The sequence below is a fragment of the Kaistia adipata DSM 17808 genome (assembly GCF_000423225.1).
GTDB classification, from domain to species: Bacteria; Pseudomonadota; Alphaproteobacteria; order Rhizobiales; family Kaistiaceae; genus Kaistia; species Kaistia adipata.
The window spans coordinates 1,271,326-1,328,996 of sequence record NZ_KE383991.1; the positions used below are offsets into that span (position 1 = coordinate 1,271,326).

The window sequence follows — 57,671 nt, forward strand, 5'->3', positions numbered from 1 at the left end:
TCGATCGAGCTGGAGGTTTCCTCCCAGGCGATCGTCTGCGCGCTCTGGAAATCGTCGACCCGTCCGATGTCGAGCCACAATCCGTTGTGCTTGTAGACATGCACCTTGCATCCGTCCTGGAGCATCTGGAGCATGAGATCATCGAAGCCGAACGGCACGCCGGAAGGCACGAAGCGCATCACCTCCGGGCTCATGCAGTAGAGGCCCATGCTGACGAGATGCGACAGGGTCGGCTTTTCCCGGAACAACTGCACCGTGTCGTCTTCCTCATCGATGACGCCGAAGTCCATCTTGATGTTTCGGAACGTCGTCGCGATGGTCACCAGGCCCTCATGCTTGCGGTGCATGGCGATGAAGCGACTGAGATTGAGGTCGGTCAGCACATCGCCGTTCAGGACCAGGAAGGGCTCCGTCAGCTCGTCGCGGATCAGCGACAGCGGGCCGATCGTGCCAAGAGGCTCCATCTCCTGCGTGTAGTGGATGTTCAGGTTCCACTGCTCGCCATTGCCGCAGAAGCTGCGGATGAGATGGCCGAGATAGCCGGTCGTGATGTAGATGTCCTGGATCCCGTTGCGCCGAAGCCATTTCAGCAGCAGTTCGAGCACGGGGCGCGCCCCGATCGGCATGAGCGGCTTCGGCAGGACCGATGTGAACGGCCGCAATCTTGTTCCCATTCCGCCGCACTGGATGACTGCTTTCATTCGTCCCTCCATGGTGGACCGCTCGGCCCTCTGCCTTGGGAAGCGCCATTGGCGACAGGGGAGGAAGCCCGAGGCCGCGGATCTCGGAGCGACTGCCCCGACGGGCTCTGATGCTTCTTCCAGATCTGGCAGGTCAGAGCGTATGTTCTGGTTGCGGCACTGTCTTCGTGCATTTGAATGGTAACGGCTCGTTAACTCTGCTGTACCTTCTGGCACCAAGACGAGAGCCCGTTGTCGTCGCAAGTCGGCCCCAGGAGCAGTCGATTGATCGCCAGCCTCAGCAGAGCACGAACATCGGGAAGCGACCTCGGATCGGTCCGCCATTCGGCTATCCAGCCGCCGGCCGGAACCGGGGAGACGGAAGAAGAACACGGCGCGCGGGCGACGAGGGCCAACTAGGGGGCTGTCAAGATGTGCCGCATTGTGGTTGCCGACGATCACGGCCTCTACCGGCGGGGCCTGCGAAGTGCCCTGACCAGCGCCATCCCGGACGCCGAGATCTTTGAAGCGCCGAATTTCGATACGGCGGTCTTCCTGCTGGAAGACAAGGCTCCGGTCGACCTCGCCATCCTCGACCTGCACATGCCCGGCCTGCTGACGCCGGAGGTGCTGATCGACGTGATGCCAATCTACCCCGACACGCGCTTCGCCATCATATCGGGATCGGAATCGAAAGCGGCCATCATCGCGACGCTGTCCGCCGGCCTGCACGGCTTCATCGCCAAGTCACAGTCCGACGAGGAGATCGCCCACGCCGTGATCGACGTGCTGGCCGGCCGCATCTACGTGCCCGCCCTGCTCTCCCAGGCGTCGGAGCGGCACAGGATGCAGCCGACCGAAATATCCGATGGACGCCGGTTGGACCGGTCGATGGGCCTCGACAGCCTCGACGGCCTGACCCAGCGGCAGCGCGACGTCCTGAGGCTGATGGCGGAGGGGTATTCCAACAAGGAGATCGCCCGCGACCTGCAGATCGCCGAGGCGACGACCAAGATTCACGCCGCCGCCGTCATGCGCCGCCTCGGGGTGCGCAATCGCACCGAGGCCGCCGTCATGCTGAAGACCTTGCTGACGCGAAAGTCGGGCTAGAGGCCACGTCGTTTCGCGACAGATGCAGGGAATAGCGCAGTCCCCCGTTCAGCAGTTCCATGCTGGCGGAGCGCCCGACCAGCGGCGTGCCGCGGATGCCGAGGATGTTGGAGCCGAAGCCCCGGCGGTTCCGGTTGACGATCCCCGGCCGACGTCCCGTCTCGACCCATTCGAAGTGCAGGTCGCCGGCGAATTCCGGGCTTTCATCGAACCACCACTTCACGTCGACATGACCGTTCGCATGGCCCAGCGCGCCGTATTTCACGGCATTGGTGGCCAGCTCGTGCACGATCATGACGAAGCCCTCCGCCGCACCGTCCGACATGCTGATCGGAGGTCCGCTGATCGTGAAGTTGTTCAGCCGCTGATACGGCTTCAGTTCTTGAACGACGATGTCCCGCAGCGGCGCCGCCCAGGTCCCGTGGCGGGACAGAAGCTGATGCGTCGCCTCGAGCGCCCGAATGCGAGCGATCAGCGACTGCTTGTAGCCGGGGACGTCGTCCTCGGGGGCTTCCATCAGCTTCACGAGCGCGATCACCGCCGGGAACAGGTTGCACAGGCGGTGGCGAAGCTCGAGCACCGCGCCCTTGCGTCGCCTGGCCGCCGCCCGGAGCCGGATCCGCTCGCGCCGATAGGTGACATCGCTGGCGATGCCGGTGCGCATCGCCCCGCCGGGCGATGGCTCGCAGGCGCGCAGCGCCACCCAGCGGATATGGCCATCGGCCCTCCGGACGCGGAATTCGAGCTGGCGATCCCCTGACGCATCGCCGGCGCCATAGGCGACGAAACGGCTCCAATCCGCCGGATGCACCACGGCGGACAGCGCGTCGAGGGAACGGGTGCTGGCCGGCGGCAGGCCGAGAATGCTCCAGAACTTGTCGGAACCGAGGACCAGCTTCCGCCGCGTGTCGATCTGCCAGGTTCCCAGGCGCCCGGCCGCCAGGGCGAGGTCCAGGAACGCCTTCTCGACGCCCAGCCGCTGCTGCCGTTCGGTGACGTCGCGGACCTCCGCCAGGATCGTGCGCGGCAGGTCGCCGTCGGCCGGGCAGAGCGACAGGATGATGCGCGTCCAGATCCGACCGCCATCCCGGCGATCCAGCCGCGCCTGGAACTCGACCGGCCCGCCCTCGGCGACCAGCCTTTCGAGGTTGCGGCGGCAGGCCAGCCTGTCCTCCGCAAGGATCAGCTCCTCCAGGTGGCCCGGCGGCCGGGCCGTCTCGTCCCGCCCGGCCATGTCACGCAGGCGAAGATTGGTTTCGAGCAGCTCGCCCCCGGCGCCGAGGATGGCGAGGCCGTCCGAGGCGTGGTCGAAGGCGTAGCGTTGCCGGCTGGCGCCGCCGGCCTCGGCGACGGCCGGCGGCGCCGCGGCCGGGGCCAGCGCCTGCCGCGCGCGCGCCTGCGGCAGATGCTGCCGCAGCAGAACGGCGATCCCGGCGCCGCAGATCAGAAGCTGGACGGAGGACAGCGACGCGACGCCGCCAAGCTGGGGATTGGCGGAACCATGAAAATGGTAAGAGGCCATCCAAACTATAAGGAAGACATTGAAAATCATCGCAGCCAGGCTCAGAACCTGACCTCGGAAGAAGATTAATGCTGAAATTATAAATACTTGCCCGATGCCGACGGCGAACTCATCCGTAAAGAGGGATACTAACTCGGCAACAAGGGCGGAGACAAAGGCCAGAGATACCAAAGCAACATTGGTTGTTTTGGCGCGCAGATCGACGATACGGAACGCTCGATGTGCCGATGACATGGAAAAATAGTACAACTTTTGAACTAATTCGTCCAGATTGCGCCTCCAAGGACGAGGTAGTGCTTCCTCCCTATTGCAACCACCCCACCCTGAAGTGAAAATATGAGCACCAGCAGGCAAGATCCCAGCACATCGGATTCCCTGGGGCTCATAATATACAATACGTAGACTTACCGATCTATATTGACGCCGAATTTATAAGACATTCTGCAATACCAGGCAGGCAAAGCAGCCGATCACCCCATCAACAAGAACTAGTCGGGCTGCTTCTTGGGCTTCATGCAGACAAGCGTACATTGGGAGTCAGAGAAATTGATAAACTTCAATCACAATGAAATCGTCTCCAGCGCCAATGGCAACAAATACGAGCTGCTGCATGCGGCCCTCTCCTTTGACATATCCGCCTGCATGGAGGGTGGGTCCGATGTCTCGGAGGCGCGCAGCACCGAGGCGGCGTTGGCCGTCCTGGGACGCATCGGCGTCGGCTATCTCATTCTCGACGCGCAACGCAAGGTCGTCGACGGGAATCCCGCCGCGCAGATGACGCTCGAACGTCAAGGCGAGAAGACCGACACGCTGGCGGGACTATCCGCCGCCTTCCGGCGCCTGACATCCAGCCTGTCCGTCAAGTTCCCGCCGAACTCCGTGTCCTGGGTGGTCATCCCGAGCCGATACGGGCGGCCGGTCGTGCTGCAGGAGCAGCTCAAGAACGCCTCGGAGGGAATGAGCATCGTCGTCCTGGTCGATCGCGACAGCCGGCAGCAGCCCAATCCCGACACGCTGCAACGGATGTTCGGACTGACCAATGCCGAGACGCAGCTGGCGCTTTCCTTGGTGAGCGGCGATGCGCCACTCGAGATCGCCCGCAGCCGGCGGCTCAGCCGAACCACCATCCGCTCGCAACTCGCCTCCCTCTTCACCAAGACGGAAACGAAGCGTCAGGCCGAGCTGGTTTCGCTCCTGTGCCGAATGGCCGTCCTGCCGTGATCACAACACAACGGAGGCGCCGGGCCGACCGTCGATGGCGGCCCGGCGCCATGGCCGGACCGATGCGGCCGGCCCGGAACGGCGAACGGCACGCGTTCCGTTGATGGCGGCCGGCTGACGGAGCGCGCCCGCCCCCCCAAGGATCCACGTCTCTCATCCGCGCCGCGACCGGCACTGAACCCGCGGGCGTGCCGACCGCCTCCGCGGCCCCGTCATCGCTTCCGGAACGGCCGGCGCGGCGGAACCGTCACCGCGGCCGAACCGGCGTCCCGCCCTCCGCCGCGACGAGCGCGCGCGCGATCAGGGGGCGATTATGCGCGAGATGGGGAGCGACCAACATGTCGAGGTGACCGCCGGCGATCGAGACCACCTCCAGGCTGTCGAAGAGTTTGCTCCAGCCGAGATCCGCAGCCAGGTGCTGGCGGTCGCAGCGGAACACGGTGGCCGCGATCGGCAGCGGCGTCCTTGGCAGCGAGAGCCAGCGCCAGAAGGCTTGCATCCGCAGGACATCCTCGAGCTCCAGCCGCAGCATGAAGCGCGCCTTGGCGAGCGGCTGCCAGGTCAATCGCTGGATGCAGCCGGCAAGCCAGGCCTCCCGCCCCCTGCGCACGCAGATCTTGGCGATGGCCCGGCACAACAGCCGATCCAGGGTCATCCGATGCGCCCGGATCCGTTGCGCCGTGCGGGCGACCGCCTCCCGGAAGTCATAGGCCACGGGCAGGATGTTGGTATCGAGAATGCCGAGGAACGGGATCGTCCGGCCGGCCGCGATGAGGCGCCTGGCGACTTCGAACGCAACGGCGCCCCCCAGCGAATAACCGATCAGCGCGACCTCTCCCTCGGGCTGCACGAGGCTGATCTGCTCGAACACCATGTCGGCCATGACGGAAATGGACTCGTGCCCGGCCAGGATGTCCACGAGATCGGGATAGCGCACGGCGACGACATGGGCGACGTCGCTCATTTCGACGCCGAAGGCGGCCAGGCTCGGGCCATAGCCGATCGACCCCGGCAGCATGAAGAGCGTCGGCTGCGGGCTGCCTTTGTCCGCCCCGGACGTTCGCCCCGCGCCCGTCCCGGAGACGGCGCGAACGACGTCGGAAAACCGCATGTCGACGGTGAAGGCGTCGAGGCTGAACTCGCGTCCGAACCGGGTTTCCAGCTCCATCGCGAGCTGAAGCAGCCGCAACGAGTCGCCGCCCAGCTCGTCCCATCGACCGCTCGTCTCGTCGCGCTTGAGGATCGCCCTCCAGACCTGCGCCACGACCGGCTCGATGCCGTCCATGTCGCCGGCCTCGTCCGCAACCTCGGCCGCAGACGGCTCCTGGCGGCGATCGGCCAGCCCGGCGTCGAGCGCGCGCAGCGCGGCGCCGTCGACCTTGCCGCCACGAAGCCGGGGCAGGCTCTCGACGCAATGCAGGCGCGCCGGCTGGAGCGCGGTCGGAAGCGACATGCGCACGAGATCGCGCAGGGCCTCGACCAGCCCGGGCCCGGCGCCGGCTTCGGGAACGACGAAGACGACGATCTGGTTGTCGTCCGTCACGATCGCGACGGCATCGCTGACATCGGGCGAGCGGCGCAGGACAAGCTCCAGCTCGGCCGGCTCGACCCGTCGCCCGTTGATCTTGATGAGGCGGCCCTTCCGGCCGACGATCCAGGTCAGGCCGCGCCCGTCGATCTTGACGAGGTCCCCCGTCGCGAGGATCCGCCGCGACGGCGTGCCGGGATCCGCCGGCAGCGGCACGACGCGGCCGTTCTCCCAGGTTCCAAGCGTCGTGTAGGCGCTGCGGATCAGCAACTCCCCCTCGCCCTCCGCGGCCAGGGCGTGGCCCTGCTCGTCGGCGACGACATACTCGAGGCCCGGAACCAGGTATCCGACGGGAACCGTCGCGCCCGCCTCCGGATGGCCCTTGGGCAGGAACCATTGCGTGCCGATCGCCTCGGTCGAGGAATAGCTGACCTGGACAAAGCAGCTATCCGGGACCGCCTCGCGAACGACATCGATGTCGGACCAGAGCACCTTCTCGCCGCCGATGCGGACGATCCGCAGCGACGCGAATGTGCCGGCCGGCGCTCCCCTTGCCAGCACGCGCAGCAGGGCCGGAACGACATAGGTGACCGTCACCCGCCGCGACTGCAGCAGCTGGCGGATCGAGCGCAGCCCGACGCTTTCGATATCCGCGAGATAGAGCGTCGCTCCCGACAGGATCGCCGTCATCATCTCGCGGCAGCCAGCGATGGTCGCCGGACCGGTGAGCGGCATGAAGATGTCGCTCGGACCGATATGGCAGGCGTTCACGGCCTGCTGGACGCGCAGAAGCAGGCCGCGCTGGCTGTTGGCGATACCCTTCGGCTCGCCGGTGCTGCCCGAGGTCGGCAGGACCAGCGCAGGCGCGTCGACGGAGCCGGGTCGCGGCTGGAACGCCCGATCCGGGCGTGTCGCCGGCGCCATGCAATGGGCGGGATCGATCCAGTGCCGGCCGGGGTCGGCCAATCCCGACGAGAGCTCGGCCTGGTCGCAGACGATCACGGAAAGCCGCGCCCGGGAGAGGACGTCGTTCAGGCGCTGGGTCGGATCGCGTGGATTGAACGACACCGCCGGACGGCCGGACGCCATCGCGGCCAGCATCGCGACCGGATACCAGACGCAATTGCCCAGCAGCAGCCCGACGGCCTCGCCCTCGGGAACGGCGGCCGCGATCAGCCAGGCCAGTTGCCGCACGGCGCCCAGCAGCTCCGAATAGCTCAGCTCGGTGAAGCCGTCGCTGACGGCCAGTTTGCTTCCGTGGCTCGCGGCGATCCGTTCCAGATGCTCGAAGGCCGGCACCTCGCAGAAGCTCTCCTCCAGCCTCGGAAAGGGGCGGTCGACGGGTCCGTTCAGATCGAGCGGGTATGCGGGCGGTGCCAGCCAGTCGGGAGCGGCATCGCCGCCCCGTCCGTTGCCGACAAGGTCCTGGATGCGAGTGTCCGCGATCACCCCCTCGTCGCGTGGAACCGAGGGTCTGTCGGACAGATCCGCCGAGCGCCCGCGAGACTCTGCATTGAACATGCACAACTCCAGCATTGGCCGAGGATGAGGTCGCAAGTTTCGTATCGGAGCGGGCTCCGGATCGCATCGTTTGAACGAATGACACGGCGGCCGCGCCACGGGCCGGAAGCGCCGGCGCGCCGGCCGACGCCCGGGCGGCGCGAACTTCATGCGAACGAACGAGGACAGCGAGCGCGCATCCTCCTAGCCTGATTTCGTAGACGCGGCGTGACGGACCGGAGCCGGCTCGACATCGCAACCGACCGCCTAGTTCCCCCGCCGGCCGCCGTCGAGGACAATCGGGAGGCTGGAATGCAACCGCATCTGGTCTGCGTGGGTGGCGAAGACCACGCCTTGCGGATTCCGTTCCTGCTCGCGCTTCGGGATCGGGGGGTCGAGATCACGGCGGTGTCGAGCGGCGATGGCGCCGCCTTCGCACGGCACGGACTGTCGCATCGCCGATATGCCTTCGATCGCTTCGGCAGCTTCGGCGGCGGCTGGAGCGCGATCCGCCAGCTGCGCGGCCTGATGCGGCAGCTGCGGCCCGATATCGTCCAGAGCTTCGACACCAAGCCCAACCTGCTGGTGCCGCTCGCCAGCCGCGGCACGGTCCCGCTGATCCGGACGATCAACGGTCTCGGCTGGGTGTTCTCGTCGACGGAGCCGCGCGCCCGCGCGCTGCGGCCGGTCTATTGCGGCCTGCAGCGGCTGGCGTCGCGATGGACGGCCTTGACGGTGTTCCAGAACCAGGACGATCAGGCCTTCTTCGACCGGCGCGGCCTGCTCGGCCCCGGCGGCATAGGCCGTCTGATCGTCAGTTCCGGCATAGATCCGGCCGCCTTCCGGACGGCACAGCGGAACGGCCCGTCGCCGGATGCGCTGCGCAACCAGCTGGGGCTCGGCACCGCCGAGATCGTCCTCTTCGTCGGCAGGCTGACGCGCCAGAAGGGCATCCCCACCCTGCTCGAGGCGATCCCGATGGTCCTGGCGCAACGGAAGCACGCCCGTTTCGTGCTGGTCGGTCCGCGCGACTCCGAGGGGCCCTTCGCCGTCGACCAGGCCTCGATCGATCGCCTGGCACCCCACGTGATCGCGCTGGGCCCGCGCTCGGACGTGCCGGCGCTGCTCGGCATGGCCGACGTCTTCGCCTTTCCGACCGAATATCGCGAGGGCGTTCCGCGCGTCCTGCTGGAGGCCGGCCTGGCGGGACTGCCGATCGTGGCGACCCGCATGCCCGGCTGCGGCGACATCGTCGAGGACGGCCATAACGGCTATCTGGTCAAGCCCCGCGATGCGGATGCGCTCGCCGGCCGGATCATCGACCTTCTCCGCGACCCGATCGGCGCCAAGACCATGGGCGCCCGCACCCGCGCCATGGTGCGCGAGCGCTTCGCCCTCGCCCATGTCGTCGAGCAATATTGCGATGCCTATGCGCGCATCCTCGGCGCAAGCGCGTCGGGGGAGGACGCCAAGGCCCGGATCCTCGCCGGGACCGGCCGGGTCCGCAGGCTGGACGTGCGCCGGCCATGACCCGCAACGCGCTCCTCGCCGCCGGTATCGTGATGTCCTACGCATCACAGCTCGAGCCTCCCGGCCTTCCGATCGGCTATGGCGAGCTTTTCCTGTTCCTGTGGATCCTGCTGTCGCTGGGGCGGATCCTGGCCGGCGGCCGCATTGTGGTCACGCCGGCGCTGGTCCGCTTCGCCTGGTTCTGGACGATCCTCGCCCTGTCGCTCGGGATCGGCACGATCGTCGGCTATTTCTCGGAAATCCTCTATTTCGCGGGTATCTGGCACGACACCCTGGCCTATGCGCTGCTGGCCTGCGTGACCTGCCTGGCCACCGCGGAACCGGATGCCGAACGGCGCCTGCGCCAATGCGCCTGGTGGGGGGTCGGCCTCGCCAACGCGACCCTCGCGATCCAGGCGGCGCTGGCGGCGGGCTGGATCCATCAGTCCGGCGTCGAGCCATGGTACTGGGACCGCTTTCGCGGCTGGTCGCTCAACCCGAACCAGATCGCGCTCTATTGCGCCGCCTTCGGCCCGCTCGCCCTGCATCTGGCGACAACGACCGACAAGCCCGTGGCCAGGCTGCTCGGATTCGCCGGCATGATCCTGCCCTTCTATGTCGGGCGGCTGACCAAGAGCGACACGTTCCTGTACACCTCGGTGCTGACCTGGATGATCTTCCTCGGGTTGCATCTGCGCAGCTGGCTTGCCGCCGGCCGGGGGATCGCCAGCGCCGGTCGCCAGATCGTCATGGTGCTGATCCTGGCCTCCCTTCCCCTCACCATGGCGCTCGCGCCCTTCGGGCTGGCGGAACTCGGCAACGCCGAAAGCTTCGCCAAGAGCCTGACCAAGGACAAGGGCGGCGACGCGACGGCGGAGACCGCGGAACTGCGCCTCTATCTCTGGGAGGAAGCCATTCGCCGCGGGCTCCGCTCCGCCTCGCTCGGACTGGGCCCCGGCGCGCATCTCGAACGCCCCAACATCGTTGGCAATGGCAGCCTGCCGCGCCCCTTCGAAGCCCATAGCACGCTGCTCGACCTCTACACCCAGGGCGGGATCCTGGCGGTCGGCGCGCTCGCCTGGATCGTCTTCACCGCCGCCTTTCTCGTCTGGCGGGCCAAGCTCGACGCCCTGCTGGTGCTGATCGTGTCGCTCGTCGTGTTCAGCCTCCCCCACCTGATCATCCGCCATCCGATCGTGTGGTTCTCGCTCGCGCTCTGCCTCGTCGCGGGAGCCCCCGCGACCGCTCCTGCCAGGGAAAGATGACGCCATGTGCGGAATTGCAGGCATCCTCCTGACGCCGACCGCCGCCGATACGAGCCCGTTGCGGGCCATCGGACGGATGGCGAAGGCGCTGCACCATCGCGGGCCGGACGGCGAGGGATTGTGGACGGATCGCGAGGCCGGCATCGCGCTCGGCCACAGGCGGCTGGCGATCGTCGACCTCTCCCATGCCGGGCACCAGCCGATGCTGTCCGCCAGCGGGCGCTTCGTCATCAGCTACAACGGAGAGATCTACAATTTCGGCGATCTGCGCCGGGAGCTGGAACGGGAAGGCCAGGCGTTCCGGGGCGGCAGCGATACCGAGGTCATGCTGGCGGCGATCGAGGGCTGGGGGCTCGAGCCGGCGCTCCGGCGCTTCGCCGGCATGTTCGCCTTCGCGCTGTGGGATCGCCAGGCCCGAACGCTGCATTTCGCCCGCGACCGCCTCGGCAAGAAGCCCCTCTACATTGCCCGCACCCGCGACGCCCTGATCTTCGCTTCGGAGCTGAAGGCGCTGCGCACCTGTCCGGATTTCCGCCCGGAACTCGATCTCGATGCCGCCTCGGCCATGCTGGCCAAGGGCTGGGTTCCGGATCACCAGTGCATCTGGCGGAGCGCCTTCAAGCTGGCCCCGGGCGCGCTGCTGTCCCTGCGAGCGGACCAGCTCGGCCCGGTTCCCGATGTCGATGTCCTGCGCGCGCGGGTCCGCTCCTGGTGGTCGCTCGACGACATCGCTGGCCGGGCGCGACGGAACCTGCTCGACGGCGACGACCAGGAACTGACGACCGAGCTCGAGACCCTGCTGCAGCGCGCCGTCCGCGAGCGCATGGTCGCCGACGTCCCCCTCGGCGCGTTCCTGTCAGGCGGGATCGACAGCGCGACCGTCGTCGCGCTGATGCAGGTCCAGTCGAGCAAGCCGGTGCGGACCTTCACCATCGCCTTCGGCGACGCGGGCTATGACGAGTCGTCCCAGGCGGCCGAGGTGGCGCGCCATCTTGGCACCGAACACACCGAGCTGCGCCTGCTGCCGGACGCCGCGCGCGAGGTCATCCCGGAACTGCCGCGCGTCTGGGACGAACCCTTCGCCGATGAATCCGAGATACCGACCCTGCTGGTCTCGCGCCTCGCCCGCCAGCATGTGACGGTGGCGCTCACCGGGGATGGCGGCGACGAGGGCTTTGCCGGCTATTCGCGCCATTTCCTCGGCGCCCGCCTGGCCGGCTGGCATGCGTGGGGCGGGCCGTTGCGCCGCACCTCGTCGGGATTGCTGGCGCTCCTCGCGCGCGGCATGCGCCAGGACCTCTTCACCCGCTTCCCGGCCCGCCTGCGCCGTGCCCTGCGACCCGACCAGCTGGACCGGTTGGCCCGCCTTCTCGCCGCCGAGGACCAGCCGGAACTGTACCGGCGACTGGTCGGCACCTCGGAGAACGGGCTGGTGCGCCATCCGTCCCGGCTGGCGGCCGAGGCCCCGCCGCTCGACGATCTGGTGTCGCGGCTCCTCCTCGACGACGCCACCGGCTATCTCCCCGGCGACATCCTCGTGAAGCTCGACCGCGCCAGCATGGCCAACAGCCTCGAGACGCGCTGCCCGCTGCTCGACCATCGCGTCATCGAGTTCGCCTGGCACCTTCCCACCCGCATGAAGGTGCGCAACGCCAGGGGCAAGTGGATCCTGCGCCAGCTGCTCGGCCGCCATCTGCCGCGACGGCTGATCGACCGGCCGAAGCATGGCTTCGACGTACCGGTCGGCGACTGGCTCAGGGGACCGCTGCGCGAATGGTCGTCCGACCTGCTGGCGGACCTGCGTCGCGAACCGGACGGCCTCGTCGATATCGGCTTCATCGATGTCGACCGCGTCGACGCCTGCTGGCGCGAGCATCTCGCCGGGCGGCGGGACCATTCGCGCGACCTCTGGTCGGTCCTCATGTTCCAGGCCTGGCGCCGCGAGCAGGCGGCGACGATCCAGGCCGATCGCTATCAGCCATTCGCGTTGGCAGGGGAATGAAATGGAAGGCTCCATCGTCCGCAACATTCACGCGCGGCCCGCGCCCCCGGCACTGACGACGGCCCGCGAGGCAGGCCGGCAGCTGCGACAGATGCCGGCCGACCCCGCCGAGCTGCCGACGCCGGGGCGAGAGGTCGCCATCACGCTGTTGCGAAAGAAGTGGCTGATCCTCGGCTTCGCCCTTCTCGGCGGCGCCCTTGCGGGCCTGTCCGCCCTCGCCCGCCCGCCGATCTATTCCGCCAGCACGCAGATCATCGTCGAATCGGCCGGCGGCGGGGCCACGGGGGCGACCCCGCAGGATGTGCTCGACTCCACGATGGACAGCCACCTGACGATGCTGACCTCCGATGCGCATCTGCGGCATGTCCTGGCCGCGCTTCGCGAGGGCGACGCGCAGCGAGCGGCGACAGCTGCCGAGGCAAGCCCTCCCTCCCCCGGCTTTTCCGGCCGACTGGCCGAGGCGCTTCGGGCGGCGCGGGCCTCGGCGGGCCACTTCCTGCGCGGGCTCCTGTCCGGCGGCGCGACATCCCCTCCCTCCCCGGAGGCAGCCGACACCGCGGCGCGCGCCGCCCTGAAGGCCAATCTGCGGGTCGGCCAGGAACTGCGCTCGCGGATCATCACGATCGGTTTCACCGATCCGAACCCGGAGCAGGCCGCCCGTGTCGCCAACCTGGTCGCCTCCGTCTATGTCGACAATCTGGCGCAGCACAATCGCGAGCTGAAGGAGCAGGCCCTCGCCGGGATCGAGGAAAGCCTGCCGGTTGCGCAGCGCCAGCTGGCGAACGCCGCCAGCCAGCTGGACGCCTATCGCCTCACCCAGGGAGCCGGCAGTCCGGCCGGCTCCGACACGACCGGCCAGGAAATCACCCTGCTCGGCCAGCAGATCGCCCTGCTCGAGGCCGATCTCGCCGAAACGACCCGGCGGATCGACAAGATCCAGGCCTTGCGCCAGGGCGGCGCGCCGGCCCAAGAACTGGCCGCCGCGATCGGCTCTCCCGCCCTCGACGACCTTGCCGCCCGCGGTGCCCCCGCCGCGGGATCCGGCGGCGCTGCCGCCGCGACGACCGACCCGGCCGCGAGACTGGCCGAGCAGGTCGACAAGGCGATCGCCCATCTGGACGAGCAGGGGAACATGGATCGCACGCAGCTGGCCTTGCTGCGGCAACGCCGCGACGCGCTCAATGCGACGGCCAACGATGTCGCCGACCGCCTGTCGGGCCTGCGGGCCCTGGAGCTGCAGGTCGAGGTCGCGTCCCGCCGCTACAATGATCTGCTGAGCCGCCAGCAGGAGCTGGTGCAGCAGATTGCCTCCGCCGCCCCCGGCGTCGCGGTCTGGTCCGAAGCCTGGCCGCCGACCCGGCCGACAACCCTGTCCTCCGCCTTCCTCATTCCGCCGGGAATGGTTGTGTTCGGCATCCTCGGCGCGCTGTTCGTCATCCTGCGGCACCGGTCCGATCCCGTCCTGCGCAGCGAGGCCGCGGTCGAGGCGGCGCTGAAGATCCCCTGCGTCGGGCTTCTCCCCAGGATCGCCCGGCCGCAGGCGCAGCGACTGAGCCGGATGCTGCTGGCGGAGCCACAGTCGATCTATACGCGCGCGCTCCGCTCGCTGCTGGTTTCGCTGGGGGCGCCGGATGCCGGCCTGCGCCTGCCCAACGTCCTGCTCATCACCTCGAGCAACCGCCAGGAGGGCAAGACCACGCTGGCCTGGAGCATCGCCCTGGCCGCGGCGCGGCTCGGCGAGACCGTGCTGTTTCTCGATCTCGACATGCGGGACGGCCCGTTGACACGCGAGTTCCGGGACGCCTTCAGCCGCACGACGAGCCAGGCGACCCTCGCCGAGGCGCTGCAGGGAACCTGCCCTCTGGCCGACGCGATCGAGGAAATGCCGGACATCGGCATCCACTTCATACCGTCTCCCGGCGCCGGCTGCGATCTGCTTCCCCTGATGACATCGCCGGACGCCGCGTCGCGGCTGGAGCCGCTGCGCGAGGCCTACGCCCTCGTGGTCATCGATGGCCCGTCGGCGTCGGAAGGCCCGGAGGCGAGGCTTGCGACAGCCTGGGCCGACGCGGTGCTCTTCGCCGTGCGCTGGGGCACGACGGAGCCGAACCTGGCCCGCGAGGCACTAGCGAGCCTCGGCGCCGGGCCGTTTGACGATCGCGCCCTGCCGATCGCCAGCGTGCTGACCCAGGTCAACCTGAAACAGCATGCCGGCTTCCGGTTCGGCGACAGCGGCGACCTCCTGCTTGCCGGCCAGCGATGAGGAGCAGACCGACCAAATCCGCCTCCACCCGAGGCGTTCCGGAGCGCGCCAGCCAAGCGGATGCGAACTGCCATGATCATTGAGCTCTTCGGCCCTCCCGGATCCGGCAAGACGACCTTCGCGCAGGAGCTCGCGCGCCACCTGCGCGAGAGCGGCTACAGGGTCCGGGTCATGCGAAGCTATCCGCGCCGGACGGTGCAGCACGGCTTCGACCGCTATGGCATCCTCTATTTCGTCTATCGGATCTGCGCCGCCTTCGCGCATACCACCTACGCGGTCGCGGCCTCTCCGATCGCTCAAAGCGAGATCAAGATCTCCGGCGACCTGGTGAAGATCATGCCGCCGTCGCAGATGATCTGGCGGATACGGCTCTGGCAATACATCATCAAGCTGTCCAGACGCTGGAACGCCGCCAGGATGTCCGAGGACATCGTCATCTTCGACCAGGGCTTCGTGCAGGCGATCGTCTCCCTGGCGATCTTCAACGGCGCCGCCGACGACGCGCTGCTCTCGGCGGCGCTCGACCTCGCGCCGCAGGCCGACTTCGCCATCCGCCTGCTGGCGCCGCGCGACCTCATCGAAACGCGCCTGCTGACACGGATGCAATACGAGTCGAAGGCGGAGCGCCTGCTTGAAGTCGAAGTATCCACGAACATGGCTTCGTTCGGCATATTCGACGACGTCAACCGAGTCATAGAAAACAAGAAGCGGACAATCTTTCCGATCCAGCCGGTCGATCATGAAACGACGCAAGAATGCCTCCAGATGATCAAGAAGATGATCTCCGAAATTCTGGATGGATCGAAGACCAAGCGCTCGAAAGATCCGGAACTCGGGCCGGGCGGAATGGATGCCAGCACGCTTCTGGATGGGAGCAGCCGATGACTGCCTATGCGCAAGAAAGCCGGGCCCGGCCGCGGAAGATCGCCCGGAGCCTCGGTCCCGAGTCTCCGGATGCGGCCAGGCGAACGGAGGGCGATGGCGCTGGCCGAGCGGCGCGTCCGCGGAAGGAGACCGGGCGCAGCCTGGCCTATGGCAGCCTCTTCGCCCTGCTGATCTATATCTGCGGCGCCGGCCTCACCAGCCTCGCGCAATTGCTGATCGCGCGGCTGGTCGGCACCTCGAGCTACGGCATCTACGCCTACACCATGGCCTGGGCCACGGTGCTCGCCTATCTGTCGACGCTCGGGTTCAACGTGTCGCTGCTGCGCTTCGTGCCGGCCTACAACGCCGTCGGCCGGATGGACCTGGCCCGCGGCGTGATCCGTTTCGCCCTGCGGCGCGCCATGATCGCCGCCACGCTTTGCGCCGGCATCGGCGCCGCCCTGATCGTGACCGTCTCGGATCATCTCGGCGCGGAACTACGGACCAGCCTGCTCCTTGGCATGGCGGCCGTGCCGCTGATCACGGCCTACTCCCTCGGCGCGACGCTGGTGCGCGCCTTTGGCGGCGTGATCTCGGCGCTGCTGCCGGAGCGCATCGTCCGGGACGGGCTTCTGCTGATCATCCTGGCGGGAGCGGGACTGGCCGGCTCCTGGGCCCTGGATGCCCCGGTGGTGATGATGGCGGCGGTGACGAGCTCGGCCGTCACCGCGGGGCTGGCCTTCACGACGGCGATCCGGCTCTGCCCCGCCAGCCTGCGCGGCGTGACGGCGAGCTACGCGCCCGGCGAATGGTGGGCGGCCGCCCCGCCGATCATGCTCATCACCGGGCTCGACGTCTTCATCAACCGGACCGGGGTCATGCTCCTGGGCTGGACGGGGGATGTGCGCAATGCCGGCATCTTCGCCGTCGGCCTGAACGTCGCCATGCTGGTGGCCCTGTCGCGGGTCGCGATCAGCATCATGTTCGCGCCGAGCGTGGCGGACCTCCATGCCCGCAACGACATGGAAGGGCTGCGGCGCCAGTTCGCGCGCGCCACGCTGTTGTGCTTCGGCGGCGCGGTCACCCTCGCCGTGCCGCTCCTGCTCGCGATCGAACCGTTCCTGCGCTGGTTCGGCGAGGATTTCGTCGCTGCGGCGCCGATCACGCGCATCCTCATCCTGGGCTATGTCTTCGCGGCCGCCTGGGGGCCGCAGCAGAACCTGCTGACCATGACCGGACGCGAATGGGCGGCCGCGACGACCATGATCGCGGGCGCGGTCACCAATGTGCTCGGCGGCCTCATCGGCGTGATGCTGTACGGGCCGATCGGCGCGGCCATCGGCATCACCTTCGCCCTGGTGGTCTGGCACTCCTCCATGGCGGTCTACATCTTCCGGCGGCTGAACATGCTGCCGGGCCTCGCCTTGGCGGCGCTCGCCCTCAAGCGCCAGATCCTGGACCGGCGCGGCGCGGCATCCCCGACGCCGCGGGTCGCGACGGACCCGGCCGGAAGCGGCCGGGCCCGATAGCCCCCGTCATCGGCGCTCTCCAACCGATCCGTCGGTCTCGCCATGAGCCGGACGCCAGCCAGGTGGAGCGGGTCGGAGGCGGCCCGCCGCCGCTCGCGCCGCCGCCGACGCCCGCTGGCCCTGGCGCCGCTCCTCGCCAATCTCCGGAATTGGCCTGCGGTTGCCGGCACGGCACGTCGACCCCGGGTTGAGCTCGACATGCCGGGGATCGATACGGCACCGCGGCACTCAGCAGCGAGATCCATCCCCCCAACCGGGCGATGGATCTCGGATACCGGGCTTGCAGCGTGCTCTCCTAACCGGCGGAGCAGCATGAGCGAAACGCACGCAACCACGCGGACCCGGCCACCGGTCGGAGGCGGCTTCCAGCGGGCCGGAATCGACGCGATTGGCCTGATACATGGGCCGACAGGGCATTGAGCCGCAAGAGCGCCCTAACCTCTGCGACCATGGATACACTCAGAGCGAATAGCGAGCTGCGACTACAACCCATCCACGACAGCTTGGACTGATTACGATAGTCTGACGAAAACGAACGCTGGGGGGACGAGGTGACTGAGCAGCTTTTGAATATTCGTGCGTTCACCGCCGGACATCTGAGCGTCGCCTTCCATCAGAACGCCATTCCGGCCATCAGCGAGATCGTCATCGAGAACACCTCAGAGATCGACGCAACCGATCTCCTCATCGAGGTCGTCAGCGAGCCGGCCTTCGCTCGCCCCCTGGCCATTCGCATCGAACGGATCGCCGCCGGCAACATCCACCATGTGAGGACGCCGGATCTTCCGCTCGACGCCGGGTTCCTGCGCGGGCTTAAGGAAGGTGTTCGCGGATCGCTCTCGTTCCGGCTTGCCGCGAGCGGCGAACCGGTCGCGACCGAGATCGTCGAATTCCAGCTCCTGCCGCCGGCGCAGTGGGGCGGCGTCGGCGCAACGCCGGAACTTCTCGCCGCCTTCGTGCGGCCGAACGACCCCGCAATCGACGCGGTCCTGCGCGACGCGGCGACCCGCCTGGCGGAAGCGGGGAAATCCAGCGCCATCGACGGCTACACCAGCGGGCGCAAGGAGCGGGTCTGGGAACTCGCCTCCGCGATCTGGTCGGCGCTCGCCGCGCGCGGGATCGCCTATGTCCTCCCGCCTGCGAGCTTCGAGCGGACAGGCCAGAAGGTCCGCGGGCCGAGCGATATCCTCGAACGCCGCGTCGGGACCTGTCTGGACACGACGCTGCTTTACGCCGCTTGCTTGGAGCAGGCCGGCCTGCATCCGCTTGTCGTTCTGACGGCAGGACACGCCTTTGTCGGCCTGTGGCTCAAGAACGAGGGCTTCCCGACGGCGGTGGTCGATGACGTGCAATCGCTTCGCAAGCGTCGCGATCTCGAGGACATGCTCTTCGTCGAGACCACGCTGCTGACGCAGACACCGGCCGCGCGCTTCGCGCATGCGATCGAAAAAGGCAACCGACAGGTCGACGAGGATGCGAGCGCACCGCTCGAACTCGCCATCGACATCCAACGCAGCCGGACGCGTGGCATTCGCCCGCTTGAACTCGGCGAGGCGAGCGGGACGACACGGCCCATGACCGACGTCCCTGCTGCCGAAATCGCCCTGGAGGAAGCGCCTGCCTTCGTGCAGGAGATCGTGGTTCGCGAGGAAGAGGATCCGACCGTCGACCGGCTCGAGCGCTGGAAGCGGAAGCTCCTGGACCTGACGCTGCGCAACAAGCTGCTCAACTTCAAGGACACCCGGAAAGCGATCACGCTCGATTGCCCGGCGCCGGCGACCCTCGAGGACATGCTGGCCGGCGGCGAGCGGTTCAAGCTGCTCGGTCGCGCCGACGTGCTGACGGGGGCCGACCAGCGCGACGCCGGCCTCTTCGAGGCGCAACGCCAGGATGACGGGCGCAGGTCCTTCCTGCTCCAGGCGCTCTCGCAGCGAGAGCTGCATACGGATCTCACCGACAAGGAGCTCGACGCCAGACTGACCGATCTCTACCGCCTGACGCGGACGGCCTTCGAAGAGGGCGGCTCGAACATCCTCTTCCTGGCCTTCGGCTTCCTCAAATGGTCCGCCAAGGAGGGATCTCCTCCGTGTCGCGCGCCGCTAGTCCTGATCCCGGCCTCGCTGCAGCGGTCGAGCGTTCGAGCCGGCTTCCGGCTGGCGCTGCATGACGAGGAGCCGCGCTTCAACCCGACGCTCCTGCAGCTGCTGCGGCAGGATTTCAGCCTGCGGATGCCCGAACTCGAAAAGGAGCTGCCGATCGACGAGAACGGTCTCGACATCGACCGGATCCTGCAGATCGTGCGCACCCATGTGCGGGATCTTCCCGGCTGGGAAGTGACGGCGGAAGTCATGCTGTCGACGTTCTCCTTCACCAAATTCCTGATGTGGAAGGACCTTGTCGACCGGACGGAGCTTCTGAAGCGCAACCCGGTCGTCCGCCACCTGATCGACACGCCGAAGCACAGCTACAGCGATCCCGCCTCCTTCCCCGAGGCGCATGACATCGACAGGGATCATCATCCGGTCGATGTGTTCGCGCCGCTCTCGGCGGATTCATCCCAGCTCGCGGCGGTTCTGGCCGCCGCTTCTGGCAAGGATTTCGTCCTGTTCGGACCGCCGGGAACGGGCAAGAGCCAGACCATCGCCAACATGATCTCGCAATGCCTTGCGCTCGGAAAGACAGTGCTCTTCGTCTCGCAGAAAACAGCGGCACTCGAGGTCGTGCAGCGGCGGCTGAAGGCGATCGGGCTCGGCGAATACTGCCTGGAGGTTCATTCGACCAAGGCGCAGAAGGCACAGGTTCTCGGCCAGCTCAAGACGGCGTGGCATGAGCGGGCCGCGCCAGATGCCTCGCAGTGGCAGGAGGCGACGGCGGAGCTCGGCCGGCTGCGGGACGAGCTCAATGCCCTGGTAGCGGCACTGCATAACCGACGATCGAACGGCATGACCGCCTATCAAGGCTTCAGCCAGGTGATCGGAACACGCGACCTCGTCGAGGATATCGTGCTCGATTGGGGCTCGCAGGAGCACACCCCTGCCGAGCGCGAAGCACTTGCCGAAATCGTGCGCAAGCTTCGCACCGACATGGGAGCGATCGGCAATCCCGCCCAGCATCCACTGCGCGGACTCGAAGTCGTTTCCTGGACCCCGGCCTGGCGGACGCGCATTCTGGATGCAGGCAAGCAATACACCGTTGCCGCCAACGCCTTTGAGGGCCTTGCGGAACGCTTCGGAGAAACTGTCGGTCTGGCGGTGCCTCCCGACGTAGCCTCGCTCGATGCTCTGGAAGCGCTCGGGGCGGTGTTGACTGATCCGAATGCGCCGCTGGGTTCGCGCCTGCTCGCTCCAGAGGGAGACTTGCTCGCCTCCGCTCTCACCACGATCGAAGTCCTGCAACAGCAGGCGCGCGCCCCGACACAGCGGCTCCAGAGCGACTATGCGCCATCGATCTTCGGCGAAGACTTGACGGCGCTTCGCGCGGAATGGACGGAGGCCAGTGCCTCGAACTTCCTGGTTCGCGGCAGCCGGCAACGCAAGGTTCGCGACAAACTGCAAGCCTTCGCCAGCAAGCAGGTCGGCGAGGATGTGGCGCGTGAGCTGATCGCCCTGATCGAGCTTCGCGACATCGTCGAGAAAGTGAACGAGGCTTCGGAGCCGCTGCGCGCCGTCGGACTGAAGGCGAATGGCCTGGACGTCGAGCTGGAAGGCCTTCGCGCGGCCCTCGCCTGGTCCGAACGCGCACGCTCCGCCGCGGCCCGGATCGCCGGCCCGCTCGCGCTACAACCGAGCGACATCATCGGCCACGTCATCATGCTGCTGCGCGACTATCGCGACCTGCTGGCGGCAGGCGGCCAGGCGCATTCCGCCTATCAAGCCTTTGCCGCCGGTCTTCGCGAGCTCGCGACGACCGAGGCCGAGCTTGCCGGCCTCGCGGCGCGCGAGACGCTCACGGAGCGAGGCGACGCGTGGCCGGGCGATGGCCCGCGAATGGTTCAGCGCTGGATGGCCAACCTCAACCGGATCCAGGACTGGTGCCACTGGAACGCGACCGCCGAAAGCGCCAGGCAGAGCGGGCTGCGGCCGATCGTCGACGCCGTCCTCGCCGGACAAGTCGCGCCAGACGCGATCGAGACGGCATTCCGGGGCGCCTATGCGCGCTGGTGGATCGACGAGATCGTCACCAACGATCCCGTGCTGCGGTCTTTCTCGGTCACTCGCCAGGAGGATGCCATCGCACGCTTCCGCGCGGCCGACGAGCGCGTGTCGGAGCTCGCGAAGCTAATCGTTCGCGCGCGGCTGAAGGGCGACATCCCGCCACCCACGGCCTTCGGCGCCGATCCCGAGTGGGGGACGCTGGCGCGCGAACTCACCAAACGAGCGCGCCATCAGCCGCTCCGGCAGCTCTTCGGCACGATTCCCACCGTGCTGACGCGGCTGACGCCTTGTGTGATGATGAGCCCGCTCTCGATCGCGCAATACCTGCCGGCGGACAGCCGGCCCTTCGACGTCGTCATCTTCGACGAGGCGTCGCAGATTCCGGTATGGGACGCGATCGGCGCGATCGCGCGCGGCAATCAGGTGGTCATTGTCGGCGACCCCGAGCAATTGCCGCCGACCAGCGTCGGCGAGCGTGGCATCGATGAGATCGAGGACGGCACTGACGTCGCCGACCAGGAAAGCATCCTCGACGAATGCCTGGCCTCCAACATTCCGCCGCGCCGACTGACCTGGCACTACCGCAGTCGGCATGAGAGCCTGATCGCCTTCTCCAACCAGGAATATTATCGCGGCCAGCTGATCACCTCCCCGTCCGCCGTCACCGAGGACACGGCGGTGCGCTATGTCCATGTGCCGAACGGCGTCTACGAGCGGGGCGCGGGCCGGGTGAACCGCGAGGAGGCCCGCGCGGTCGTCGCCGACATCGTGCGGCGGCTGAGCGAGCCAGATTTCGAGCGCGATCGTTCCTCACTCGGCATCGTGACCTTCAATGGCGAGCAGCAGCGACTGATCGAGAACCTCCTCGATGCGGAGCGTCGCAACCGGCCCGAGCTTGAGCCGTTCTTCGATCCGAAGCGCTGGCACGAGCCCGTTTTCGTCAAGAATCTGGAGAATGTCCAAGGCGACGAGCGTGACGTCATCCTCTTCTCCGTGGCGGTCGCGCCCGATGCGAGCGGACGCGCGGTCGCGACCATCAGTTCGCTGAACAAGGAGGGCGGCCATCGCCGCCTCAACGTGGCGATCACTCGAGCCCGCAGGGAAATGGTCGTGTTCGCGACGCTGCATCCCGACCAGATCGACCTCTCCCGCACCGCCGCGCGCGGCGTGCGTGATTTCAAGCACTTCCTGGAGTTCGCCCAGCGCGGGACGCGTGCGCTGGCCGAAGCCTTCGCCTTGACGGGAGGCGGGACGGAATCGCCCTTCGAAGATGCGGTGAAGACGGCGCTCGAAAGCCGCGGCTGGATCGTCCACACGCAGATTGGCGTGTCGGGGTTCCGCATCGATCTCGGCATCGTCGATCCCGATGCGCAGGGGAGCTATCTGGCCGGGGTCGAATGCGACGGGGCGACCTACCATCGTTCGGCCACGGCGCGCGACCGCGATCGTTTGCGCGAGAACGTGCTGATCCAGCTCGGCTGGCGGATCCGGCGGGTCTGGAGCCCGGATTGGTGGATGAACGCCCCCGCCGCCTTCGAACGGCTGCACGACCAGCTTTTGTCCGATCTCGAGGCCTCGCGAGCGGAACGGGAAGCGCGCGAGGCGGCCGCCCGAACGGCCCCCGAGCCGACGATCGAAGCGGCATCCATCGACACGGCCGAGGCAGGCGTTCAACCGTTCGACACGGCTGCGGATGCGCCACCGGACATCGAAGTGCAGGAGGAGCCGGCGGACTTCGACCAACCCGGCCTTCCGCCACCGCACATTCCCTCTCCATCGGTCGGCACCTATGCGGCGCCGCCATCCCTACCCGACCGGACACCGCCGGCAGCACCGGCCGGATACCGTCAGACCGACCTCCGCGAGGCCGGCTTCGAGCCGGACGGCGAGCGGTTCTACGATCCCGCGCATCAGTCGACGATCCGGGCAATGGTGAAGCACGTTCTGAGTGAAGAGGCGCCGATCTACGCGGATCTCCTCGTCCAGCGCATCGCCCGCGCGCACGGCTTTTCCCGCGCCGCCAACCGAATCCGCGAGACGGTGCTTGCCGCCGCAGGCTCGAGCTATCCCAGAACGACGGACGACGAGCGCCTATTGCTTTGGCACCACGACCAGGATGCAACGGCGATCTTCGCCTTCCGTGGTCTCGCCGAGGCGCGCGACCATTCCGACATTCCAATCGTCGAGCTTGCCAGCCTGGCGCAGCTCTATCTCGCGGAAGGCGCCGATCGCGAGGAGGCCGTGCGACGGATGGCGCAAGAGCTAGACCTCGGCCGGCTTCGTGCCACCACGCGAGAGCGCCTGGAACGAGCGGTAGACCAAGCGGTGAAGGCGGCGTCTAATTGACGACGATGTCAGACCGCCTGGTTGCGAAGAATTGGAAGCGATCCTGACTTGACAAGAATATCATAACCAACTTCGAGCTCGCCAGGTATCATTGTTGCCATTCTCGATTGATTGTCCGAAGCGAGGAATTCGATCTAGAGGGAGGGCGGCCCGGATTCGTCAGAAGAATCCGGATCATATGGTCTCATTTAGGTATAGTCTTGGTAGTATAACTCAATTCGGCGAAATTATCGCGGATGTACTCAGAAGCTCGTAGCGCCAGTGCCGAAATAGTGGGGGTCGGATTCACCACCCCCCCGGTCGCCAGTACCGAGCCATCAACAATGAACATGTTCGGCACGTCCCAGGATTGATGCCAACCATTGACCACCGAGTCTTCTGGATCGTCTCCCATCCGGCAGGTGCCAATCATGTGCCAGGCCGGGGTTCTGTAGACGCCGCTTTCGTCGCGGTAATCTTGTAGGGCGACATCGAAAGCGCCAGCCGCATCCGCAACATCGACCATCCGGTCAAGCATGAAGTTCATCATCCTCCGGTCGTTTTCGCCCGGTTCATAGTGCATGCTGATTACCGGAACTCCGTCCTCGTCCGTTGCCTCGTCATTGAGGAAGACGCGGTTATCGGGGCTTGGAAGATCATCGCCGATCGCAAAAAAGCCGATTGAATGGCCGAAGCGGCTGGCAATCCAATCATGATGCCCGGCCCCCCAAGGCGCCCGCGTATTTGTGAGCCAGCCTGCCGCCATCTCTCCTGGCGACGGAGTCGAAGTCAGGCAGTTGAAGTTGAAGCCGTTTACAAATCCCCGGCTGATATCGGTTTCGGCAAATTCCCGCGAAAACAGCGAGGCGATATAGCCCATCTGAGCATTTACCGGCTCGTCAACCCAGATTTGCGCCCCGACCAGGGTATGATGAAGCAGGTTGCGCCCGACATGCCCCGAACTGTTGGCCAGATTGTCCGAAGCCAAAAGCAGGCGCGGCGTGCCGACACCATTGGCTGCAACGATAACCACGCGGGCGCGGGTGCGCTCCTCCGCTCCGGTGATGCGATTTTTCCAGATCGCTCCCGACGCCCGCCCATCCGCTCCGGTCTCAATCCGCAACACGCGGGCATGTGTCTTGAGTTCCGCTCCCGCGGCAAGCGCCTTCGGCCAGACCGATTGCGAAAAGAGCGACATCGAGCCGCGCGGACAGCCATTGCACATTCCGCAGCCGTTACAGGCGGGGCGCCCATCATAGTCCCGCGAAATAACCCCTGCCTCGACCGGCCACCAGTGCCAGCCAAGTTTGTCAAAGGCCTTGGCGAGACGCTGTGCGGCCAGGCCAAACGGTAGCGGCCCCGTCGGACATTCCTCACGTGGCGGCATGGCCGGATCGCCACAGAGCCCGCTCACGCCCACAATACGATCTACGCGCTCGTAGAAGGGCGCGATCTCCTCGTAGGAGATGGGCCAGTTCGGCTGCAGTCCATGTTCATCGCCCTTGCGGAAGTCCGAGGGACGATAGCGCGGCCAGATTGCGCCGTAGGCATTTGTGGAGCCCCCGACACCATTCCACATCAGCACCTGACTAGAATCGCTGTGAACCGGATAGCCGTCAGCATGCAGGCGGCGGTTCACATCCGGATTCCAGTTGGTCTGTCGCTGCCAACTCCAGTCCGTGTGGGAGTGGACAAAATCCTTACGTTCTATCCAGCCGCCCTGTTCGAGACAGATCACATCCAGGCCCGCCTGCGCCAGCACCATGGCCGACAGCGCACCTGTCGCACCGGAGCCGATGATCAAAACGTCGCGCACATCGTCTCTCGCGATCATCGCTTCATGCCCCAGGCAGTGGTGATCCGGCGGCCAAGCTCAAGCGTGGAAACATCAACCCTCGCTACTGCCTCGGTGGGTATCCAGTGCCCACGACCATGCGTGGGAGTCTGTGTCGCTCGGTCGAAAGGCGGGAGATCGTAGCCGTTGAGGTGCGGGCGGGCGTGGAGCGGTGTTCCCCGGCCGTTGATCACCTCTATCACCCCAGGGGTCGCGTAATAGGCGAAGTAGGCAGCGTCGCGCCGCCAACCGAAGAGCTTTGGCTCGGAGGCTTCCAGATTTTGCACGGCCTCAAGGCGCGCCGCACCATCGAGATTTCCAAAGGGCGCGCCGATAGCAACAAGGGCAGCTGTCAACGCTGGAAGGCTGGCGTCTCCCTTCTCCTCGATGAAGCGTAGCTGCAAGCTGTACTGCACGCCCACATCTCGACCCGAGGGCCACTCCTCGTTGCCGGGAATCAACTCGCCAACCAGATCGGCGAGCGCTTCGACGAGGAGGTTTGGACGATGGTGCGCTACGATATTCGACGTCTTGTTCATGGGCGGCTCCTCGGAGACCAGCGTCAGCACAAAACTCGCTGGGGCAAGGTTATCATCCGAATTTCTGTCATCGCCTCGAGCGTATGCCGACCACCAAGACGACCCGCGCCGCTCTTGGTGCCGCTTCCGCCACCAAAGGGCAGATGGATCTCCCAGTAGGTCGTTGAGGCATTAATATTGACGATACCGGCAGTCAGTTCGCCCGCCATCGCCATCGCAGTCTCAACATCACCGGAAAAAACCGACATGGAGAGCCCATAGTCCGTGTCCCGCGCCACCCGCATCAACTCGGCATCGCCCTCCAGCGGGATGATCGGAACCACCGGACCGAAGGTCTCTTCCTTGGCGATGCGCATATCGGGCGTCACGTCTGTCAGCACCGTCGCTGCGTAAAAGAGATCGCTGCCCAGTTCCGGCAGCGACTTGCCGCCGGCGAGGAGCTTCGCACCCTGTGCCACGGCCTCGTTGACATGATCGGCCGTCTTGGTTGCAACCGCCTGGTTGTTCAGCGGTCCCATGGTCGTGCCCTGATGCAGCGGATCTCCGACGTGTTCTGCCCCAGCCAGCTTGGCAATTTTCTGCGCCAGTTCTCCGGCGATCCGACCGTCGGCCAGAACACGGCCGGTTGCCGCACAAACCTGCCCCGAGTTGAAGAACGCACCACCGGCCGCCGCTTTGGCCGCGGTATCGAGGTCGGCATCGTAGCGCACGATCATGGGGCCATTGCCGCCAAGCTCAAGTAACATAGGCTTGCCTGCGCCACGTTCGGCGATCCGTCGCCCAGTCGCCGCAGAGCCCGTAAATCCGATGGCGTGGGTGCCGGGGTTCGCAACGATCTCGTCCCCAACCTCTGCGCCTTCACCCAGAACAAGGTTAATCAACCCGTCGGGCAATCCCGCTTCAGCCAGGACCCGCATGAAGGCCACAGCCACCAATGCGGTGCTCGGCGCCGGGACCCAGACCACGGCATTGCCGGTAGCGATGGCAGGGGCGAGATATTCCGTAGGGATGTTGACTGGGAAGTTCCATGGCGTGATCACTGCATAGACGCCGCGCGGATAGCGCCGAGTTATCACCAGCCGGTCCGGCGTTTCGGCAGGAAGGACCTCTCCTGTCATATACTTGACGAGCTCGGCATTCATCCGAAAGCCATCAGCGGCCTTGCTTACCTCGCCCATGGCCTGCGCGAGCGGCTTGCCCTGCTCCATGGACAGGACACGTGCAACCTCCGGTACCCGTTCGTCGATCGCGGAGGCCAGCTTCACGCAGAGAGCCGCACGCTCCCAGACCGGTATCCTCGACCATGCCGCCTGCGCTTTGGCGGCTGCCGCTATGGCGCGCTGCGCCGTGGCGCGGCTGCTCTTCGGCAGGCGGCTGATAGCCTGCCCTGTGGCGGGATTGATGACATCAGAATGGGCGGCCTCTCTATCCTCCCACGCACCGCCAATGAAATTTCCGGGAGAAGAAACCAGTTCGGGCAAGCCGCCCGATGCGTATTTTGCCGTCACGATTGCAGGCCTTCAGATTGATGGAACCATTTTCCGTCGATGATGCAGCCTTCGGCGAACAGCCGCTCCTTGACCTTCACCACCTCGCCAAGGACGTCCTCGAGTGCGAAATCGCCCTGTCGAACCGACAGAATCGAGGCGTCCCCTTCCGTTCCCGGCTTCAGACTGCCGAGGCCTGGGCGGCGAAGTGCACGGGCTGGAATCTCGGTGGATGCACGCACAATGTCGTAGAGTGACATGCCAAGCGGCATGAACTTGGACATCGTGGTGACCTGGTCATAGGCGGGGCCGTCTATGCACAATGCATGCACGTCGGAAGAGATGACATCCGGCGGGAAGCCCTTGTCCATCATGCCGCGCGCGGTCTTCCAACTGAATGAGCCCATCCCGTGGCCGATATCGAAATAGACCCCCCGCTCTCGTGCGGCCAACAACGCTGGCTTGACCTCACCATCGCCCGTAAGCGGAGAATTCGGGAAAGGCCGGTAGCAATGGGTCAGCACATCGCCGGGGCGCAGCATATCGACGACCGCCTCATAGCTCGGCGGCGGCTCGTCGATATGGCACATCACTGGCAAGGCGGTCTCGTCGGCGACTTGCAGCGCGACGACAAGCGGATCGATTCCGGTCGGGCCTGAAGCATGACGGCCAATCCGCACCTTGATACCGATAATATTCTTCGGATCCGAATGAGCAACTTCGACCGCCTCCCGCGCGGCTAGCAGCCGGGGATCATGACTTTCGCCCACCATGATACGCTTGGAGAAGCCGTAGATTCCCGCGAAGGAGACATGGAGATAAGCAAGGATCCGGACCGCCGAAGGTTCGATCACATGCTTGCGAAATCCCGGATAGTTGCCAGGTCCGGCACTTCCGGTATCGACCGCCGTCGTTACTGCCGTCGTCCGAGCAAAATCCTCGGCGTCGATGCCCAGCGACGTGCCTCCCCAGTAGACGTGGGTATGCAAGTCGATCAGACCAGGCGTTAGGATATAGCCGGTCAGATCCTTGGCCTCGCGTGCCTCCCCGGGGAGGGACTTGCCGATTGCCGCCACTTTGCCGCCAGTAAAGGCGACATCGTGCACCTCGTCTAGGCCCTGCCCAGGATCGATGACCCTGGCATTGCGGAGTATGAGGTCGAAGGTCATTGGAATGGTCCTGTCATGTCGGTCAGCGTGAGTGCCGACCCGTCAGAGGGCGGCGCCAGACTCGGCATCGAAGCGATATACGCGCGATTGCGGCGCAGAGAGCGTCACCTCCTGCCCGCGCTCCAGCCGATATCGGCCGTAGTGGCCTTCACGAGCGTCCCACCCACTTCCACATCCAAGAAGTAGACATGGCCTGCCGGTTCAACCATCGCAAGCGTGCCAGTAACGGCGAAATCATCAGTATTCGCCTTCCCGTCTTTAACCAGGTTCATGTCATGTGGTCGGGCACCAATAATAATTTTCGCATTTCCATTCGGAGCTGGAAGAATGTTCATCTTCGGAGAACCAATGAACTCGGCGACGAAACGGTTGATAGGATTTCGATAAACCGTCATCGGATCGTCGAATTGCTGCAAGTGACCATTGGACAAGACAGCGATCCTGTCTGACATGACCATCGCTTCTTCCTGATCATGGGTGACAAACAGCACGGTCAGCCCCAGCTCTCGCGCCAATCGCTTTATCTCGGTGCGCATGTGGACCCGCAGACCCGCATCGAGATTGGAGAGCGGCTCATCCATCAACAACGCGGCAGGATTGCGCACGATGGCACGGCCAACAGCCACGCGCTGACGTTGACCGCCGGAGAGGTCCGACGGTGACCGATCCAGCAGGCCGGTCAGCCCAAGGAGCTCGGCCGCCCAGTTCACCTGCTTGGTGACAAGGGCAGAGTCCAATTTTTGCCGACGCAGCGGGAACGCAATGTTCTCGCGCACCGACATGTGCGGGTAGAGCGCATAGTCCTGGAAGACGAGCGCAATATTGCGTTCCCGCGCACCGCGGTCGGCAACATCGTTTCCATTGAAGAGGACACGACCGCCGGAAATCTCCTCCAGCCCAGCGACGCAATATAGAAGCGTTGACTTTCCGCATCCCGATGGTCCGAGTAAGGAAACAAATTCCCCATCTTTGATATCAAGGCTGACCGAATGGAGGGCTTTAACGCCACCATAGTCTTTCCTGACATTTTCTACATTTATCGATGACATCGGATAAACCCTAACCTTTCACAGCGCCGGAGAGGGCACCCTGCACGAGGTAACGCTGAAATACGAAAGCGATGATGACAGGCGGCAATATCGACAATACTGACGCAGCGAACATCGGTCCGTATTCGTGAAAACGTGCTTGTTGGAGATAGCCGGACAGCACGACCGGAATAGTTTGGGCATCGGGCGTCGAAGTCAGAATCATCGCAAAGAGGAACTCATTCCAACTTACGAGAAAGCCAAAGATTGCCGCCGCCACCAATCCTGGCCGGATCACAGGGATCATGACCCGGATCATCATCTGAAACCGGCTGCAGCCATCCACAATTGCCGCCCGGTCAAGGCTCTGCGGAACACTTTCAAAGGTGCTTTTCATCATCCAAGCGATGAGCGGCAGCAGGATCGAAAGATGCGCAATGACCAGGCCGGTGCGCGTGTCGATGATCCCGAGACCGCGATAGATGACGAAGAACGGCAGAACCAGCGTCAGCGCCGGAGTCATTCGAGTAAAGAGTATTCCCCACAGTCCGATCTGGAAGCTTCGCGCGCGCGGCCAACGGGCAAAGACATACCCGGCGAAGGGGGTGAGCGCGATTGCAATCAACACGGTGAACGTGCCGACGATAAAGGAATTCATCAACGAGATCGGCACGCGCTTTGACTGTGTAGAGGTCGTTCCACCATCCGGAAATAGAACTTCGCGGAAGTTGTCCAAGGTCAGGGCCGATGGAATGATCGAGGCCGGGGTACGGATCAGGTCGGTTGCCGGCGTGAGACTCATGTTCAAAAGCATCAGAACCGGAACTGCAGACCAAAGAAAGATCATCAGAACCGCCAAGCGGAACAGTGCTTTGGCTAGGAGGCGCCTCGCCCTTCGCGGCAGAAGCGGCGCCTTGTACTTCGGCGGCTCCAGGGTAACCGGACGAGCCTTGACAGCCGCCTCGGCAACGTTGGGTGCGCCAGCATTGGCGGTGTCGGCCTGGGCTCGACGACGCCAACGGGACGGCCCCAATAACAAGACAAAGACAATAGCGCAGGCGAAGGATAGCGCGGTGAGAACGTAGAGCATTGCAGCCCCCTCGCCGAAGCGCAGGAACTGAAAGGAATATACGTATCCAAGCCAAGCAAAGACGGTAGTAGCCTGTCCAGGCCCGCCACGCGTCATGATCCAGATGATGTCGAACGCCATGAGCGCGTTGATCGTTGCGATGATGCACACGAACAGCAGCGACGGCCTCAACCAGGGCAAGGTGATCCGGAAGAAGCGGCCCACCGGTCCGGCCCCATCCAGCATTGCCGCCTTGTGCAGGCTGGCCGGCATGGATTGCAGGCCCGCCAGCAGCAACAGCGCGGTCAGTGGCGCCTGATTCCACACATGAGTGAGGGCGACTAGGTTAAGCGCGCGATTTCCATCGCCAAGCCAAGCCTGCGTCCATGCGCCCAACCCCAAATCATTCAACGCGGCATTCAAGGTGCCGACGTCACCCGCGTAGATGAAGGACCACAAGACCGCAACCGAGACCGGCGCCATGGCCCAGGGTACCAGCATCACGGAACGCATGAAGCCGCGCCCGAAAAACGCCTTGTTCAACACCAACGCGATCGCCATGCCGATAACTGTGGTGCCGATCAGCGCGAAGCCAGTAAAATAAAGAGTCCTACCAAAGGCCTCCCAGAAGGCGGGATCTTTAAATATGTTCCGAAAATTGCTCAGACCGGCGAATGTAGTCTTCCGCGTTATGGGATTGGCACGGTGCAATACCAGCCAGATCGAGTAGACCAGAGGAAGTCCTACAACTAGCACGACCATGAGCAAGGTCGGCGAACTGGCGAGATAGGCGAAAAGGGGGGGGCGTGGACGATATCTGCGAGGCGGCAGAACCGTCGCTTCATGTTGATCGATCAGCGCCATTAGATCGCTCCCGTGAAGACTATAGGGCGCGGAGGAACGCGTTCTGCGGGCGCTTCCACCCGCAGAACCAACAAGCCGATCACTCCAGCGAGGAGAACCGATAATGTTTAGTATTTTTCCTTGAGGCTGGTGACCTGATCCGCCAGCAGGCTGACGATCTGGTCGGTATCGCCCGTACCCCGGATGTAGTCCTGGACCCGCTGCATCATGAAGAGATCCCACTCGGGGAACCATATTTCCTTGGACACTGTCCGTGGCCGGGCCCGCGAGATCTGCTCGTTGGTAACATCCAGATTGCGCCACTTCGAGAAGGATGCGACCACATCGGGATCCGCCATGAGTTCCTTATGGGCCGAGCCGAGACCGAACTCCAACGCCCACTTCTTCGAAACGTGGTATTGGCCATCATCGGCCTTGCCGCCGAAGAATTGGAGCATCTTCCAGACGCGATTCACATCGACAGGATGGGCACCCATCAAATAACAGGCAGTCCAGGCGAAGGTGGACTTGGTGGCGCCGGGCATCAGTGCGTTCTGTACCTTCCCGGCGATCTGTGAGAGCTTCGGATCGTTGGCCACCGACTGATTGTAGTCATGCATGAACTGGAACACATGCCTGCCCGACGCGAACGAAGGCACCCCTTCGTTCGGCAGAGTCATGATATCCTCAACCACAAGGCCTTCGGAGTAGAGCGACCGGTAGAATTCGAGCACCGTGCGAAGTGCCTGATCATCGACGAAGTTACTCTCTTCATCAAAGACCTTTGCCCCCTCCGCATACCACGCACCAAACAGGCTCCAGGAGAGCTCCGGCCATTTCTGTCCCCAAGCGCCATTGAACGGTGCCGCCGATATGCCATCGGCCTTCAGTTTGCGGCAGGCCTCCAGAAGGCCTTCATAGCTTGTCGGAACTTCGAGGCCAGCCTTCGAAACAGCCTCCTCGTTGAATACGAATGCCATGTGCCCGGCGTAGTACGGCATGCCCGCGAAGCGACCATCCGGAAGCGAGAGAGATGTCAGCGACGCGGGGTATAACCCTGCCTTGATCGCATCGACCCCCTCGAGGCCCTCAAGATCTCGGGTCCAGCCAGCCGCATTCCAACGCGCAATACGATCCTCCTCAGCATAGAGCATATCGATTTGCTGGCCGCCGATCAGTTTCGTTTCGGCGATAGGGTGGTAGTCGCCACTAACCAGTTCATAGGTTACTCGTTCATCATTCAACTTCTGAAAGGTGGCAACATTTTCTTCCACCATTTGCGGCTGGAACTGCCAGCCGATGAAGCTGATCGGCGTCGATGGCGCTGCGAAGGCACGACTGCCAAGCAAGCTTGACGCTCCAAGAGCGGCACCGCCTTGGAGGACCGCGCGACGTGACACCAGGAACTGCTCGAGTTTCTTGTTCATATTTCCCCTCAGCGTTAGGCCCGGGCACGAATTCCCCAACGAAAGTTGCATTTTCGGATCAAAAAAATATATCCAACACCGCATTTCGCGAATTGAGGCTAGAAATATCGATCAAATTTTGCTTTCAGTCAGCCAGCGGTCGCATTTCGTCAATTTCGATATTGCTGACATATTGGTGCTTCAACCTCCGCAGCCTCTCGAGGACCTCGTCCCGCGAGCGCACCGCGCAGGCATAGGCCAGCAGATCGATCATGAAGAGCATCGAGTATCGAACTGGAGTTGGACAGAGCACGTCGCCATACTCATAGGTTTCAACTGGCAAATGCAGGTCCGCGCCTGCTGCCAAGGGAGTGCCGGCCGGACAAATCGCCATACAGAAGGCTTTGTATTCTTGCGCAATATTCATCGCGTCCAGCAGGGCTGTATTACTACCTCCCAGCGAACAGAATATTATGAGTGAATCTTTCCCCAAACTCGAGGCAAACATAGTCTGCATGATGCCGTCGCGACACGGGATAACGTGTTTGCCCAACCGAAAGAAACGGTTCTGGAACTCTTCAGCCAACCAACTCGAAACGCCACCGCTTCCGAAGGCATAGATGACCTTTGCGGCTGCGATTCTATCAACTGCCTTTTCAAGCACTTCGTCGGACACCCGAGTCCCGCCAACAATCGCGCGCTGCGCGCGCATGGCCAGTTGTTCGCGAACCTCATGGACGGTGGAGGGGGGAGGGACGGAGTTCGCGTAGCGTAGGCCAATTTCCGTCCCCCCCATGACTTTAAGCTTCAGGTCGCGGAGCCCCTCGCAACCGACAGTGCGGCAAAAGCGGGTGATGGTTGGCGCCGATATGTTCAACCATTGCCCTAGTTCCTCGATCGACTTCTCGGCAAAGAGCCTAGGATAGCTCAGGATCGCTGTAGCGATGACTTTTTGGGAACGCGAAAAACTCGGCATGAGATCATGGATACGGGCGAAAATATCGCGTTTGTCGCCCTTAGTCGCTTGGGGGGGCTGGAGGTCGGTCACCTAGTCCTCTTCAATTGCGGATTCCGTGGCCGGGCCGGCCAACTAACGAACCAACGGCGGCTTTGCAGCGCCGTCAAATTGCCTCACGTCAGGACCGGTACACACAGGCCCACACCAAACGCGAATGATAGCAAAAAAGCATGCGAGACAGCAGAGTGCCCCCGCATCCGAGCCAAATAGACCGCGGTGCAGCCACCGGTGCTAGGATACGCGCGGCAAGCTCAGCCATCCCATGGCCGCCTTGACGTCCGCTTGGGACGGTCCGCATGGCGTCCCCTCCTCCCTGTCAACATCAAGAACCGGAAACAGAGCTCGCACATGCTGAACCAACCCTATGTCCGCGCCGGTAGCGTGTTTGCCACCGACGGTGTCGAGCACCCGATGCGGATGCTCGAAACATGAGCCGGTCAGCCCAGTCCGACCGGCTCATTTGCACGGCTTGTAGTCATGAAGAAGCCATCGAAGCGGTGGCGTCCACATGCTCGATTTGCGACGGTATCCTTAATCTCGTGGTAGGCAGCCACGATCAACCCACAGGAGACGGGCTGTGGCGCTGGCATGAGCATTTGCCCCGAGTAGCGCCCGCCAACCGCGTCATTCTGGGAGAAGGAAGCACCCCATTGCTGACGGCACCTCGCCTGGCAGCGAGGCTCGGGCTTGCTGACCTGATGATCAAGAATGAATCATTGCAACCAACCGGTTCCTTCAAAGATCGAGCGCTGGCCCTCGCGACATCCCTCGCCAAAGAGTACGGGCGCAATGGGATTGTCCTTTCGTCGAGCGGCAACGGCGGCGCGGCGGCCGCCGCCTATGCAGCTCGCGCGGGCCTCCCAGCTGTCATCCTGGTGCCAGCCACCGCATCTCCCGCCAAACTGAAGCAGATCATGATTCCCGGTGCGCAGCTGATCACCGTCGATGGCGCCACTCATGACTGCTGCCTCCTAGCGCGCCGCGTGGCGTTTGAGTTGGGATACGTCAACGTCACCACTACATTCTACTGCCCATATGACGTCGACGCTTACGCAACTATTGCCTACGAAATGGCTGAAGCGGAGCCGGACGTAGTGCTAGTACCCATTTCCAGCGGACCGATCCTCGCCGGAGTAATGAAGGGTTTCGAACGCCTGGCACAACGTAGGCTCTTGCGACGGATTCCACGCCCCATAGCCGTCCAGTCAGCGGCCTGCCGGCCGATCGTCGATGCCTTCGAGAGCGGAAGCGCTACTATCTCGTCACACCATCGTTTCACGGTCGCATCGGCACTGAACGACACGCTGCAAGGGTACGAGCGCGACGGCGACCATACGCTACGGTTCGTCCACCGTCACAACGGCTCCGCGATCGCCGTCGACGATCGGGATGTATTGGAGGCCATGAGCCTGCTGGCACGCCTCGAGGGAATTATCGTCGAGCCGAGTGCAGCAGCCCCTTTGGCGGCCCTGCCGCACCTACTGGCGAACGGCGCCATACGCGCGGACGAACGCGTCGTCGCGATCACCACCGGCCATGGGCTAAAAGACATGCCAGACGCCGTGACGCCGGCCCTGCCAAAGCCCATCAGTCCCAACATGGAGTCCCTGATGCGCCACCTACATTCATGACGGGTTGTGCCGCCCGCACGCTCCAGCGTTCAGATGAAGACGCCCGCCCTGCTTTGCGAATCCTATTTGACGGCTCGCGGAGCGCTGCGATGAAGCACGTGCGGCCGGCCAACCCCGCGTTTCGCGGAAACGGCCGGCCGGCTACGTCAAAGCTTCGGGAAGACAGCAGACCCTAACGCCCCCCCCCAGCGAATGTCCCGATGGTCCACAAAGTGCTCGAACGCCCCTTGTGGACCTCACCTGGACGGACCGTGTTCCAGGAGCCTTTCCGCTTCTCGTCGAACCGCGGCGACGCTCAGTCTGCAATCCAGACGAAATGCGGCCCGGGTAACGAACTACTGCTGGACAGCTGCGCGCTCAAATATTTCAGCAATTGTGACCGGCCGCTTCTCGGCAAGCGACAGCAACGTTGCCTCAATCATCGCGGTTGCGATCAGCCCGTCATGGCCACTTGCTTCAGGCGTGATATCTTCGGCAACGCAGTCGATGAAATAGCGGATACTGTCGTACTGCCCCCCAGCGACCTTGCCATAACGCGTTATGGATTCGGACGCGAACGGCGTGTGATAGCGATCGGTGTAGACCCAGAGAGACGGCTCGTTGCGAAGTTCTAGCCCTCCCTTCGTGCCATACACCGTCAAACGATTGTCGACGACGTTGGTGAAGCTCTCTGGAAGGATCCACGACGTTTCGAACGTGCAAAATGCCCCTCCCTCGAAGGTAACCATACTCTGTATAGTATCCCAACTATTGATCCCCATGCCATCTAGTACTCCTCGGTGCCCCTGAGCATAGACCGAGACGGGCTCGCGGCCGAATATCCAGCGCACCAAATCCATGGTGTGTGGGAACAGGAACCACTCCGGCCCCGAATTGCCTCCCCATTTCAACATCTTGGTGGGGACATAGATCGTATCTGAAAGCCGAGCATATGCCATGACGGGATCACCGAGTTCGCCTCGTTCCGCGTAGCCCTTCGCGCCCATGAACAGCGGATACCACCGCGCGTGAAAATCGACCATGAATTTGGTGCCGGCCTTCTCGGCCGCCGCGACCATGGCCAGACCATCAGCGACTGTTGTGGCGAGAGGCTTCTCGCACATGACATGCTTGCCAGCCTCGAACATGGCGACCGTAGGCTCGCGATGGAAGGGGTCGGGCGTGGCTATGGTGACGGCCTCGACATCGGAATTGGCAAGAGTGTCAATATTGTCGGTCCAGCCGCACCCGACTCTCTCGGCCAATGCCTTGGCGCGCGCGCCATCAAGATCACAGATCAGTGAGAGTTCACACTGAGGATGTGTAGAAAGCGCAAGTGCATGATTGCTGCCCCAGATACCGGCGCCAATGATACCTGTTTTTACTCTACGGTCGGTCACGGAAAGCCTCCTCGATCAGCCGGGTTGCCCGATTGCGGCGCCAAAAGACGCCGCTGGACGCCATCCAGAAGGATGGCTCCCAACTGAACCAATGAAAATTTTTATTTTCAAGTCATTAACAGCAACTTCTTCATTGATACCGGGAGAATATTGGCAACTTTAGCGACATTTTTTCATTTTTAGATCAGCCACCTGAGTTCAAAATTGACCCCTTGGTGGGGGAATCGGCGACCAGTTTTGCCCCCTCGTGATTGCGGGCTGTGACAATCTGTACATTTCGGCGAGCAGATGGGGGAGGATGAAGTTGGCGGATACGATCGCCCGGGTCCGGCGCGCATTCCCTGTGCAGGGATGGTCGCTCAAGGGCGTCAAGAAGATCCGCAAGCGCAGTGACGCGCCGAAGGTCAACCGGCCATGGACGCTGGCGGAGCGGGAAACCGTCATGGCCGCTGCCTCGCCGCAGTTCCTCTTGCCTCGCGATCGGCCGATGGGTCGGCCTTCGCTAGGGCGACATCCTGGAGATGCCGCGAACCGTCTATGACGGAGCATCCATCCGACTCGTCACCAGCAAGGCGGACATCCCGGTGTCGATCCCTGTGACCGCACCGCTTGAGGCCATCATCGACCGCGCGCTGCGCCGGCCGCAAGAGACGGCGAAACGGCTCGGCCGACGACGATCACCCTCTGCGCCAGCTCGCGCGGCCAGCCTTGGACCGGCTCCGGATTCCGGGTCAGCTTCTTCAAGCTGGTCGGCGAGATGGAGAAGGACGGCCGCGTCGGCGAAGGCCTGACGTTCCACGGCCTCCGGCATTCGGTCGCGACAGATCTGCGCGAGGCAGGCTTCGACAGCCGGACGATCGCCGACATGCTCGGCCAGAAGACCACGTCGATGGCGGAGCACTATTCCAGCGAGGCCGACCTGTCGGCGAAGCTGAAGGGCGTCGTGCGAAAGCTGGATAAGAGGAACGCCCGGCGAACAAAAGTGTCTACAAGCGCCGGATAAATGTGTCTACACGACACGGCCCCGCTGGGGGCAAGCGCTAAAATCCCAATGATCTCAAGAAGTTGTATGGTAGCGGAGGAGGGACTTGAACCCCCGACACGCGGATTATGATTCCGCTGCTCTAACCAGCTGAGCTACTCCGCCCCAGGACCGGCGTCGCCGCCGGCTGGAATGGCCCGCTTATAGGGAGCGGGGCCAAGCCCTGTCAAGCATCTGACGCGCGTCAGACGCGTTCAAACACAAGCAGTGTGAAAAACCCGATCGGACCGACCCGGCGGCGGTCGATCAGGCGCAGGTCCGGCCGGCCGAGAATGCGGCCGATGTCGAAATCCATGTGCCAGCCGAGCGAGGCCGAAAGCGGCGCCAGCTTCTCGCCCATCCAGCCCCGCCAACCCTTTTGCTCGGGAAAATGGCTGACCAGCACGACGGCGCCGCCGGGCCTGGTGACGCGGGCGAGCTCGGCCATCACGGCCTTGGGATCCGGCACGACGGTCAGCACGAACATCGCGACCGAGGTATCGAAGCTCTCGTCGGCCATCGGCATCTCGCCGGCGTCGGCGACGTCGAGCGCCTCGACATTGGCGAGCTTGCCGGAAGCGACGCGCTCGCGCGCGATGTCGAGCATCTCCGGCGAGAGGTCGATGCCGGTGATGCGGTGGTCGGCGCGGTAATGCGGCAGCGAGATGCCGGTGCCGACGCCGCATTCGAGAATGCGGCCGGCGGGCAGCTCGTTGACGAAGCCGACGGCCGAGCGCCGGCCGGCCTCGAAGACATAGCCGAAGACGCGATCATAGATCGGCGCCCAGCGGGCATAGGTGCTGCGGACCGCTTCCTCGTCGATCCGCGCCGCGCGCTTTCGGTTGCCGGCGAAGGACTTCCACTTGCGGGCGACGTCTTCAAAGAATTCCGGCATTGCTCTCCCTCAGGCTGCTGCGACATGATCCGAGACGATCAGGCGACGCAACGCCTCTTCCGCCTCGGCGTTCCGTTCGGCCCGCGCGATCCAGCCACCGCCGAGAACGCGCGCGCCCTCCCCCTCGCCGCCATAGAACACACAGGCCTGACCGGGGGCGACCCCGGTTTCGCCATCGAGCAGCGAGACCCGCGTCTCGCCGTCGCGCTGGACCAACTCGGCGCGCTGCGGCGCGCGGGTCGAGCGCACGCGCGCGAAGATTTCGAGCCCCTCGGCGGCGGCGGCCTCGAGCGCCGCGTCGCCGAGCCAGTTGACGCTGCGCAGCACCAGGCGGCGGGCGGCGAGCGCCTCGCGCGGGCCAACGATGACGCGCTGCCGCACGGCGTCGAGATGGATGACGTAGAGCGGGTCGGCGGCGGCGACGCCGAGGCCGCGCCGCTGGCCGACGGTATAATGGATGATGCCCTCGTGCCGGCCGAGCACGCGGCCGTCGATGTGGACGATGTCGCCGCCCTCGGCGGCGCCGGGCTTCAGCCGCTCGATGACGTCGGAATACTTGCCGTTCGGCACGAAGCAGATGTCCTGGCTGTCATGCTTGTCGGCGATCTCGAGCCCGAGCTCGCGGGCGATGGCGCGCGTCTCCGGCTTGGTCAGCCGGCCGAGCGGGAAGCGGATGAAGTCGAGCTGCTCCTGGGTCGTCGCGAACAGGAAGTAGCTCTGGTCGCGATCGAGGTCGGCCGGGCGGAACATGCCGCGATGGCCGCTTTCGAGCCGCCGGCTCTCGACATAGTGGCCGGTCGCCAGCGCCGCCGCGCCGAGCTCGCGCGCGGTCGTCAGCAGGTCGGAGAACTTGACCGTCTGGTTGCAGGCGACGCAGGGGATCGGCGTCTCGCCGGCGATGTAGCTGGCCGCGAAGCTGTCGATCACCGACTTGCGGAAGCGCTCCTCGTAGTCGAGCACATAGTGCGGGATGCCGAGCCGCTCGGCGACGCGGCGCGCGTCGTGGATGTCCTGGCCGGCGCAGCAGGCGCCCTTGCGGTGCGTCGCCTCGCCATGATCGTAGAGCTGCAGCGTCATGCCGACGACGTCATAGCCCTCGCGTTTCAACAGCCCGGCGACGACGGAGGAATCGACACCGCCCGACATCGCGACGACGATGCGCGTGTCTTCGGGGCGGCCGGGAAGATCGAGGCTGTTGAGCATGGTGCAACTGCTTTGCCGTGGTGCCGCGCAGGGCCCGTGCCGGGCGACGGCGGAAACGCAAGGGGGCGGCGGGGCCGCGTCAGGCCCGGACTATAATGTCGATCGCGTCATCTTCAAGGCGCGGCGGCCGCATTCGGCGCCCGACGGGACAGCGCTTCCGCGCCGGCGCGCGGCCCGGCATGGCGGATTTCCGGCGCAAACACGGCATTTCCGCGAGGTTGCAGGCGGCTGCAATCCTTACCGAGTGGTTGAGAGGGGTTTAGCCCTTTTTTAAAGCCGACATCGTAGTCTCGCTTTCGACAAGGTCAGGTTGAGTGTGAGAGTAGAATGACCGATCAAATGCGTCCGCGCGTCAAATACGTCATCGGACCGGACGGAAGTCCGCTTACGATTGCCGATTTGCCGCCGCGTGACACGAAACGTTGGGTTATACGCCGCAAGGCAGAAGTCGTCGCGGCGGTGCGGGGGGGCCTGCTCAGCCTAGAAGAGGCGTGTCAGCGTTATACGCTGACCGTCGAGGAGTTCATCTCCTGGCAGCAATCGATCGACCAGCACGGCCTCGCCGGGCTCCGGACGACGCGGATTCAGCAATATCGCCAGTAGATCGCGCGGCTCTGTCAAAGCCACGCCACGAAAATCGAAAAGGCCGGCGCATCGCCGGCCTTTTTCTTTTTCCCGGATCAGAGCCTTGGAGAATTGTCTTCCTTCACCTCTCCCTGAGGGAGAGGTCGACGGCCGCAGGCCGGCGGGTGAGGGTTTACAGCCTCACCCGGAGAATTCCCTAAACCCTCACCCGGAGCTTCGCTCCGACCTCTCCCTCAGGGAGAGGTGCAGAAAAGAATAGCCCTCCCCTCAGAGCGTCAGCGTCTCGCCGACCGCCGGCACCGCCACCTTGGCATCGGCGCCCTTCATCGCCTCGACGAACTTGTCCGCCGTCGCATCGAGCAGGCCGAACGTGGCGTAGTGGCAGGGAATCACGGTGTCGAAATGGAAGAAGCGGCGTGCCGCCAGCGCCGCCACCTTGCCGCCCATGGTGAAGCGGTCGCCGATCGGCAGGATGCCGATCTTCGGCTGGTAGATCTCGTCGATCAGCGCCATGTCGGAGAAGATGTCGGTGTCGCCGGCGTGGTAGAGTGTCTTCTCGCCCGGCGCGCGGAGAACGAGGCCATGCGGCAGGCCCAACGACATGGCGACGCCGTTCCTGTCGATCATGCCCGACGAATGATGCGCCACGGTCATCGAGACGCGGAAGGCGCCGAGGTCGATCGTGCCGCCCGAGTTCATCGCCTCGAGCTTGCCGACGCCATGGTGGCCGAGATAGGCGGCGAGGTCGGCATCCGCGACGACGGTGGCGCCGGTCGCCCTGGCGATCGGGATGGTATCGCCGAGATGATCGCCATGGCCATGCGTCAGCAGGATGTGCGTCAGGCCGCGGGTCCATCGCGCGGTGTCGCCCTTGAAGGACGGATTCCCGCTCAGGAACGGATCGATCAGGATGACGGCGCCGTCGATCTCGATGTGGAAGGCGGCATGGCCGAGCCAGGTGAGCTTCATGATGTCGTATCCATCCTCTGTCGGTTCCTCGGGGCAATATGGCGACGCGCGCCGAATTGACCAGCCCCGCCGCGCTGCAAGCTTGCCGTGCCGGGCGCGATCCCCGATAAGGGCGTGAGCAAATCAGGAGGATCGTGTCGGAGATGGAAGCGCGCGTACCGCAGGCCGAGCGCAAGGGCGTGATGAAGCGCCTGTTCGACCGCATCATGGTCCTGTCGGCCGGCAAGCACGCCCTGTGGCTGCTGGCCGTGGTCTCGTTCACCGAGGCCTCGTTCTTCCCGATTCCGCCCGATCCGGTGCTGGCCGCCATCGTGCTGGCGCGGCGCGACCGCGCCTGGCTGGCGGCGCTCGTCTGCACCCTCGCCTCGGTGCTCGGCGGCCTGTTCGGCTACGCCATCGGCTACGGCCTGTACGAGGCGATCGGCGCGCCGGTCATCGCCTTCTACAATCTCCAGGAAGCCTTCCATACCTTCCAGCTTCGCTTCGACGAATGGGGCGGCTGGATCATCGTCGCCAAGGGGCTGACGCCGATCCCGTTCAAGCTGGTGACGATCGCCTCCGGCGTTGCCCACCTCAACCTGTGGACCTTCGTCATCGCCTGCGTGGTCACGCGCGGCCTGCGCTTCCTGCTGGTCGCGGCGCTGTTCTACGCCTTCGGCCCGCAGGCGCGCGCCATCATCGACAAGCATTTCTCGACGGTGATGATCCTCGGCACGATCCTCGTCATCCTCGGCTTCGTCGCCATCATCTACATCTGAGGCCCGGCATGAGCGGCACGATCCTGGAACTGGGCGAACTGGAGCTGGCGCTGCCTCAGGCGGCGCCCCTCATCGGCCTCGATCTCGGCACCAAGACGATCGGCGTCGCGATCTCCGATCTCGGCCGGCGCATCGCCTCGCCGCTCGTCCTGATCAACCGCGTCAAGTTCACGCTCGACGCCGAGGCGCTGATCAAGCTGATCGGCGAGCGCCAGGTGGCGGCGATCGTCATCGGGCTGCCCCTCAACATGGACGGTTCGGAGGGCCCGCGCGCCCAGGCGACGCGAGCCTTCGTGCGCAACCTGCTGCCGAAGATCGAGATCCCGGTCGCGTTCTGGGACGAACGGCTCTCGACCGTCGCCGTGACGCGCACGCTGCTCGAGGCCGACACCAGCCGCAAGCGGCGCGGCGAGCTGGTCGACAAGATGGCCGCCGCCTTCATCCTGCAGGGCGCGCTCGACCGGCTGCAGAAGCTGCTGCGCGACCGCCAGCCGGACGATGAGGACGATCAGCCCTTCGGGCAGATGTAGTCGATGAAGGCGCGCGCGTCGAAGCGGGCGTCGAGCATGCCGTAGGTCGAGCGCCAGGGCTTGCCGAGGCGCGATTCCAGGAAGGCGTCCGCGACCACGGCGGGGAAACGCCGGCGCATCGCCGCCGCCGCCACCGTCATGGCGAGCTGCTCGACGAGGATGCGGGCCGAGCCCTCGTCCGCGAGGCCGACCGCCGTCGCCGCGCGAAGCACGTTGAGCGTCGAGCGCGCCGCCTGGCCGAGGCCATCCTCGATCACCCGAAGCACCGCCTCGAGCGAATCCGACGAACGCCGCAGGATGCGCAGCACGTCGAGGCAGAGCGTGTTGCCCGGCCCGTCGGCCAGCGCCGGCGCCAGCGCGTCGCGATAGAGCCGCGCGAGCGGGCCTTCCTCGACAAAGCCGTTGCCGCCGGCGCATTCGATCGCCTCGGCGACGATCGCCGGCGTCACCTTGGTGACCCAGTACTTGACCACCGGCGTCATCAGCCGGGCGAAGGCCGCCTCGACCGGATCGTCATGCGAGCGGTCGACGGCTTCCGCGAGGCGGAAGACGAGCGCCGCCGACGCCGTGACGTCGAGCGCCATGTCGGCGAGCACGCGGGTCATCAGCGGCTGGTCGATCAGCGGCGCGCCGAAGGCGCGGCGATGCCGGGCATGATGCACGGCTTCCGACAGCGCGGCGCGGGAAATGCCGGCCGAGGTCAGCGCACCGTCGACGCGGGTCAGCGTCACTGTCTCGTTGATGGTCGAGACGCCGCGGCCGGCCTCGCCGACGAGGAAGCCCGTCGTGCCGGGGAATTCGACTTCCGCCGCCGCGTTGGAGCGCGTGCCGAGCTTGTCCTTGAGCCGCACGAGGCGGATCGGGTTGCGCTTGCCGTCGGGCAGGAAGCGCGGCACCAGGAAGAAGGAGAGCCCTTCCAGCGTCTGCGCCAGCACCAGCAGCGCGTCGCTCATCGGCGCCGAGACGAACCATTTGTGGCCGACCAGGCGGTAGCTGCCGTCGCCGAGCGCATCGGCCCGCGTCGTGCTGGCGCGCAGATCCGAGCCGCCCTGCTTCTCGGTGGTGGCGAAGGCGAACAGCGCGCCCGCCTTCTGCGACGCCGGGATGACGCGCGAATCGTAGCGCCGCGAGCGGATCATCGGCAGCCAGGTCTCGGCGAGACGCGGCGCATGGGCGAGCGCGGCGACGCTGGCACTGGTCAGCGACATGGCGCCGACATGGCCGGCCTCGACCTGCGCCGTCATGTAGATGCGGGCGGCGCGCGCCACGGCGCGCACGCTCGCCTCGTCGCCGGTGGCGTCCCAGATCGACGCCTGCAGGCCGGCGGCGACGCTGCGCCGCATCAGCGCGTGATAGGCGGGATGGAACTCGACCGTGTCGGCGCGGCGGCCGCTGGCGTCATAGGCCTTGAGGACGGGCGGAACCTGGTTGGCGAGGCGCGCCAGATCGGCCATCTCGGTCGAGCCCCACTGCGCGCCATGCGCGGAAAGGCCCTCGACGACCGGACGCGGCAACCCTTCGACCAGCGCCGCCAGCACCGGATCCGAGGCATAGAGGTTTTCCCCGACGCGCGGCGCGACCTGGTTGTTGACTTCGTGCGTCTCGTAATCCGGCGAAACCATGCGTCTCCTGCCCCGTCCTCGGTCCGCGCCCCTTATCTGCCGGCGAGGGTTAATCGCGGGCAAAGGCGCGGCCTTTCTACCTCAAGGATATGCGCTTTTCGCTGGAACGTTCATCGCTTCATCGAAGCGCCGAACGTCCCCGCTCCTGGTTTGATCGCGTTTTCCACACGCGAACCGGCATCCCCTTCGCTCGAAAACGCTTAGCGACGCTTGCCCCCCGGCTTGCTCTTGAACGATCCCCCGGCCGGCCGGCCGCGACGGCCGCGGAAGCCGCCATTGTCGGCCACCTTGCGTTCGCCCTTGGGCAGCATCCGACCGTCCGACATCAGCTCGAAGCGGAGCGCGCCGGCGACCGGCGCGACCTCGACCAGCTTGACCTCGACCGTATCGCCGAGCCGGAACATCTCGCCCGTCCGCGAGCCGATCACCGCCTGGCGCGCCTCGTCGAACTGGTAGTAGTCCGAGCCGATCGAGCCAATCGGCACGAAGCCGTCGGCGCCCGTCTCGTCCAGCTTGACGAACAGGCCGGCGCGCGTGACGCCGGCGATGCGGCCCTGGAAATGCGCGCCGATGCGATCGGCGAGCCAATGCGCGACGAGACGGTCGATCGTCTCGCGCTCGGCCGCCATCGCCCGGCGCTCGGCGCCGGAGATCTCCTGCGCGATCGCCTCGAGATCCCGCTCGATGCCGTCCTGCAGCCCGCCCTCGCCCATGTCGAGCGAACGGACCAGCGCGCGATGCACGATCAGGTCGGCATAGCGGCGGATCGGCGAGGTGAAGTGCGCGTAGCGGCGCAGGTTAAGACCGAAGTGACCGATGTTCTCGGGGCTGTAGACGGCCTGGCTCTGCGAGCGCAGCACCACCTCGTTGACGAGCGCGGCGTTCTCGCTGTCCTTGACCCGGTCGAGGATCAGGTTGAACTGGCTCGGGCGGAGATTGCCGCTCTTCGGCAGGTTCATCTCGATCGAGGCGAGGAACTCGCGCAACGCCTCGAGCTTGGCCAGCGACGGCGCGTCGTGCACGCGATAGACCAGCGGCGACCCCTTGCGCTCCAGCGTCTCCGCCGCGGCGACGTTCGCCTGGATCATGAACTCCTCGATCAGCTTGTGCGCGTCGAGGCGTTCGGGAACGATGATGCGGTCGATGGCGCCGTCGGGTCCGACGATCAGCTTGCGCTCGGGCAGCTCCAGATCGAGCGGCTCGCGGTTGTCGCGGCCGCGCTTCATCACCGCATAGGCGGCCCAGAGCGGCTTCAGGATCGGCTCGAGCAGCGGGCCGGTCTTGTCGTCCGGCCGGCCGTCGATCGCCTCCTGCGCCTGGGCATAGGCGAGCTTGGCGGCCGACCGCATCATGATGCGGTGGAACCAGTGGAACTTCTTCTTGCCCTCGGCGGTGAACTGCATCTTGACCGCGAGCGCCGGGCGATCCTCGCCCTCGCGCAGCGAGCAGAGATCGTTCGAGATCCGCTCCGGCAGCATCGGCACGACGCGGTCCGGGAAATAGACCGAATTGCCGCGCTTCAGCGCCTCGCGGTCGAGCGGCGAGTTCGGCCGCACATACCAGGCGACGTCGGCGATCGCGACGGTGACGAGGAAGCCGCCAGGGTTCTCGGGATCCGGATCCGGCTCGGCATAGACGGCGTCGTCATGATCCTTGGCGTCGGGCGGATCGATGGTGACGAGCGGCACGTGCCGCCAGTCCTCGCGGCCACCGGAAATCACCGCCGGCTTCGCCCGCTCGGCCTCGTCGAGCACCGCCTGCGGGAAGACATAGGGGATGTCGTGTGCATGGATGGCGATCATCGAGACCGCCTTCTCGCTCGTCATCGCGCCGACGATCTCGACGACGCGCACGCGCGGCGGCCCGTAGCGGGTCGAGCGCTTCGGCTCAACCGCAACGAGGTCGCCGTCGCGGGCGCCATTCAGGTCGTCGGGATCGACATCCGCCTCGCGCTGCTTGCGATCGACCGGCTCGATGCGCGCGCCATGCGGCGTCAGGCGCACCACGCCGAGGATCGAGGCGGCCCGCTTTTCGATCACCTTGATGATGCGACCGGTATGGGCATAGCCCGTCGCCTCGAGATCGGCGGGATCGACATGCGACAGCACGCGGTCGCCGATGCCGGGCGCGGGAACCAGCGGCTTGCCGCGGTTCGCCCGGATCAGGACGCGTGGCGCGTCGCCATGGTCCTTGTCCCAGTTCGCCGGCTGGGCGACGAACTCGCCCTCGTCGTCGCGCTCAACGATCGTCAGCACGGTGACGGGCGGAATGTCGCCCGGACGCGTCAGCTTCTTGCGGTTCTTCTCGACGAGCCCGTCCTCGCTCAATTCCTTGAGCGTGCGCTTCAGCGCGATGCGGGCGCCGCCGGAAATGCCGAAATGCTTCGAGATCTCGCGCTTGGTCGCCTTGCCGGGATGCTCGGCGATGAAGGCGAGGATCGCCTCGCGCGTCGGCATGCCGTTCGCCGGCGGCTCGACGGGAGCCGCCTTGCCGGAAGCTTTCGCGAAAGCCTGGGAACGCGTCGCGGATCTCGCGCCGGGCGTCCGGACCTTCGGGGATTTGGGGGGAGTGTCTGGCTTCTTGGCCAAGTAGTTTACGTCCAGTTCGGAATGAGTGTGGCAAGGGCGAAGGCCCCTGCTCTCCCCGTGGGGAGAAACGAGAATGGCCGGCCGCGCCATTTCTGGCAACAGCCGGCCTCGATGGTGCGACGCTTCCGCCGGCTAGCCGGCGTCCGCCTCCGTCGCCGCCTTCTTGGCGGTGGTCTTCTTGGCGGCCGGCTTCTTGGCCGGGGCCTTCTTGACCGGCGCCGCGTCGTCCGCGGCCTCGGCCTTCTTGGTGGTAGCCTTCTTCGCCGCCGGCTTCTTGGCCGGGGCCTTCTCGGCCTTCGGCTTGGCGGCGGCGCGCGTCTTCTTGACCGGCGTCTTGCCCGCCTTCTCGGCGATCAGCGCGACGGCCTCTTCGAGCGAAACGGTCTCGGGCGGCAGCGTCTTCGGCAGCGTCGCGTTGACGGCGCCATGCTTGACGTAGGGACCATACTTGCCAGCATGGACCGTGATCGCCCCGCCCAATGTCGGATGGTCGCCAAGCGTCTTCAAGGGCTCGGCGCCGGCGCGTGCCGGGCGGCCCCCGCGCGCCTTCTTCTCGGCGATGACCGCGACGGCGCGGTTGATGCCGACGTCGAAGACCTCGTCGACGCTTTCGAGATTGGCGTATTTGCCGTCATGCAGCAGGAACGGCCCGTAGCGGCCGATGCCCGCCTGGATCGGCTTGCCGTCCTCGGGATGCATGCCGACCTCGCGCGGCAGTGACAGCAGCGCCAACGCCTTCTCGAGCGTCAGGCTTCCCGCCTCCCAGCCCTTGGGCAGGCTCGACCGTTTCGGCTTCTCCTTGCCCTCCGGCTCGCCGAGCTGGACATAGGGGCCGAAGCGGCCGGTGCGCAAAGTCACCTCGAGGCCCGTCTCCGGATCGGTGCCGAGCACCTTGGTGCCGTCGGCGCCGAGCGCCGAACCGTTCTCGCCGTTCTCGCCGGGCGAGGCCTCATCGCCGGAGACGGCGAGCTGGCGCGTGTAGCGGCACTCCGGGTAGTTCGAGCAGCCGATGAACGAACCGAACTTGCCGAGCTTCAGCGACAGGCGGCCGGTGCCGCAGGACGGGCAGGCGCGCGGATCGCTGCCATCGGCCTTGGCCGGGAAGATATGCGGGCCGAGCAGGTCGTTGAGCGCGTCCAGGACCTGCGCCACGCGCAGCTCCTTGGTGTCGCCGACATTGGCCGAAAACTGCTGCCAGAACTCGCGCAGCACGTCCTTCCAGGCGATTTCGCCGGCCGAGATCTGGTCGAGCTTCTCTTCGAGATCGGCGGTGAAGTCGTACTCGACATAGCGGGAGAAGAAGCTCTGCAGGAAGGCCGTCACGAGGCGGCCCTTGTCTTCCGGCACCAGGCGCTTCTTCTCGATCCGCACATATTCGCGGTCGCGCAGCACGCCGAGCGTCGCGGCATAGGTCGAGGGACGGCCGATGCCGAGCTCTTCCATGCGCTTCACCAGCGTCGCCTCGCTGTAGCGCGGCGGCGGCTCGGTGAAATGCTGGGTCTTGGCGATCGCCTTCTTGGTCAGCGTCTCGCCCTTCTCCATGCGCGGCAGGCGGCCTTCGTCCTCGTCGCCGTCGTCGTCCTTGTCCTCGTTGTAGAGGGCGAGGAAGCCGTCGAAGGTCATGACCTGGCCCGAGGCGCGGAGATCGATCTTGCGGCCGCCGGCGTCGACCAGGATGTCGACGGCGGTGCGCTGCATCTCGGCCGATTCCATCTGGCTCGCGACCGTGCGCTTCCAGATCAGCTCGTACAGGCGGGCCTGGTCCTCGTCGACATAGCGGGCGACGTCGCGCGGGCGGCGCTGCGGGTCGGTCGGACGGATCGCCTCGTGCGCTTCCTGGGCGTTCTTCGCCTTCACCTGGTATTTGCGCGGCGCGCCGGGCAGGTGCCTGGCGGAAAAGTCCTGGCCGATGACACCGCGCACGGCGTCGACCGCCTCCGGCGCCATGTCGACGCCGTCGGTACGCATATAGGTGATGAGACCGACCGTCTCGCCGCCGATGTCGACGCCTTCATAGAGGCGCTGCGCCAGCTGCATGGTGCGGTTCGGCGCGAAGCCGAGCTTGCGGCTCGCTTCCTGCTGCAGGGTCGAGGTGGTGAAGGGCGCGAAGGGATGGCGCTTGGCCGGCTTCGACTCGATCTCGGCGACGGTGTAGCGACCGGCGTCGAGCGCGGCGCGGAACGCTTCCGCCTCCTCGGCGGTGCCGACGTCGAGGCGGCTGATCTTCTTGCCGTCGGCGCCGACCAGGCGCGCCTCGAACTCGTCGCCGCGCGGCGTCGCCAGCGTCGCCACCAGCGACCAGTATTCGCGCGGCTTGAAGATCTCGATCTCGTTCTCGCGGTCGCAGACGAGGCGGAGCGCCACCGACTGCACGCGGCCGGCCGAACGGGCGCCCGGCAGCTTGCGCCACAGCACCGGCGACAGCGTGAAGCCGACCAGATAGTCGAGCGCGCGGCGCGCCAGATAGGCATCGACCAGCGCCTCGTCGATCGGGCGCGGGTTCTTCATCGCCTCGAGCACGGCCTGCTTGGTGATCGCGTTGAAGACGACGCGCTCGACCGGCTTGTCCTTGAGCGCGCGCTTCTGCTTCAAGACCTCGAGCACGTGCCAGGAAATCGCCTCCCCTTCGCGATCCGGGTCGGTTGCGAGGATGATGCGGTCGGCGGCCTTGGCGGCGGCGGCCATGTCGGTGAGGCGCTTGGCGGACTTCGGGTCCGCCTCCCAGCTCATGGCGAAGTCCTCGTCCGGCAGCACCGAGCCGTCCTTCGACGGCAGGTCGCGCACATGACCATAGGACGCCACGACCTGGTAGGACGAGCCGAGGTATTTGTTGATCGTTTTCGCCTTTGCAGGCGACTCCACGATGACGAGATTCATCAATGCCATTTACGAAAAGGTCGAACGAGCCAACGCGCCCGGTCAGACGAGGAATGGAACGAGGCGGTCGCGCCGCCACTCCCACGGTCGTGGGCGCAGTCGGGCTGGACAATCCCGGAAAGCACCCGGCCTGTCAATGAAGCCCTCGCCCGCTTCGGCGCGACGAGAACCAGCATAGGCTGCCCAAACCGCCCCGAACCCCGATGGGTTGCATATATTTCGACCTTGCAATTATATTCGAGGCTGGGCTGATGCAACCACCATCGAGGACCCTGATATGGCGCCTTCGCAAGGGCAAACAAGCGCCACGGAAGTGGCGACTGAACCGATTCACGAACTGAAGCTCGGCATCTCCGGCTACATCGCCGAGATGACGAAGGATCTGAAGGGGCTCGCCACCAACGCGGAGTTCGAGTTCCTGGCCTACCTGCTCTCGGTCGCCGAGGAGGAGGCAAGAGGCATCCACCGGACGATGCGCAGCCGTCTGGCCTCCGCGACCGCAGACTTCGAATTCTCTCCAAGCCCCGACGACGCCTAGCCCGGCCCGGCCCCGATCAGCGACACGCGCTGGCCTGGATGCCGCTCGATGCGCCCGGCAAGGTCGAGCTCCAGCAGCAGCACGCTGACCAGACCGGCCGCGAGGCCGGTCAGGCGAATCACGGCGTCGATCTCGGTCGGGACCGGCCCCAGCGCCTCGACCAGCAGCGCCCGGTCGCGCTCGTCCGGCGACGCCGGCTCGCCGAGCCCGGCCTCCGACGCCTCGCCCTCGGGCCAGGCATCGGTCCTGGGCCGGCCTCGCCCCAGCATCGGCGCGACGACGTCGAGGATGTCGTCGACATCGGTCACCAGATGCGCGCCTTGCTTGATCAGCCGGTTGGCGCCGGCGGCGCGCGGATCGAGCGGCGAACCCGGCACGGCGAACACCACCCTGCCCTGCTCGCCGGCGAGCCGCGCCGTGATCAGCGAGCCCGAGCGCTCCGCCGCCTCGACCACCACCACGCCGGCCGCCATGCCGGAGACCAGCCGGTTCCGCCTCGGAAAATCCCGCGCGCGCGGCTCCCAGCCGAGCGGCATCTCGGAGAGGTGGACGCCGCCCGCCGCCAGGATGCGGTCGGCGAGCGCCGCGTTCTCCGGCGGATAGAGCCGGTCGAGCCCGCCGGCGAAGACCGCCACCGTGCCGCCGGCGAGCGCCGCCTCATGCGCCGCCGCGTCGATGCCGCGCGCCAGGCCCGACACCACGACATGGCCGGCCGCGCCCAGCCCCGCGGCGAGAAGCTGCGCCATGCGCCGCCCGGCGACGGAGGCGTTGCGGGCGCCGACGACGGCGATCATCGGCCGCGACAGCTGCGCCGATGCGCCGCGGATGGCGAGGAGCGGCGGCGGCGCGTCGATCTCGGCCAGCCAGGAAGGATAGTCCGGCTCGCCCAGCCCGACGAAGCGCCCGCCGAGCCGCGCCAGCGCGGCGATCTCGCGCTCGGCCTCGGCAGGCGCCGCCAGGCGGATGCGACGGCCGCCGCGCGCCGCCAGCTCCGGCAGGCGGGCCAGCGCCGCGGCGGCGCTGCCGCAATGATGGAGAAGGTCGCGAAAGGTCGCCGGGCCGACATTCTCGCTCCGGATCAGGCGGAGCCAATCCAGGCGCTCGGCATCGGTGAGCGGGACGGCGCGGGGAATTCCGGTCCCGCGCGCCATCGCCTCAGCCCTTCTGGCCGATCCGGCTTTCGGTGCCGGAAAGCAGCCGCGCGATGTTCGGCCGGTGCTTCAGGAAGAGGAGCAAGGCGAGGATGATGAACAGGATCGCCTTGTCGTATTGCCCGAGCCCGAGAAAGGCGAGCGGCGCGGCGACGCTGGCGGTCAGCGCCGAGAGCGACGAATAGCGCGTCAGATAGGCCATCGCGAGCCAGACAATGGCGAACAGGATCGCCACCGGCCAGGCGAGGCCGATCAGCACGCCGAGATAGGTGGCGACGCCCTTGCCGCCCCGGAAGCGCAGCCAGACCGGGAAGATGTGGCCAAGGAAGGCGCCGAGGCCGGCGACGATCGCCGCCTGCGGGCCCCAGAGCCAGCCGGCGAGCAGCACCGCCGCCGTGCCCTTCAGCGCGTCGCCGAGAAGCGTCGCCGCGGCGAGCTTCTTGTTGCCGGTCCGGAGCACGTTGGTGGCGCCGATATTGCCCGAGCCGATCGAGCGGATGTCACCGAGGCCGGCGGAACGGGTCAGGAGCAGGCCGAACGGAATCGAGCCGAACAGATAGCCGAGCACCAGCGCCGCGAGCGCCAGCGCGGCGCTCAGATCCCAGCCGAACGGCATGGCAGTTTCCCCCGAATTGATCCGTGCGCGTCAGTCGGCAGCGTATTCGTAGACCGTGCGTCCTGCAACGATGGTCCGCAGCACCCGGCCCTCGAAACGCGCGCCTTCGAACGGCGTGTTCTTCGAGCGCGAGCGCAGCTTCTCGCCGTCGCAGATCCACGGCATCGCCGGATCGACGAGGATGAGGTCGGCCGGCGCGCCCTCGGTCAGGCGGCCGCCGGGCAGGCCGAGCAGATCGGCCGGGCGGGTCGAGAGCGCCCGCGCCACGGCGGAAAGCGTCGCCTCGCCATTGTTGACGAGGCGGAGCGCCGCCGCGAGCAGCGTCTCGAGGCCGACCGCGCCGTCGGCCGCTTCCGCGAACGGATGGCGCTTGGTGTCGACGTCCTGCGGATCGTGGCTGGAGACGATGACGTCGATCGTGCCGTCCGCGATGCCCTCGATCATCGCCTGGCGGTCGTCCTCCGAACGGAGCGGCGGCGACAGGCGGAAGAAGGTGCGGTACGGGCCGATGTCGAGCTCGTTCAGCGTCAGATGCGTCGCCGAGACGCCGCAGGAGACGGAGAGACCCGCCTTCTTGGCGCGGCGGATGATCTCGAGCGATTCGGCGCAAGAGATCTGCGCCGCGTGATAGCGGCCGCGCGTCAGCGCCGCGAGCCGCAGGTCGCGCTCCAGCATGATGATCTCGGCTTCCCTAGGGATGCCGGAGAGGCCGAGCCGGGTCGCCGTCTCGCCCTCGTTCATCACGCCCGATCCGGTCAGATCGGGATCGGCCGCGTGGTGCATGACCAGCGCGCCGAAATCGCGCGCATAGGTCAGCGCCCGGCGCAGCACCAGCGCGTTGGTGATCGAATGCCGCCCGTCGGTGAAGGCGACGGCGCCGGCCTCGCGCAAGAGGCCGAACTCGGTCATCTCGCGGCCCTTGAGGCCCTTGGTGATCGCGGCCATCGGCAGCACGCGCACCAGCGTCGTGTCGCGCGTGCGGCGGGCGATGTAGTCGACCAGCGCCACGTCGTCGATCACCGGGTCGGTGTCCGGCATGGTGATCATGGTGGTGACGCCGCCGGCGGCGGCGGACTGGCCGGCCGAGGCGAAGGTCTCGCGGTGCTCGGCGCCGGGCTCGCCGACGAAGACGCGCATGTCGATCAGGCCGGGCATGACGACCTTGCCGCGGCAGTCGACGATCTCGGCGCCTTCGGGGCGCGCGGCCGCGTCGGCCTCGGGGCCGGCGGCGACGATCAGGCCATTGGCGACGATGACGCTGCCCGGCGCGTCGAGATCCCGCGAGGGATCGACGACGCGGGCGTTTTCGAGGACGAGCGGACGCTCGGTCGGGTTCAGGCGGTCGGCGTTCATCTCGCCCTCATCCGTTCGGAAGGTTCTGGGCCAGGGCTTCGAGCACCGCCATGCGCACGGCGACGCCCATCTCGACCTGGTCGCGGATCAGGCTCTGCGGACCGTCGGCGATGGCCGAGTCGATCTCGACGCCGCGGTTCATCGGGCCGGGATGCATGACGAGCGCATCGGGCTTCGCCAGCGCCAGCTTTTCCGCGTCGAGACCGAAGAAGTGGAAATATTCGCGCGTCGACGGCACGAAGGAGCCGTCCATGCGCTCGCGCTGCAGGCGCAGCATCATGACGATGTCGACGTCTTTCAGGCCCCGCCGCATGTCGGTGTAGATCTCGACGCCGAGGCGATCGAGGCCCTTGGGCAGCAGCGTCGACGGGCCAATGCAGCGCACCCGCGCGCCGAGCGCGTTCAAAAGCATGATGTTCGAGCGGGCGACGCGCGAATGCAGGATGTCGCCGCAGATCGCCACCGTCAGGTCGTGGATCGGGCCCTTGTGCCGGCGGATCGTCAGCGCGTCGAGCAGCGCCTGGGTCGGGTGCTCGTGGGCGCCATCGCCGGCGTTGATCACCGAGCAGCCGACCTTCTGCGCGAGCAGATGCACCGCGCCGGCGGCGTGGTGGCGCACGACCAGGATGTCCGGGTTCATGGCGTTCAGCGTCATCGCCGTATCGATGAGCGTCTCGCCCTTCTTCACCGAGGACGAGCCGACTGACATGTTCATGACGTCGGCGCCGAGGCGCTTGCCGGCGAGCTCGAACGAGGACTGGGTCCGCGTCGAGGCCTCGAAGAACAGGTTGATCTGGGTGCGTCCGCGCAGGACGGACTTCTTCTTCTCGACCTGTCGGCTGACTTCGACGGCCTGTTCGGCCAGATCGAGAAGGGCGGTGATCTCCTCAGGCAGGAGACCTTCGATGCCGAGCAGGTGGCGATGCGCGAACACTGCGGCGGGACTGGCTTTGAGCGCGTTCATTTGAAGCGATCCCTATATTGAGAATCACCCCGGGGGACAAGGCCGCCCGACCGGTTCGATCACTTTTGTCATGCGGCATAGCCGCTTTCGGCGCCAGCCGCTTTCGACCACCGCCGGCCCGCCAGCGCGGTGGATTGCCGCGTCGGCTTGTACCACGAGACCCAGTCGCGATATCAACCGCGTCAAGGAGATGCGGATGAACGAGTGGATCAGCAGTTCGGAGCAGGCGGCGCGGCCCAAGCGTTCCTTGTGGCAGGCGATGTCGCGCGGCTTCCTCTGCCGCTGCCCGGCCTGTGGCGAAGGGCGCCTGTTCAACGGCTACCTGGCGGTGGTCGATGCCTGCCCTTCCTGTGGCGAGGACCTCTCGCACCAGCGCGCCGATGACGCCCCGCCCTATTTCACCATCACCATCGTCGCCCACATCGTCGTGCCGGCGATGCTGATGGTCGAGATGGCCTGGCACCTCTCCAACGTGACGCATCTGGCGATCTGGCTGCCGCTGACGGCGGTGCTGACCATCGGCCTCCTGCGCCCGATCAAGGGCTCCGTCGTCGGCCTGCAATGGGCGATGTACATGCACGGCTTCGACCCGGACGGCGACCCGGACGAACACGGACTGGCGCCGCGCGGCTGAGCCGGCCCTCGACCGCGACGGAAGCAGCGTCTAGAACGGCGCCCGTCGCGGGTGGATGCTGCGCATCCATCCCATACCCAGTTCCGCATACAGTACCCGAGGCGAATCGATGACCATGCCCCCCGAGCGACGGACCGATGGTGGCGGCATGCTCGGCCTCGTCGCGGCGATCGGCTCCGTTCCGGCCGTCGGGCTCGCCTTCTCGATCAGCCTGCCGCTGCTGGCGCTGACGCTCGAGGACCGCGGCATCTCCTCGACCTGGATCGGCCTCAACTCGGCGACCTGGGGCCTGGCGGCGATCGCCATCACCCCCTTCGTGCCGAAACTCGCCGCCCGCATCGGCACGGCGCAGCTGCTGGCGCTCTCGATCCTGATGCTCGCCGCGGCGCTGCCCCTCTTCTATCTCGCGCCGTTCTGGGCCTGGTTCATCCTGCGCCTCGTCGCCGGCGCGGCCGTCACCATCACTTTCGTGCTCTCGGAATTCTGGATCAGCACCGCGGCGCCACCCGCCCGGCGCGGCGTCATCATGGGGCTCTACGCCTCAATGCTGGCGATCGGCTTCGCGATGGGACCCGTGATCCTGTCGCTGACCGGCACGCGCGGCATGCTGCCCTTCGTCGTCGGTTCCTGCGTGCTGATGCTCGGCGTGCTGCCGGTGCTCTGCGGCCTCAAGGTCGCGCCCAGGCTGGATCGCCGCGAGAAGCACGCCTTTGGCCGCTTCCTGTTCCTCGTGCCGGCGGCGACCGGCGCGGCGCTCCTGTTCGGCACGATCGAGAGCGGCGCCTTCGCCATGCTGCCGGTCTATGGCCAGCGCGTCGGCCACAGCCGCGAGACGGTCATCCTGCTCGGCATCGCGGTCACCATCGGCAACATCCTGCTGCAGATGCCGATGGGCCTGCTCTCGGACCGCATGGACCGCCGCAAGCTGCTGGCCTTCATCGCCACCTTCGGCCTCCTCGGCGCCGGCGTGCTGCCGTTCGTCGCCGCCTCGTTCTGGCCGCTGATGATCGCGCTCGCCATCTGGGGCGGCGTCATCGGCTCGCTCTACACGGTCGGCCTCGCCCATCTCGGCTCGCGCTTCCGCGGCGCCGATCTCGCCGCCGCCAACGCCGCCTTCATCTTCTGCTACTCGCTCGGCGGGCTGATCGGCCCGGCGACGCTCGGCGTCGCCATGGACGTCTGGGACCCGCACGGATTCGCCGTCGGTTTCGGCCTGTTCTTCGCGGGCTACCTGCTGATGCTGCTCATTCGCATGGGACGATCCCGCCGCGCGCAGAACCTTTCTTGACTTTCATCCGTGAATCCGTAGGGTGCGCGCACAAAGGCGCCGGGCCGGTTTCTGCTACGTTGCGCGCAACAATTTTGAGGTTTGACCATGGCCAAGGCCACCACGATCAAGATCAAGCTCGTGAGCTCCGCTGACACCGGCTTCTTCTACGTCACCAAGAAGAACTCGCGTACCATGACCGAGAAGTTCTCGGCCAAGAAGTACGACCCGGTCGCGCGCAAGCACGTCGAGTTCCGCGAAGCCAAGATCAAGTAAGATCGGTTTCGACCGTTTCGAAAAGGGCGCCGTTTCGGCGCCTTTTTTGTTGGGCGCTTGCTGGATTCGCAACGCTCGGCCTTGGCGGCGTGTACCCCGCCGAACCCTGCGGCTGCATGCCGTGCAGCGTGCTCCGCCGTCATCCTGAGGTGCTTCGCGCAAGCGAAGCCTCGAAGGAGCATCCAGCGGGCCACCCCGGCGAATCCGCATGCCACCGGCATCCGGAAGATCCCTGAACCCTCCTTCGAGGCCCGGCTCCGCCGGGCACCTCAGGATGACGGTCATGCGCGGGAAATCCGTCCGGATGCGTCCGCATTCGAGGAATCACGCGGGACGGCCAAGACGGAAGCACCACGCAGTCACGCCCTCAGCTGTCGCCAATGTAGGTTTTCACCGTCTCGATGAACTTGCCGATCGAGATCGGCTTGGAGAGATAGGCCTCGCAGCCGCCCTGGCGGATGCGCTCCTCGTCGCCCTTCATGGCGAAGGCGGTGACGGCGATGATCGGGATCGCGCGGAGCTCCTCGTCCTCCTTGATCCACTTGGTCACCTCCAGCCCCGAAACCTCGGGCAGCTGGATGTCCATCAGGATCAGGTCGGGCCGGTGCGCGCGGGCAAGGTCGAGCGCTTCCAGGCCGTTGCGGGTCTGGATGATATTGTAGCCATGTGCTTCGAGCAGGTCGTGGAAGAGCTTCATGTTGAGCTCGTTGTCTTCCACGACGAGAACGGTCTTTGCCATTCGCCCCTTCTCGCGGCCCTCGATCCCGTCGACGGCGTCTACTAGATGGTATCGCAACTGGATTTAGCGAAGATTCGTTTCGGAAAGGCAAATGCATGATCCGTCAGAAGGAGCCGCCGCTCGACCTCGAGGGTGCCGAGCGGCTGGCGATCGAGGCGCTGGCCTTCCTGGCGTCCGAGCCGGAGGAGCTGGGCCGCTTCCTGGCGCTCG

The 57,671-nt window shown here is 65.8% G+C and carries 43 protein-coding genes, 1 tRNA gene and 1 pseudogene (2 of these 45 only partly in view); 21 read left to right on the top strand and 24 right to left on the bottom strand.

Going from position 1 to position 57,671, the window contains the following annotated elements; translation table 11 throughout:
* Nucleotides 1–701: the 5' portion of a nucleotidyltransferase family protein gene (locus tag G539_RS0118830; protein WP_029076578.1), read on the bottom strand. Its footprint begins 22 nt before the window's first position; the window shows 701 of its 723 coding nt (coding positions 1–701); the start codon lies at nucleotides 699–701; its stop codon lies off the left edge, out of view.
* 411 nt (nucleotides 702–1,112) lie between these two features.
* Here G539_RS0118830 and G539_RS0118835 point away from each other — a divergent pair, with 411 nt between their 5' ends.
* Nucleotides 1,113–1,790, top strand: coding sequence for a LuxR C-terminal-related transcriptional regulator (locus tag G539_RS0118835; protein WP_029076579.1), 678 nt, complete (start codon nucleotides 1,113–1,115; stop codon nucleotides 1,788–1,790).
* On the opposite strand, the gene G539_RS25445 is transcribed toward G539_RS0118835, so the two are convergent.
* Nucleotides 1,753–3,666 carry a sensor histidine kinase gene (locus G539_RS25445; RefSeq protein WP_156912037.1) on the bottom strand — a complete coding sequence of 638 codons (1,914 nt, stop codon included), beginning with the start codon at nucleotides 3,664–3,666 and terminating at the stop codon, nucleotides 1,753–1,755. The genes G539_RS0118835 and G539_RS25445 overlap by 38 nt on opposite strands.
* Nucleotides 3,667–3,825: 159 nt before the next feature.
* On the opposite strand from G539_RS25445, the gene G539_RS0118845 reads away from it, so the two are divergent.
* Nucleotides 3,826–4,533, top strand: coding sequence for a helix-turn-helix transcriptional regulator (locus G539_RS0118845; RefSeq protein ID WP_245576920.1), 708 nt, complete (start codon nucleotides 3,826–3,828; stop codon nucleotides 4,531–4,533).
* Between the two features lie 247 nt (nucleotides 4,534–4,780).
* Here the strand turns inward: G539_RS0118845 and G539_RS25450 are convergent, their stop codons facing one another.
* Nucleotides 4,781–7,510 carry a non-ribosomal peptide synthetase gene (locus G539_RS25450; protein ID WP_245576904.1) on the bottom strand — a complete coding sequence of 910 codons (2,730 nt, stop codon included), beginning with the start codon at nucleotides 7,508–7,510 and terminating at the stop codon, nucleotides 4,781–4,783.
* Nucleotides 7,511–7,873: 363 nt separating this feature from the next.
* Between G539_RS25450 and G539_RS25455 the strand changes: the two genes are divergently transcribed.
* From G539_RS25455 to G539_RS25465, 8 genes and pseudogenes are all read left to right on the top strand, one after another.
* Nucleotides 7,874–9,091 carry a glycosyltransferase family 4 protein gene (locus G539_RS25455; RefSeq protein WP_051231655.1) on the top strand — a complete coding sequence of 406 codons (1,218 nt, stop codon included), beginning with the start codon at nucleotides 7,874–7,876 and terminating at the stop codon, nucleotides 9,089–9,091.
* The gene (locus tag G539_RS0118860) at nucleotides 9,088–10,335 is read left to right on the top strand and encodes a hypothetical protein (RefSeq protein WP_029076581.1); all 1,248 of its coding nucleotides are present in this window, start codon (nucleotides 9,088–9,090) and stop codon (nucleotides 10,333–10,335) included. The genes G539_RS25455 and G539_RS0118860 overlap by 4 nt, the downstream gene beginning before the upstream one ends.
* A 4-nt stretch (nucleotides 10,336–10,339) precedes the next feature.
* The gene (gene asnB, locus G539_RS0118865; protein ID WP_029076582.1) at nucleotides 10,340–12,337 is read left to right on the top strand and encodes an asparagine synthase (glutamine-hydrolyzing); all 1,998 of its coding nucleotides are present in this window, start codon (nucleotides 10,340–10,342) and stop codon (nucleotides 12,335–12,337) included.
* A gap of 91 nt (nucleotides 12,338–12,428) precedes the next feature.
* Nucleotides 12,429–14,600 (top strand): GumC family protein, encoded by a 2,172-nt coding sequence (locus tag G539_RS27620; protein ID WP_245576921.1) that lies wholly within the window; start codon nucleotides 12,429–12,431, stop codon nucleotides 14,598–14,600.
* 72 nt (nucleotides 14,601–14,672) lie between these two features.
* Nucleotides 14,673–14,729 (top strand): annotated as a pseudogene (locus tag G539_RS27760) (hypothetical protein); the annotation flags it as partial.
* Nucleotides 14,730–14,795: 66 nt separating this feature from the next.
* Entirely contained in the window at nucleotides 14,796–15,485 is a 690-nt protein-coding gene (locus G539_RS27625) for a hypothetical protein (protein ID WP_342665070.1), read from the top strand.
* Nucleotides 15,482–16,993 (top strand): lipopolysaccharide biosynthesis protein, encoded by a 1,512-nt coding sequence (locus tag G539_RS25460; protein WP_051231657.1) that lies wholly within the window; start codon nucleotides 15,482–15,484, stop codon nucleotides 16,991–16,993. Before G539_RS27625 ends, G539_RS25460 begins: the two co-directional genes overlap by 4 nt.
* Before the next feature lie 1,574 nt (nucleotides 16,994–18,567).
* Nucleotides 18,568–23,493, top strand: coding sequence for a DUF3320 domain-containing protein (locus G539_RS25465; protein WP_342665075.1), 4,926 nt, complete (start codon nucleotides 18,568–18,570; stop codon nucleotides 23,491–23,493).
* A 184-nt stretch (nucleotides 23,494–23,677) separates the two neighbouring features.
* Here G539_RS25465 and G539_RS0118890 read toward each other — a convergent pair whose 3' ends face one another.
* The 8 genes from G539_RS0118890 to G539_RS26375 form a co-directional block, all read right to left on the bottom strand.
* Nucleotides 23,678–25,306, bottom strand: a complete 1,629-nt coding sequence (locus tag G539_RS0118890; RefSeq protein ID WP_029076585.1) for a GMC family oxidoreductase — start codon at nucleotides 25,304–25,306, stop codon at nucleotides 23,678–23,680.
* Entirely contained in the window at nucleotides 25,303–25,845 is a 543-nt protein-coding gene (locus tag G539_RS0118895; protein WP_156912041.1) for a hypothetical protein, read from the bottom strand. Before G539_RS0118895 ends, G539_RS0118890 begins: the two co-directional genes overlap by 4 nt.
* A 23-nt stretch (nucleotides 25,846–25,868) precedes the next feature.
* Nucleotides 25,869–27,353, bottom strand: coding sequence for an aldehyde dehydrogenase family protein (locus G539_RS0118900; protein ID WP_084640074.1), 1,485 nt, complete (start codon nucleotides 27,351–27,353; stop codon nucleotides 25,869–25,871).
* Nucleotides 27,350–28,501 (bottom strand): amidohydrolase/deacetylase family metallohydrolase, encoded by a 1,152-nt coding sequence (locus G539_RS0118905; protein ID WP_029076588.1) that lies wholly within the window; start codon nucleotides 28,499–28,501, stop codon nucleotides 27,350–27,352. Before G539_RS0118905 ends, G539_RS0118900 begins: the two co-directional genes overlap by 4 nt.
* Nucleotides 28,502–28,605: 104 nt before the next feature.
* The gene (locus tag G539_RS25470; RefSeq protein ID WP_156912042.1) at nucleotides 28,606–29,550 is read right to left on the bottom strand and encodes an ABC transporter ATP-binding protein; all 945 of its coding nucleotides are present in this window, start codon (nucleotides 29,548–29,550) and stop codon (nucleotides 28,606–28,608) included.
* Between the two features lie 10 nt (nucleotides 29,551–29,560).
* Entirely contained in the window at nucleotides 29,561–31,462 is a 1,902-nt protein-coding gene (locus G539_RS0118915; RefSeq protein ID WP_051231663.1) for an ABC transporter permease, read from the bottom strand.
* A gap of 107 nt (nucleotides 31,463–31,569) precedes the next feature.
* A complete protein-coding gene (locus G539_RS0118920; protein WP_029076590.1) occupies nucleotides 31,570–32,868 on the bottom strand; it encodes an ABC transporter substrate-binding protein in 1,299 nt (432 codons plus the stop codon).
* A 124-nt stretch (nucleotides 32,869–32,992) separates the two neighbouring features.
* Complete coding sequence (locus tag G539_RS26375; protein ID WP_051231665.1) at nucleotides 32,993–33,895, bottom strand: MurR/RpiR family transcriptional regulator; 903 nt, start codon at nucleotides 33,893–33,895, stop codon at nucleotides 32,993–32,995.
* Between the two features lie 398 nt (nucleotides 33,896–34,293).
* Here G539_RS26375 and G539_RS25480 point away from each other — a divergent pair, with 398 nt between their 5' ends.
* Complete coding sequence (locus G539_RS25480) at nucleotides 34,294–35,496, top strand: threonine synthase (RefSeq protein ID WP_084640075.1); 1,203 nt, start codon at nucleotides 34,294–34,296, stop codon at nucleotides 35,494–35,496.
* Between the two features lie 335 nt (nucleotides 35,497–35,831).
* On the opposite strand, the gene G539_RS25485 is transcribed toward G539_RS25480, so the two are convergent.
* Complete coding sequence (locus G539_RS25485) at nucleotides 35,832–36,875, bottom strand: Gfo/Idh/MocA family protein (protein ID WP_084640076.1); 1,044 nt, start codon at nucleotides 36,873–36,875, stop codon at nucleotides 35,832–35,834.
* Nucleotides 36,876–37,179: 304 nt separating this feature from the next.
* Here G539_RS25485 and G539_RS27210 point away from each other — a divergent pair, with 304 nt between their 5' ends.
* Both G539_RS27210 and G539_RS26380 read left to right on the top strand, forming a co-directional pair.
* Nucleotides 37,180–37,416: a hypothetical protein gene (locus G539_RS27210; RefSeq protein WP_156912043.1), complete on the top strand. Its 237-nt coding sequence runs from the start codon at nucleotides 37,180–37,182 to the stop codon at nucleotides 37,414–37,416.
* Between the two features lie 135 nt (nucleotides 37,417–37,551).
* Nucleotides 37,552–37,878, top strand: a complete 327-nt coding sequence (locus G539_RS26380; protein WP_084640077.1) for a tyrosine-type recombinase/integrase — start codon at nucleotides 37,552–37,554, stop codon at nucleotides 37,876–37,878.
* Between the two features lie 67 nt (nucleotides 37,879–37,945).
* On the opposite strand, the gene G539_RS0118950 is transcribed toward G539_RS26380, so the two are convergent.
* The 3 genes from G539_RS0118950 to mnmA form a co-directional block, all read right to left on the bottom strand.
* Nucleotides 37,946–38,022: transfer RNA gene (locus tag G539_RS0118950), tRNA-Met, on the bottom strand.
* A gap of 79 nt (nucleotides 38,023–38,101) precedes the next feature.
* On the bottom strand, nucleotides 38,102–38,791 hold the full coding sequence (locus G539_RS0118955; RefSeq protein WP_029076591.1) for a class I SAM-dependent methyltransferase: 690 nt from the start codon (nucleotides 38,789–38,791) through the stop codon (nucleotides 38,102–38,104).
* 9 nt (nucleotides 38,792–38,800) lie between these two features.
* Nucleotides 38,801–39,994, bottom strand: a complete 1,194-nt coding sequence (gene mnmA, locus G539_RS0118960) for a tRNA 2-thiouridine(34) synthase MnmA (protein WP_029076592.1) — start codon at nucleotides 39,992–39,994, stop codon at nucleotides 38,801–38,803.
* A gap of 327 nt (nucleotides 39,995–40,321) precedes the next feature.
* Here mnmA and sciP point away from each other — a divergent pair, with 327 nt between their 5' ends.
* On the top strand, nucleotides 40,322–40,597 hold the full coding sequence (sciP, locus tag G539_RS0118965) for a CtrA inhibitor SciP (protein ID WP_026303994.1): 276 nt from the start codon (nucleotides 40,322–40,324) through the stop codon (nucleotides 40,595–40,597).
* 249 nt (nucleotides 40,598–40,846) lie between these two features.
* On the opposite strand, the gene G539_RS0118970 is transcribed toward sciP, so the two are convergent.
* Complete coding sequence (locus G539_RS0118970; protein ID WP_029076593.1) at nucleotides 40,847–41,548, bottom strand: metal-dependent hydrolase; 702 nt, start codon at nucleotides 41,546–41,548, stop codon at nucleotides 40,847–40,849.
* Between the two features lie 143 nt (nucleotides 41,549–41,691).
* Between G539_RS0118970 and G539_RS0118975 the strand changes: the two genes are divergently transcribed.
* On the top strand, nucleotides 41,692–42,306 hold the full coding sequence (locus G539_RS0118975; protein WP_084640078.1) for a YqaA family protein: 615 nt from the start codon (nucleotides 41,692–41,694) through the stop codon (nucleotides 42,304–42,306).
* Between the two features lie 8 nt (nucleotides 42,307–42,314).
* The gene (ruvX, locus tag G539_RS0118980; RefSeq protein ID WP_029076595.1) at nucleotides 42,315–42,836 is read left to right on the top strand and encodes a Holliday junction resolvase RuvX; all 522 of its coding nucleotides are present in this window, start codon (nucleotides 42,315–42,317) and stop codon (nucleotides 42,834–42,836) included.
* Here ruvX and G539_RS0118985 read toward each other — a convergent pair.
* The 3 genes from G539_RS0118985 to topA all read right to left on the bottom strand — a co-directional run bounded on the left by G539_RS0118985 (nucleotide 42,815) and on the right by topA (nucleotide 49,923).
* Nucleotides 42,815–44,458, bottom strand: coding sequence for an acyl-CoA dehydrogenase family protein (locus G539_RS0118985; RefSeq protein WP_029076596.1), 1,644 nt, complete (start codon nucleotides 44,456–44,458; stop codon nucleotides 42,815–42,817). The genes ruvX and G539_RS0118985 overlap by 22 nt on opposite strands.
* A 200-nt stretch (nucleotides 44,459–44,658) precedes the next feature.
* Entirely contained in the window at nucleotides 44,659–46,914 is a 2,256-nt protein-coding gene (gene rnr, locus G539_RS0118990; RefSeq protein ID WP_245576905.1) for a ribonuclease R, read from the bottom strand.
* Nucleotides 46,915–47,178: 264 nt separating this feature from the next.
* Entirely contained in the window at nucleotides 47,179–49,923 is a 2,745-nt protein-coding gene (gene topA / locus G539_RS0118995; protein ID WP_029076598.1) for a type I DNA topoisomerase, read from the bottom strand.
* Between the two features lie 313 nt (nucleotides 49,924–50,236).
* Between topA and G539_RS0119000 the strand changes: the two genes are divergently transcribed.
* On the top strand, nucleotides 50,237–50,461 hold the full coding sequence (locus G539_RS0119000) for a hypothetical protein (RefSeq protein ID WP_029076599.1): 225 nt from the start codon (nucleotides 50,237–50,239) through the stop codon (nucleotides 50,459–50,461).
* On the opposite strand, the gene dprA is transcribed toward G539_RS0119000, so the two are convergent.
* The 4 genes from dprA to G539_RS0119020 are packed head-to-tail and all read right to left on the bottom strand — an operon-like array spanning nucleotide 50,458 to nucleotide 54,545.
* Nucleotides 50,458–51,612: a DNA-processing protein DprA gene (gene dprA, locus G539_RS0119005; RefSeq protein ID WP_029076600.1), complete on the bottom strand. Its 1,155-nt coding sequence runs from the start codon at nucleotides 51,610–51,612 to the stop codon at nucleotides 50,458–50,460. The genes G539_RS0119000 and dprA overlap by 4 nt on opposite strands.
* 4 nt (nucleotides 51,613–51,616) lie before the next feature.
* Nucleotides 51,617–52,228 carry a glycerol-3-phosphate 1-O-acyltransferase PlsY gene (plsY, locus tag G539_RS0119010; protein ID WP_051231673.1) on the bottom strand — a complete coding sequence of 204 codons (612 nt, stop codon included), beginning with the start codon at nucleotides 52,226–52,228 and terminating at the stop codon, nucleotides 51,617–51,619.
* A gap of 30 nt (nucleotides 52,229–52,258) precedes the next feature.
* A complete protein-coding gene (locus G539_RS0119015) occupies nucleotides 52,259–53,581 on the bottom strand; it encodes a dihydroorotase (protein WP_029076602.1) in 1,323 nt (440 codons plus the stop codon).
* A 7-nt stretch (nucleotides 53,582–53,588) separates the two neighbouring features.
* Nucleotides 53,589–54,545 (bottom strand): aspartate carbamoyltransferase catalytic subunit, encoded by a 957-nt coding sequence (locus G539_RS0119020; RefSeq protein WP_035831593.1) that lies wholly within the window; start codon nucleotides 54,543–54,545, stop codon nucleotides 53,589–53,591.
* Between the two features lie 196 nt (nucleotides 54,546–54,741).
* On the opposite strand from G539_RS0119020, the gene G539_RS0119025 reads away from it, so the two are divergent.
* The 3 genes from G539_RS0119025 to rpmG all read left to right on the top strand — a co-directional run bounded on the left by G539_RS0119025 (nucleotide 54,742) and on the right by rpmG (nucleotide 56,722).
* Nucleotides 54,742–55,179 (top strand): DUF983 domain-containing protein, encoded by a 438-nt coding sequence (locus G539_RS0119025; protein ID WP_029076604.1) that lies wholly within the window; start codon nucleotides 54,742–54,744, stop codon nucleotides 55,177–55,179.
* Between the two features lie 109 nt (nucleotides 55,180–55,288).
* Nucleotides 55,289–56,467 carry an MFS transporter gene (locus tag G539_RS0119030; RefSeq protein WP_051231675.1) on the top strand — a complete coding sequence of 393 codons (1,179 nt, stop codon included), beginning with the start codon at nucleotides 55,289–55,291 and terminating at the stop codon, nucleotides 56,465–56,467.
* Nucleotides 56,468–56,554: 87 nt separating this feature from the next.
* The gene (rpmG, locus tag G539_RS0119035; RefSeq protein ID WP_018181260.1) at nucleotides 56,555–56,722 is read left to right on the top strand and encodes a 50S ribosomal protein L33; all 168 of its coding nucleotides are present in this window, start codon (nucleotides 56,555–56,557) and stop codon (nucleotides 56,720–56,722) included.
* A 367-nt stretch (nucleotides 56,723–57,089) separates the two neighbouring features.
* On the opposite strand, the gene G539_RS0119040 is transcribed toward rpmG, so the two are convergent.
* Nucleotides 57,090–57,461, bottom strand: coding sequence for a response regulator (locus G539_RS0119040; RefSeq protein WP_029076606.1), 372 nt, complete (start codon nucleotides 57,459–57,461; stop codon nucleotides 57,090–57,092).
* A gap of 95 nt (nucleotides 57,462–57,556) precedes the next feature.
* On the opposite strand from G539_RS0119040, the gene G539_RS0119045 reads away from it, so the two are divergent.
* On the top strand, nucleotides 57,557–57,671 hold the start of the coding sequence (locus tag G539_RS0119045) for a DUF3572 domain-containing protein (RefSeq protein WP_029076607.1). Its footprint extends 179 nt past the window's final position; the window shows 115 of its 294 coding nt (coding positions 1–115); the start codon lies at nucleotides 57,557–57,559; its stop codon lies off the right edge, out of view.

What these genes read in the sequence shown, in the direction of transcription:
- G539_RS0118835 (WP_029076579.1), top strand. Translation starts at nt 1,113, where the DNA reads ATGTGCCGCATTGTGGTTGCCGACGATCACGGCCTCTACCGGCGGGGC.
- G539_RS0118845 (WP_245576920.1), top strand. Translation starts at nt 3,826, where the DNA reads ATGCAGACAAGCGTACATTGGGAGTCAGAGAAATTGATAAACTTCAAT.
- G539_RS25455 (WP_051231655.1), top strand. Translation starts at nt 7,874, where the DNA reads ATGCAACCGCATCTGGTCTGCGTGGGTGGCGAAGACCACGCCTTGCGG.
- G539_RS0118860 (WP_029076581.1), top strand. Translation starts at nt 9,088, where the DNA reads ATGACCCGCAACGCGCTCCTCGCCGCCGGTATCGTGATGTCCTACGCA.
- asnB (WP_029076582.1), top strand. Translation starts at nt 10,340, where the DNA reads ATGTGCGGAATTGCAGGCATCCTCCTGACGCCGACCGCCGCCGATACG.
- G539_RS27620 (WP_245576921.1), top strand. Translation starts at nt 12,429, where the DNA reads ATGCCGGCCGACCCCGCCGAGCTGCCGACGCCGGGGCGAGAGGTCGCC.
- G539_RS25460 (WP_051231657.1), top strand. Translation starts at nt 15,482, where the DNA reads ATGACTGCCTATGCGCAAGAAAGCCGGGCCCGGCCGCGGAAGATCGCC.
- G539_RS25465 (WP_342665075.1), top strand. Translation starts at nt 18,568, where the DNA reads ATGACCGACGTCCCTGCTGCCGAAATCGCCCTGGAGGAAGCGCCTGCC.
- G539_RS0118890 (WP_029076585.1), bottom strand. Translation starts at nt 25,306, where the DNA reads ATGATCGCGAGAGACGATGTGCGCGACGTTTTGATCATCGGCTCCGGT.
- G539_RS0118895 (WP_156912041.1), bottom strand. Translation starts at nt 25,845, where the DNA reads ATGAACAAGACGTCGAATATCGTAGCGCACCATCGTCCAAACCTCCTC.
- G539_RS0118905 (WP_029076588.1), bottom strand. Translation starts at nt 28,501, where the DNA reads ATGACCTTCGACCTCATACTCCGCAATGCCAGGGTCATCGATCCTGGG.
- G539_RS25470 (WP_156912042.1), bottom strand. Translation starts at nt 29,550, where the DNA reads ATGTCATCGATAAATGTAGAAAATGTCAGGAAAGACTATGGTGGCGTT.
- G539_RS0118915 (WP_051231663.1), bottom strand. Translation starts at nt 31,462, where the DNA reads ATGGCGCTGATCGATCAACATGAAGCGACGGTTCTGCCGCCTCGCAGA.
- G539_RS0118920 (WP_029076590.1), bottom strand. Translation starts at nt 32,868, where the DNA reads ATGAACAAGAAACTCGAGCAGTTCCTGGTGTCACGTCGCGCGGTCCTC.
- G539_RS25480 (WP_084640075.1), top strand. Translation starts at nt 34,294, where the DNA reads ATGAGCCGGTCAGCCCAGTCCGACCGGCTCATTTGCACGGCTTGTAGT.
- G539_RS0118955 (WP_029076591.1), bottom strand. Translation starts at nt 38,791, where the DNA reads ATGCCGGAATTCTTTGAAGACGTCGCCCGCAAGTGGAAGTCCTTCGCC.
- mnmA (WP_029076592.1), bottom strand. Translation starts at nt 39,994, where the DNA reads ATGCTCAACAGCCTCGATCTTCCCGGCCGCCCCGAAGACACGCGCATC.
- sciP (WP_026303994.1), top strand. Translation starts at nt 40,322, where the DNA reads ATGACCGATCAAATGCGTCCGCGCGTCAAATACGTCATCGGACCGGAC.
- G539_RS0118970 (WP_029076593.1), bottom strand. Translation starts at nt 41,548, where the DNA reads ATGAAGCTCACCTGGCTCGGCCATGCCGCCTTCCACATCGAGATCGAC.
- G539_RS0118975 (WP_084640078.1), top strand. Translation starts at nt 41,692, where the DNA reads ATGGAAGCGCGCGTACCGCAGGCCGAGCGCAAGGGCGTGATGAAGCGC.
- ruvX (WP_029076595.1), top strand. Translation starts at nt 42,315, where the DNA reads ATGAGCGGCACGATCCTGGAACTGGGCGAACTGGAGCTGGCGCTGCCT.
- G539_RS0118985 (WP_029076596.1), bottom strand. Translation starts at nt 44,458, where the DNA reads ATGGTTTCGCCGGATTACGAGACGCACGAAGTCAACAACCAGGTCGCG.
- rnr (WP_245576905.1), bottom strand. Translation starts at nt 46,914, where the DNA reads ATGCCGACGCGCGAGGCGATCCTCGCCTTCATCGCCGAGCATCCCGGC.
- topA (WP_029076598.1), bottom strand. Translation starts at nt 49,923, where the DNA reads ATGAATCTCGTCATCGTGGAGTCGCCTGCAAAGGCGAAAACGATCAAC.
- dprA (WP_029076600.1), bottom strand. Translation starts at nt 51,612, where the DNA reads ATGGCGCGCGGGACCGGAATTCCCCGCGCCGTCCCGCTCACCGATGCC.
- plsY (WP_051231673.1), bottom strand. Translation starts at nt 52,228, where the DNA reads ATGCCGTTCGGCTGGGATCTGAGCGCCGCGCTGGCGCTCGCGGCGCTG.
- G539_RS0119015 (WP_029076602.1), bottom strand. Translation starts at nt 53,581, where the DNA reads ATGAACGCCGACCGCCTGAACCCGACCGAGCGTCCGCTCGTCCTCGAA.
- G539_RS0119020 (WP_035831593.1), bottom strand. Translation starts at nt 54,545, where the DNA reads ATGAACGCGCTCAAAGCCAGTCCCGCCGCAGTGTTCGCGCATCGCCAC.
- G539_RS0119025 (WP_029076604.1), top strand. Translation starts at nt 54,742, where the DNA reads ATGAACGAGTGGATCAGCAGTTCGGAGCAGGCGGCGCGGCCCAAGCGT.
- G539_RS0119030 (WP_051231675.1), top strand. Translation starts at nt 55,289, where the DNA reads ATGACCATGCCCCCCGAGCGACGGACCGATGGTGGCGGCATGCTCGGC.
- rpmG (WP_018181260.1), top strand. Translation starts at nt 56,555, where the DNA reads ATGGCCAAGGCCACCACGATCAAGATCAAGCTCGTGAGCTCCGCTGAC.
- G539_RS0119040 (WP_029076606.1), bottom strand. Translation starts at nt 57,461, where the DNA reads ATGGCAAAGACCGTTCTCGTCGTGGAAGACAACGAGCTCAACATGAAG.